A 55,166-nucleotide genomic window follows, 5' to 3' on the forward strand; every position below is an offset into this window, starting at 1 on the left:
TCCGCCGTATTTCTGTACGATCAGGGGCATCAGTCCGTATACCTGTTTCCGGGTGCTACGGCCTTCACCGCAGACACCGTGCATGTGGATTCACCAGCCGCCATCGGGCCGCCCGTTCAGTGCAACTGCTGTCGGACCCACTCGGGCACCGACTGCATGGCATCCGGCAGCCGATCGGGCTGGCTGCCGCCAGCCTGCGCCATGTCGGCACGGCCACCGCCGCGGCCGCCGACCTGCTCCGCCACGGCGTTGACCAGGTCGCCCGCCTTGACGCGATCCGTGAGGTCGCTGGTGACACCGGCAACCAGGCGCACCTTGTCGCCATCGACAGCGGCCAGCACCACGGCGGCGGAACCGAGCTTGTTCTTGAGCTGGTCGACCGTATCGCGCAGGGACTTGGCGTCTCCGCTTTCCAGGGTCGACGCGACCACGCGAACGCCATCCACGTCCACGGCCGAGTCGGCAAGGTCACCACCGGCCTGGCTTGCGAGCTTCTGCTTCAGTCGCTCCAGTTCCTTTTCGGTCTGGCGGCTCTTCTCGAGCACCTGCTCCAGACGCACCTGCAGGGTCTCCGGCCGCGCGCGCAGCAGCTCGGCGGCGCGGTCGAGCGTTTGCGCCTGCTCTTCCACCCACTCCACGGCGCGTGCCCCGGTAATTGCCTCGATGCGGCGCACGCCGGCGGCCACACCGGTTTCCTCGACGATGCGGAATAGCCCGATGTCGCCGGTCCGGCCCACGTGGGTACCACCGCAGAGCTCCGTGGTTAACTCGCCAAAGCGCACCACCCGGACTTCGTCGCCGTACTTCTCGCCGAAGAGAGCCATGGCCCCGGTCTCGATGGCCCGGTCGTAGGGCATTACGCGGATATCCGCCGGCTCGTTCACGCGGATGCGCGCATTGACGATCTGCTCGATGCGCCGGAGTTCATCGGCATCAATGGGCTCCGGGTGCGAGATGTCGAAACGCAGCCGATCCGGCGCCACGAGCGACCCCTTCTGGTGCACGTGCGTGCCGAGCCGCTCCCTGAGCACGGCGTGCAGCAGGTGTGTTGCCGTATGGTTGAGCTGCGTGGCGGCGCGGCGCTCGGCGTCAACCTGCGCCTGCAGGGTCTGATCCACTGACAGCACCCCGGTGCGCACGCGCCCCAGGTGGCCGATCGCCTCGCCCTGGCGCGCGGTATCCTCGACCTCGAACTCGACCCCATCCGCCATCAGGAGGCCGGTGTCGCCAACCTGGCCACCGGACTCGGCATAGAACGGCGTCCGGTCCAGCACCACCATGCCGGTCTGCCCGGCATCGAGCTGGTTCACGGCGCGCCCGTCGGCGAACAGTGCCACCACCTGGCCACTGTCTTCGAGCTGCTCGTAGCCGGTAAAACTGGAGCTCGCAGAAACCTCGGCACCGCCGGCGTGGTCGGCGCGGAACTGGCTCGCCGCACGGGCGCGGTTGCGCTGATCCTCCATGTGGGTTTCGAAGCCGTCCATGTCCAGCGTCAGCTCCCGTTCGCGGGCTATGTCCGCGGTGAGATCAACGGGGAAGCCGTAGGTATCGTAGAGCTTGAAGACCGTGGCCCCCGGAATCTCCGAGCCCGACAAGCTCCGGAGATCGTTCTCGAGCAGCTTGAGCCCCTGCTCCAGGGTCTCCTGGAACTGCTCCTCCTCGCGCTTGAGCAGCTTCTCCACCTGGACCTGCTGCTCGACCAGTTCCGGATAGGCCGCACCCATCTCGTCCACCAGCGGCTGCACAAGCCGGTAGAAGAAGGTCTCCTCCTGGCCGAGCTTGTAACCGTGACGCACGGCACGACGGATGATCCGGCGCAGCACGTAACCGCGCCCCTCGTTGGACGGGAATACCCCATCGGTAATGAGAAAGGCGCAGGCCCGGATGTGGTCGGCGATGACCTTGAGGGAGCTGTTGTCCAGATCCTCCGTCGCGCCGGTGACGTTGGCCGCCGCCCGGATGAGGTTCTGGAACAGGTCGATCTCGAAGTTGCTGTGCACGCCCTGGAGGACGGCAGCAAGACGCTCCAGCCCCATGCCGGTATCGATACTGGGCTTGGGCAGATCGGTCATGGACCCGTCGGCGGACCGGTTGTACTGCATGAACACCAGGTTCCAGACCTCGACGAAGCGATCACCGTCCTCTTCCGGCGTTCCGGGCGGACCACCGGGGACGTCGGGGCCGTGATCATAGAAGATCTCCGAGCACGGCCCGCAGGGGCCGGTATCGCCCATGGACCAGAAGTTGTCGTGAGCACCGATGCGGGAGAAGCGCTCCGGCGAGACACCGATCTCATCCAGCCAGATCCGGGCGGCCTCGTCGTCCTCCTCGAACACCGTCACCCACAGCTTCTCGGGCGGCAGCTCGATCACCCGGGTAAGGAACTCCCAGGCGTACTGAATGGCTTCGCGCTTGAAATAATCGCCGAAGCTGAAGTTGCCCAGCATCTCGAAAAAGGTGTGGTGCCGGGCGGTATAGCCGACGTTCTCGAGGTCGTTATGCTTGCCGCCGGCGCGCACGCAACGCTGGGACGAGCAGGCACGGGTATAGCCCCGGTCCTCACGCCCCAGGAACACGTCCTTGAACGGCACCATGCCGGCGTTGGTGAACAGCAGCGTGGGATCGTTGCCGGGCACCAGCGGGCTGCTGGGCACGACTTCGTGACCATGCTTCCGGAAATACTCGAGAAATGCGCTGCGCAGTTCCGCACTCGTTATCGTCATGAACCCTTTGACCTGCCTTATGAAAACCGCGGTCTCCACCGCGGGTGCTGTCACCTAGTCGTCGCGTGCCCGTCGATCCAGCACGCTGTACACCTGCTCCGCACTGAATCCGCGACTCGCCAGGAATCGCGCCTGCCTGGCCCACTCGCGGCGGTTGTCCGGCAGCGCCTCGCCAAAACGCCGGATCCGCACCGCCCGCGCCTGCTCGATCCAGTCAACCGACTGCTGATCAAGGTAGTAACGAGCCAGGCGTTCGTCGATGCCCCGCTCCGCGAGGTCGGAGATGATCTTCACGGGGCCCTGGCCCTGCTCGCAGCGCTGACGAACGAAGATGTCCGTAAAGCGTTCGTCACTCAGGTAACCTTGCCGGACCAGGCGGTCCAAAACAAGCTCTATCACGCGCTGCTCGTGCCCGCGACTGCCCAGTTTGCGGGCCAGCTCCAGGCTGGAATGTTCCCGCCGCGCCAGCAAACGGACGCCGGCCTCGTAGCCCGCGTCCACCGCCTCTTCGTCGGGGTCGTCCATGGCGCACGCGACTCCCTGTTTCAGGCCTCGGCTTCCTCGGACGCGGCCTGACCACCGCCGCTGCTGTCGTCGGCGCGGTCGGGCAGGAGAATCTCCCGCAGCTTGCGGTCGATCTCATTGGCCACCTCGGGGTTGTCCTTGAGGAAGGTCCGCACGTTGTCCTTGCCCTGACCGATGCGATCGCCGTTGTAGCTGTACCAGGCGCCGGCCTTGTCGATGATGCCGTGCTTGGCGCCCAGATCGATGAGTTCGCCCTCCCGGGAGATACCCTCGCCGTAGAGGATCTCGAACTCCGCCTGCTTGAACGGCGGGGCTACCTTGTTTTTGACAACTTTCACGCGCGTTTCGTTGCCAACCACTTCGTCGCCCTTCTTGATGGCGCCGATGCGGCGGATGTCCATGCGCACGGACGAGTAGAACTTCAGCGCATTGCCGCCGGTGGTGGTCTCCGGGCTGCCGAACATCACGCCGATCTTCATGCGGATCTGGTTGATGAAGATCACCAGGGTGCCGGTGCGCTTGATGTTGGCGGTGAGCTTGCGCAGCGCCTGGGACATGAGCCGCGCCTGCAGGCCCACGTGGGAGTCGCCCATCTCGCCTTCGATCTCCGCCTTCGGGGTCAGCGCGGCCACGGAGTCGACCACCACGATGTCCACCGCGCCGGAGCGCACAAGCATGTCGGAGATCTCCAGCGCCTGCTCGCCGGTATCCGGCTGCGACACCAGGAGTTCGTCCACATCGACGCCCAGTTTGCGCGCGTAATCCGGGTCCAGGGCGTGTTCGGCATCCACGAATGCCGCCGTACCGCCCTGGCGCTGCGCCTCCGCGATGATCTGCAGGGTGAGCGTCGTTTTCCCCGAGGATTCCGGGCCGTAGATCTCGGCAACGCGCCCGTAGGGCATGCCTCCGATGCCGAGCGCCACATCAAGGCTGAGGGAACCGGTGGATACGGCAGCAACATCCCTGACGGCCGCGGCGTCGCCCATACGCATGACGGCGCCCTTTCCGAACTGCTTCTCGATCTGCCCGAGAGCGGCGCCGAGCGCCTTTTTCCGATTGTCGTCCATTTTTACCTCTGCTTGCGTTCGCGCGCTGAAAACCCGTTGACGGCCTGGCTCCGTGCCGCCGCCCAAGGCGCAGTATTATTCCACAACTTGCATACACCCTCCCACCCCCGGCGACGGGACGGGCGGGCGTCAAACGGCTTCAGGCGACGGCAGCCGCCAGCGCGCGAGCGGCGTGTAGACGACACCTTCCTGCCGTGTTTCGGACGCCATCAGCACATACTCGTCGAAGCGGACGGTTACCGGTGAAACGGGGCCCGTCGGCTCCGGCACCGCGCGCCGCTCCAGCGTAATGTGCGGAGACCACTGACGGCGGTCAAACGGCAGCTCGTGGTCGCCCAGGAGCCTCTGAATCCCGCAATGCAGATTCACTGCTTCAGCGGGGAGCGTGTCCGGCACGAGCACGCGCGTGCGCGGTCCTTCCCAGAACACCAACTCACCGAAACACAGCTCGAACGGCGGCACCGGCACGGCATCCTCCACTGCGCACAGGGTATCCACAACGGCCTCGCCGACATCGCCCAGAAAGGCCAGCGTCATGTGGAGGTTATCCACGGGGATCACCCGGCCTGTCACACGGCCGGCCGGCAGCATTGCCGCCAGTGCCGCTCGCTCGGCGGCGCGTGGATACAGGGCGAAGAACAGCCGCGCCACGGGCCCCTCAGGGAATCTCCCGCCGCAGTTGCCGGAGCACGCCTTCCAGGGCGACGGCGACGCTGGCGCGGCGCACGTCATCGCGCCCCCCCGGAAAACGCTCCGGGCGCGAAATCACGAATCCGGAGCCCAGCGCCCAGCCAAACCACACCAGCCCGACCGGCTTGCTCTCACTGCCGCCATCCGGCCCGGCAACGCCGCTCACCGCCACGGCCACATCGGCGCCACTGCGGGCGAGCGCCCCTTCCGCCATGGCGCGCACCACTTCTTCGCTGACCGCACCGAACCGCGCAAGCTGCTCCGGGGAGACACCCAGCAGTTCCGCCTTGGCGTCATTGGAGTAGGTGACCACGCCGCGGTGAAACCAGCCGGAACTGCCGGCCACGTCGGTGACCGTCTTGGCGATCCACCCGCCGGTACAGGATTCGGCCGTGGTCAACACCTGACGCTTGTCAGCCAGCGCCGCACCGACGGCCTCCGCCAGCACGGCGAGCCTCGACTCGGCGGGGGCATTTGCGGACACGGTATAGTCCATGAAGCATCCACTTCCGGTTGCGTTGCAGGGGAATGGGTCAAACTCTAGCATAGCGGCTTTCCGGGACCGACCACGGCACCAGCCGACCCGACAAGGAATGGACCAACCATGACGGACGCCGCCACCAGTCAGCACACCCCCATGATGCGGCAGTACCTGCGGATCAAGGCGGATCACCCGGACATCCTGGTGTTCTACCGCATGGGCGATTTCTACGAGCTCTTCTACGACGACGCCCGGCGCGCCGCGGAGCTGCTGGATATCACGCTCACCGCGCGCGGTCAGTCCGCCGGCGAGTCGATCCCCATGGCGGGTGTGCCCGTCCACGCCGTGGAGAACTACCTGGCCCGGCTGGTGCGCCGCGGTGAATCCGTGGCGATCTGCGAACAGATCGGCGACCCGGCCGCGGCGAAAGGCCCCGTGGAGCGCCAGGTCACGCGCATCGTCACGCCGGGCACGCTCACCGAGGATGCCCTGCTGGAGGAGCGCCAGAGCAACCTGCTGGCCGCCATCAGCCACCACCGCGGCCGCTACGGGCTGGCGGCGCTGGAGGTCTCCAGCGGCCGCTTCTCGGCCCAGGAGATCGACACCGAGGAAGACCTGCTGGCGGAGCTGGAACGGCTGCATCCCGCGGAGCTGCTCCACGACGAGGACCAGCCCCTGCCCGAGGCGCTCACGAACCGGCGGGGGCGCACGCGGCGCCCGCCCTGGCATTTCGAGGAGGACGCCTGCCGACGGCTGCTGACCCGCCAGTTCGGCACCCGGGATCTCGCCGGTTTCGGCTGCGAGAACCTGCCCCTGGCCATCCGTGCCGCCGGCGCCCTGCTGCAGTACGTCGCGGACACCCAGCGCTCCGCGCTGCCACACGTCACCGGCATCACCGTCGAGCAGCGCGACGAAGGCATCATCATCGACGCCGCAAGCCGCCGCAACCTCGAGATCGAGTACAACCTCGGTGGCGGCACAGACAACACCCTGGCCTGGGTGATGGACACCACCGTCACCGCCATGGGCGGGCGTCTGCTGCGCCGCTGGCTGCATCGCCCGCTGCGGGACCAGCAATGCGTCCGCGGCCGTCACGACGCCCTTGAGCAACTGGTGGACGGGCGCCGCTACGAAGGCCTGCGCGAGATCCTGCGCGGGACCAGCGACGCGGAACGCATTCTCGCCCGCGTGGCCCTGCGGTCGGCCCGCCCGCGCGACCTGGAAGGCCTGCGCTACGCCCTGGACCGGCTGCCGGATCTCCAGGCGGGGCTGACGGGGGCCGACTCGACGCTGCTCACCGACATCGCCACGCGCCTGGCGCCACACCCGGAGACCAGCGAACTCCTGCGTCGGGCACTGGTCGACAACCCGCCGGTGCTGACCCGCGACGGTGGCATGATCGCCGACGGTTACGATGCCGAGCTCGACGAGCTGCGCGGACTGAGCCGCAACGCCGACCAGTTCCTGATCGACCTGGAGGCCCGCGAGCGTGAGGAGACGGGGATCAGCAACCTCAAGGTCAGCTACAACCGGGTACACGGCTACTACATCGAGGTGACCCGCGCCAACGCCGACCAGATCCCGGACCACTACACACGGCGGCAGACGCTCAAGGGCACGGAACGCTACATCACGCCCGAACTGAAGGGCTTCGAGGAGAAGGTGCTGAGCGCCCGGGAAAAGGCCCTGGCACGGGAGAAGGCGCTCTACGACACGTTGCTGGAGCAGCTCAACGAAACCCTGGGCGGCCTGCAGACGGCCGCCGGCGCGCTGGCGGAGCTGGATACCCTGGCCTGTCTCGCGGAACGGGCCGACGCCCTGGGCTATACGCGCCCGGAGCTCCTGGAAGAGCCGGGACTCACCATCGAACAGGGCCGCCACCCCATTGTCGAGACGGTGCTCGACGGCGCATTCGTGCCCAATGACGTCCATTTCGCCGACGACCGCCGCATGCTCATCATCACCGGCCCGAACATGGGCGGTAAATCCACCTACATGCGCCAGATGGCCCTGATCACCCTGCTCGCCCACGTGGGCAGCTTCGTGCCGGCGCACACGGCCCGGCTCGGCCCCGTGGACCGGATTTTCACCCGCATCGGCGCCTCGGACGATCTCGCCAGCGGCCGCTCCACGTTCATGGTGGAGATGACCGAGACGGCCAACATCCTGAACAACGCCACCCCCAACAGCCTGGTGCTGCTGGACGAAATCGGCCGCGGCACCAGCACCTTCGACGGGCTGTCACTGGCCTGGGCCGCGTCCGTGTGGCTGGCGGAGCACCTGCGTGCGTTCACGCTGTTCGCCACCCACTACTTCGAGATGACGTCGCTCCCCGAGCACCAGCCCACCGCCACCAACGTCCATCTGGACGCGGTGGAGCACGGCGAGCGCATCGTGTTCCTGCATGCGGTGCGGGAAGGCCCGGCAAGCCAGAGCTACGGCCTGCAGGTGGCCACGCTCGCCGGCGTACCCCGGGACGTGATCAACGCCGCCCGCAACAAGCTGGAGGAACTGGAACGCGAAACCCGTCGACGCGACGAGCCCGTGGACCAGCTGCCCCTGTTCGCGGAACCGGCAGCACCGCTCGGACCGGGCCCGCTGGAGGCGCGCCTGGATACGGTCAGCCCCGACGACCTCACCCCCCGCCAGGCGCTGGAGCTTCTCTACGAACTCAAGACGCTCGCCGGCGGGGACTCGTGAGCACCGCACAACTGCGCTAGACTGTCGCCGGATTCGCGTGCTCAGGGTATGATTGCGCGCTCCCGGAGAGCGGCCTGACCGGCACCCGGCTACGGGTCGGCCACACGACAGCCCTCCCCGCATCGGAACCGGCCGGACGCGCCCCAGGCATACAGGCGCCCTCCCTGCATCGCCCGCCAGGTGGCGGCCGTCTCGAACAAACGCAACGGAGCAACCCATGACCTTTGTCGTCACGGAAAACTGCATCAAGTGCAAGTACACCGACTGCGTGGAAGTCTGCCCGGTAGACTGCTTCCACGAGGGGCCTAACTTCCTGGCCATCGACCCGGACGAGTGCATTGACTGCACCCTGTGCGAGCCGGAATGCCCCGCCGAGGCGATCTACTCCGAGGATGACCTGCCCGAGGAGATGAGCCACTTCCTCGAGCTCAACGCCGAGCTCGCCCAGCAGTGGCCCGTGATCACCGAGCAGAAAGACCCGTCCGAAGACGCCGCAGAATGGGACGGCAAACCCAACAAGCTGGAACTGCTGGAACGTTGAGCGTCACCCCGCCCGGGAGCCCGCCGGCGGCGGGCTCTATTCGCTATCCAGGCGCTGCAGCAACTCATCCGGCGGCACCATGCCGCGATGCACGGTACCGTTCTCGCTGATGATCGTCGGAGTCGCGTTCACACCCAGCGACTGCGCCAGATAGAGCTGCTCCTCCACCGGGTTGCTGCACTCCCGGTGCTCCGGCGTCTCTCCGGCCTTGGCGGCGTCCATGGCCGCGTTGCGGTCGTCCGCGCACCACACGCTCACCGCCTTGTCGTAGGACGCAGTCCCAACACCCGCTCGCGGCATCTGCAGGTAACGGATGGCAATGCCCGCATCCAGATACGCGTCCATGCGGCCGTGCATCTGGCGGCAGTAGGGGCAATCGATATCGGTGAACACGGTCACCGTGTGGCGGATCTCCCCGTCCGGCCGGTAGACGATCATGTTGTCTTCGCCATGCTCCTCGATACGGTCGCGGCGCAACTCGCCCTGCAGGGCGTCGGACAGCGACTCCTGGGCGTCCAGATCCATGATGTCGCCCTGGATCAGGTAACGGCCGTCCTCGGAGATGTAGGCCACCTGCCCCTGGACCACGATCAGGTAGATGCCCTCCAGGGGCGTGGCTTCGACACGCTCCGGCTCCAGGTCCGGGCTCATCGACTGCAGACGCTCGGTGATGCGCTCCGTCACCTCGTCGGCGGAAGCGGACGTCGCGGTAAGCGTGAGCAGACCGGCCGCCAGGGCGGAGATCAGAACCTTCATGAATGACGTACTCCTCGGCTGGCGGTAATCAACCGCGCGGGTGGTGCTCGGCGTGCAGCTCCTGCAGACGCTGACGCGCCACATGCGTGTAGATCTGGGTGGTAGACAGATCGCTGTGCCCCAGGAGCAACTGTACCACGCGCAGATCGGCGCCGTGGTTGAGCAGGTGGGTCGCGAACGAATGCCGCAGGGTATGCGGGGAGAGGTGCTTGCGAATCCCTGCGACAACGGCGTAGTGGCGAATTCGATACCAGAACGCCTGCCGGGTCATACCGCCCCCGCGCGCGGTGACGAACACGGCATCGGAGACGCGCCCGTGCAACAGCTCGGTGCGTGCGCTGCGCATGTAGCGATCGAGCCAGTCCAGCGCAGCCTCACCCAGTGGCACCAAGCGCTCCCGGTCACCCTTACCGATCACGCGCACCACACCCTGACGGGTGTTCACCTGCCCCAGACGCAGCCCGACCAGTTCGGAGACGCGCAGCCCGCTGGCGTAGAGGCACTCGATCATGGCGCGGTCGCGCAGGCCGATGGGGTCATCGGTATCGGGAGCGGCCAGAAGGCCCTCCACTTCGGATTCCGTCAGTGCGCCCGGCAGTGGCTGCCCCAGTCGAGGCGAGTCCACCTCGGCCGTGGGGTCACGCTGCACCACGCCTTCGCGCAGCAGCCAGCGGTAGAAACGGCGCAGGGTCGACAGCAGCCGGGCCGTGCTGCGCGGCCGCGCCCCCGACTGCACGCGCTCGGCGAGATAGCCGAGCACGGCGCCCTGATCCGCCTGCTCCAGACTCCCGTTCGCCCGCCCCAGCCAGCGGGCGAACCCCAGCAGATCGGTGCGGTACGCCGCCAGGGTCCGCTCGCTCAGGCCGCGCTCCAGCCAGAGCGCATCGAGGAACGCCTCGATGCGCCCGAGACTGCCGGCGTCGGCAGCATCAGCCGGCGCTGGTGCCGCCACCGCCCTTGCTCCGTTTGATGAGGTCTTCGAAGGCACCCATCAGATCCATGGGCATGGGGAAGACGATGGTCGAATTCTGGTCCTGAGCGATCCCGGTGAGGGTCTGCAGATACCGCAGCTGGATGGCCTGGGGGTTCTGCGACAGGATGTTGGCGGCATCCTGCAGCTTCTGGGCGGCCTGCATCTCCCCTTCGGCGTGGATAATCTTGGCACGCCGGCTACGCTCCGCCTCGGCCTGCTGTGCGATGGCGCGGATCATGCTCTCGTCCACGTCCACATGCTTGATCTCGACGTTCGCGACCTTCACGCCCCAGGCGTCCGTGTGTTCGTCGAGGATCTCCTGGATGTCCTGGTTGAGGCGATCCCGCTCCTGCAGCATTTCATCCAGATCGTGCTTGCCCAGCACCGAGCGCAGTGTGGTCTGGGCCAACTGGCTGACGGCCGCGTAGAAGTCCTCGACATTGATCACGGCCCGCTGCGGATCCACGACCCGGAAGTAGATGACGGCGTTGACACCCACGGAGACGTTGTCCTTCGAGATCACGTCCTGGCTGGGCACGTCCATCACCACCGTACGCAGATCGACCCGAACGATCTGCTGGATCAGGGGGATGACCAGGATCAGCCCGGGCCCTTTGACACTCCAGAAGCGGCCGAGCTGGAAGATCACACCACGTTCGTACTCGCGCAGAACGCGGATCGCCGACGCCACGAGGGCGACCAGCGCCGCGCCGATAATGAGCAGAATCGTTTCCATGGACTTCTCCTTGCCGTTGTATGCAGTTCAGAAAGCAGCCCGGGGGACCCGCGCCACCGTTTCGACATCCCGTCGGTCACAGCGTTCAGCATAGCGTCTCTTGCGCCCGACACGGAACAGCCGGCGCGGACGGCAACGGCTCGTTGCGGTTACACTGCCGCCATGTCAGAGACCGCACCCTGGACCACCAGCGCCGCACTGCTCCTCTACACCCGCGCCGGGCTGGAAAACGACACCGCCGCCGAGCTGACCGATCGTGCCGCCGCGGCTGGAATCTACGGGTACTGCCGCACGCATCGCGATGGCGGGCTCGTGGAATTCCACAGCCATGACGGCTCCCCCGTCACACCCCTGCTTCGCTCGCTGCCGTTCACGGAGCTGGTATTTGTGCGCCAGTGGGTCGCCGGCCATGGCTGGCTCCCCCCGCTACCCGAGCACGAGCGCCTGACACCACTGCTTAAGAGCCTGCCTTCCGGTGAATCCTACGCCGACGTGCGGCTGGAGTACCCGGACACCAACGACGGCAAGGGCCTCTCCCGTTTCTGCAAAGGGTTCGGCCGGGCCGTGGAACAGGCGCTGCGGCAACGCGGCGCCCTGGACGAGCACGCCGGGCAGCGCCTGCATCTGCTGTTCACGGATTCGGCCACGGTCTTTCCCGGTATCGCACCGGTCGAGAACAGCTCGCCCTGGCCACTGGGCATTCCCCGCCTGCGCATGCCCGGCGACGCACCCAGCCGATCGACCCTGAAACTGGAAGAGGCCCTGCTGACACTGCTGCACCCGGCGGAGCGCGAGACGCTGCTGCGCCCCGGCAGCACGGCCGTGGACCTGGGCGCCGCGCCCGGTGGGTGGACGTGGCAGCTGGTCCGCCGGGGATTGCACGTCACCGCCGTGGACAATGGCCCCATGGACACCGCACTACTCGACTCCGGGCTGGTGGATCACCGACGCGAGGACGGCTTTCGCTACCGCCCGCGGCGCCCGGTGGACTGGCTGGTGTGCGACATGGTCGAGCGCCCGGCACGCATACTGCCGCTGATGACCAGCTGGCTCACCGAGGGTGCCTGCCGACAGGCGGTGTTCAACCTCAAACTGCCCATGAAACAGCGCCACGCCACGGTGCGCGACGGCCTGGAGCAGCTTCGCAGTGCACTCCAGAGCAGCGGCCGCGCCATGGACGTGCGCTGCAAGCAGCTGTATCACGACCGCGAGGAAGTCACCGTGTGCGTCACCCCCTCCACCTGATCCCCGGCCAGGTCGCTGAGCTCCAGCAGCGGTTCCAGCGTGACGCTGAAACCCACCGCGACGGCCACCCCCTCCTGGCGCAGTACACCGCAGCCGCCCACGTCCTGCCAATCGCCCTGCCCCATGACGTCAAGACGGAAGTCACGCCCGGGCAGCGCGCCGGACCGCGCCGGGATCAAGCGGTAAGTGGCCCTGGGAACGGCCGCACGCATTGCGCTTTGCACGAGGGAGGCCAGTGCTGTTGCTTCCGTCTCGCCCAGCAACCAGACATCCAGCTCGTGCGCCACCAGCGCGGTTGCATCGGTGCGACGGCTGCCACACACGAGCCCCGCGCAATGAATCACCGCACGGTCCACGCCGTCGGCAACAATATCGGGCAACTGGGTCAGCACCGTTTCGGTGGTGCCGTGCCGAGCGCGCCAGCCCTCCGGGCCGGGCACGAGTGGCGGCGTACGCAGCGTACGGCGCGCACCATCCCCGGTCGAGAGGCGCAGCCGTTCAATCAGCTGCTGCATGGGATGGTCGCCCTGGGCGGGGTCGGTCAGGTCACGGCGCTCCATCAGCGCTCTGACCGGATCCGGTCGGGTACTGTCGTCGGTCATCATTGCCTCCTGATCAGATCATCCGCCACGGATGCACCATCAAAAACGCCCCCGATCTCGGATCCGGGGGCGTCATCGTGGCGGTAACCTGTCAGTTCGGCTCCATCAGCGCAACGGCGCCCTGCCCCCGGAACGGTCTTCGAGACCGGGGCAAGTAAATCGCCAGTAATAGCGCCAATGGAATTGACCGAGTACGTTTATCATGAAGAAGACGTTAGCACCGGTTGCGTCCAACCGGCAAGCAGACGCACGCGGGCGAGCCCGCCACTGCGCAGGAGCGACCGCCATGAAACGGTTCCATATCGCCCTCGCCGTCGATGATGTCCATGCGAGCATCCCCGAGTACACCCGGCGCCTGGGGGCAGAACCAGAGGTGCTCATCCCCGGAGAGTACGCCCTGTGGCGCACCAGCCAGGTGAACTTTTCCGTGCGCCGCGTGCCGGGCGCGACTGGCACCGTTCGCCATTTGGGGTGGGAAGACCCCTGTGCGCAGACGCTCTCGGTGGATCACGACGTCAACGGGCTGATCTGGGAGACGTTCTCCCGGGCCGACCAGCGACTGGAGATCGAGGCCATCTGGCCGCCGGAAGACAACGGCGACCCGGTGGATTAGCACCGCCCCGCCCGCGCTGGTACTGTAAAGTACCTCGACATGCAGAAAACCGATCAATCAATGTCTGAACATGCGCGGCCGCGGGCCATCCCCCGCATACTCCTCATAGAAGACGACGCCGACATCATCTACCTGATCCGCTTCATGCTGGAACGTCAGGGCTACACCGTCGATCCACGCACCGACGGCAGGGACGCGCTGGACGCCCTTCCGGGGTGCGTACCCGATCTGATCCTGTCCGACGTCATGCTGCCCTACATCGACGGTCTGGAACTGGTGCGCCGATTCCGGGAGCAGCCCGGGTGGGAGCATCTCCCTATGGTCATGCTGACTGCCAGGGCGAACGAGACGGACATCGTGCGCGCGTTTGACGCCGGCGCAGACGACTACATCGTCAAACCGTTCCAGCCGGACGAACTGCTGGCGCGGGTCAAACGGTTCCTGCGACGAGCCCCGGCATGACCCGGAGCGGAGGTCACCCTGTGCGGCGGCTGTTCACCGCGCTGACAGGTCTGATGCTGGCCTGCTCAGTGAACGGCGTGGCGGCCACAGAACCACTGGAGGAGCTGGATACCGCACTCGAATCCACCCCGGGCGACGAGGAACTGCGCTTCGACCGCGCGCGGCAACGCGCCTGGGCTGGCGATTACGAAGGCGCACTCACGGACTACGAACACCTCCTCGCCGATGCCCCGGACAATCCGGACTACCTGCTCGGCGTGGGTCAGACGCTGCTCTGGTCGGGCGCGCCGGATGAGGCGCTGACGCCCCTCATCCGCGCCAGGGCGATCGCTCCCGATTACGAGGCCATCTGGCGCGCGGAGTTTCAGGCAAGGGCCGCGGCCAACGAGGCGGATGACGGGTTTCTGGATCAGGCGCGAGAGCGGTTTCCCGATGCGGCGTGGTTGCCCGCGCCACCACGCCGGAGCTGGGAGGTGGAAGGTTCCGTCCGCTATGACCACCTCACCCGCGGCGCGGATGACTGGCAGGAAATCCGCGGTGACTGGTTGTCGTACCGGCGTGGTGGCCTCACCTGGAGTGGCCATGCCCGACAGGCCTGGCGCTTCAACGACAGCGATCAGGAGCTGGGGCTGGCGTTAAGCCGGCCGCTCGGCTCGTCCTGGAGTGGACGCCTGGACGGAACCGTCAGCCCCGCCGACGGGTTCCTGCCGGACCGGAGCCTGGGGATCAGTGCCGGGCGGCCGCTGCCGTACGGTTTCGGCGTCGACGTCGGCCTGCGACGCAGTGTTTACCCTGATATTCACGTCGATTCCGGTCGCGTCACGGTAGAGCGTTATATGGGACGCTGGCGCACGGCCTACAGCGCTTTTCTGACGCGCCTGCAGGGCGGCAGCAACCAGATCGGCCATGCCGTCTCGTTGACCCGCTACTACCACCAGCGCAGTCATATGGGCATCACCATCAGCGCCGGCACCGAAGACGAGTATGAAGCCGCAACCGGTGCCATCGAACCATTCACCGTTCGGAGCGCGGTCATCAACGGACGGCACTGGTTCGCAGAGGATTGGGCGATCTCCTGGGAAGGGGGCTTTCACGAGATCAAGGACACTTACGAGCGCTGGGGCATACAACTTGGACTCCGTCATTCATTCTGACGCCGTGGTCCGTGCCGCCGTGCTGACCGGCCTGGTTCTGTTCTCCCTGACCCTCGCCATCATGGGTCAGGTCCTGCTGCTCGGTATCCGCTCCCGCGCCAGGGAAAGACGACAGGCCAGGTTCCAGGCCACATGGCGTCCGATCATGGCCGAGGCCACGCTGGGGCATCTACGACAGGACTTGCCGGACGTGCACTGGCAGGATCACCTGCGCTTCCTACTGCTCTGGAACCGGTTCCAGCAATCGGTCCGCGGCCCGGCCCGAACGGCGCTCAACCAGCTTCTCTACGCCACTGGCATGCACCTCAGGACCCGGCTGTACCTGGAGGCGGGCTCCCCACAGGCTCGCATGGTCGCCATCACCACCACGCGCTACCTGGCCCCGCCCGGCACCAACCGGCGGCTGCTTCTGATGGCGCGCCGGGCGCCGGGGCCCGTCGCCGTGGCGGCGGCCCGGACCCTCGCGATGATTGATCCCGATCGCAACATGCCGCAGCTCCTGCGGATTCTCTTGCAACGCACGGACTGGTCCACGCCCCACTGCCTCGACATCATCAACACCGCGGGCCAGGACAGCGCGACGGCAACGCTGCTTCCGGCGTTCCGCCACGGAACCTTCGCAGCCCGCGAACGACTCCTGCCGCTACTGGAGTGCACCCACATCCGGGAGCGGGCGCGGGGGCTGCGGGATTTTCTCGATGAACACCCGGACGACAGTCTGACCGCGCCCGCGCTCGACCTGCTGGCCGTCGCCCGGAACCCGCGCGACACCGCGCGCATGCGCGAATCGCTGGAGCATCCGCAACCCAGAGTGCGGGCCATTGCCGCCCAGGCGCTGGGGCACACCGGTTCCGGCGAAGAGGATCTGGCACGCCTGCAGCGACTGCTTTCCGACGCCAACTGGCACGTCCGTCAGGCCGCGGCAAATGGGATCGTGGCCTTGCATCACGTGCCGCCGGAGGATATCGAACACCTGAGCCGCCATCTGCCGGATCCTTATGGCCGCGAGGCGCTGCAGCGGGCGCTGGAGGCGAGGCCATGACAGTCAGCGACACGCTTGTTGTGGCGCAGCTGGTCTTCCTGGCCTATTTCATCGGTCTGAACGGGGGCTATCTCACACTGAACCTTCTCGCCCTCGCCTCCCTTCGGCAGAGCCTGCGCTATCGGGCGAACGGAGAAGAGGGCGTGCCGTACCTGGGGGTTGAACCCGGCACATCTCTCCTGGTGCCGGCGTACAACGAAGAGACCACGATCGTTGCGTCGGTGCGCTCGATGCTCCAGCTTGAGTATCCGGACTTCGAGATCATCGTGATCAATGACGGCTCGGGCGACGACACGCTGAACGCGCTGAAAGGCGCCTTCGATCTTCAGCCGCAACGTGATCCGGCGCTGCGCGTCGTGCCCTGTGCGCCGGTGCGAGGTGTCTACCGCTCGCCCCACTACCCGGAACTGAAGGTGGTCGACAAGGCCAACGGCGGCAAGGCCGATGCGCTCAACGCCGGCCTCAATTACGCGTCCAGGCCCTTGTTCTGTGCTGTGGATGCGGACTCCATTCTGCAGCGGGACAGTCTCCTGCGAGTGGTACAGCCCTTCATGGACGACGAGCGCACGATTGCGGCCGGAGGCACCGTGCGCGTCGCCAACGGCTCGGACGTCCAGGGCGGATTCCTGGTCAGCTCCGGGCTGCCAAAGAGCCTGCTCGCGCGCCTGCAGATCGTGGAGTACCTGCGTGCCTTCCTGTTCGGCCGGCTGGGCTGGTCACCACTGAACGCGCTCCTGATTATCTCCGGCGCCTTCGGCCTGTTCGACCGTGACCGTGTCATCGCGGCAGGAGGTTACCGGACCGACTGCGTGGGAGAAGACATGGAACTGGTCGTCCGGCTGCATCAGTATCACCGCGAGCGGCGGATTCCCTATCGCATCCGTTACGTGCCGGACCCGATCTGCTGGACCGAGGTCCCTGAAGACGTGGGCACGCTGCACCGGCAGCGAACCCGCTGGCAACGGGGCCTGGCGGAGAGTCTCACCACGAACTGGCGCCTGCCTGCGAGCCGCCGCGGCGGCGCACCGGGGCATGTTGCCTGGCCCTTCATGGCCGTGTTCGAGTGGCTGGGTCCGCTGATCGAACTGGCGGGCTATCTGTTCATGGCGCTGGGATTCGCCCTGGGCGTCGTCTCCGGCGCGGCGTTGCTGGCCTTCCTGCTCGTCGCCGTGGGCTTCGGCATGGTGCTCTCAGTCAGTGCCCTGCTGCTGGAGGCCCTGTCGTTCCGTGTGTACACCCGTCGCAGTGACATGCTGCGACTCTTTCTGGCGGCCCTGGTCGAAAACCTGGGCTACCGCCAACTCAACACCCTCTGGCGCTGTCAGGGGCTTTGGCAATGGCTGCGAGGCAAGCGCCACGAGTGGGGCACCATGCGCAGGGTCGGCACATGGAGTTCGTGAACGGCGGCCTCAGCCCTCTTCCGGCGTCACGAGCATGGCTGTGTCCCGCGACCAGGCTTTCGGCATGAGGCTTTCGACGTGTGCCACACCGGTTTCACGATCGAAGATGAGCTGCCCGAGACCCAGGGTGTAGCCCCGGTAACGCAGCACCACATAACCGGCCGACGTGCAGGCGGCCAGCTGCTCCGTGGACAACGCCTGAATCGGATGGCGTTCCAGATAGCGCCGGGTCTGGGCGGTATCCAGCGTGATTACGTTGCGGGTGGCGTCCGGCCCATAGAGCATGGCCGCCGCAGTAGTCGGTTTCACGGGGAGACTGCGGCGCCGCACCGCCGGCAGCCCGAGCATCTCGGGTGCCGGCGCTTCCGGGTAGCGGTGGTCCACCGGCGCCAGGTGCAGGTGCTTGTTGCCCCGCTTCACCGGAACCGCGCCGTCGAATGCCGCCCACGGGATGCCGAAGCGCTCGGTGAGCGGCTCAAGCCAGCTACGGGGCTCCTCCGGTGGCGTAAACCAGTGCGGCTCCGCGATGCTGTTGGCGTCGGCACTGCGCTCGAGCACCGCCACGAAGAAACCGCCGGTGTCGTTGTGATGTGGCCAGACTCTCAGGGTGTCGGCCACAGCCGGATCATACCGGCGCCCTTCCCACTGGGTGATGCCTGCGGTGGCCTGCAGTCCGGGCACGTGCGCCGGCACAACCCTCAGTTCACCCGGGTATCGGTCCAGCAGCGTGTCGATCACCGCCTCGTTCTCTTCCGGTGCCAGAGTGCAGGTGGAGTAGACCAGCCGCCCACCCGGCCGGGTCAGCCGCATGGCCCGTTCCAGCAAACGCACCTGGACGGCGGCCAGGCGGGAGCGGAAAGCGGCCGTGCTGATGGTCGGTAAGCGCACCTTGCGGAATGTCCCCTCACAGCTGCAGGGGGCATCCACCAACACCCGGTCGAATGCGCCGGCGCGGGCGCCTATGGACTGCCCGTCCTGCGCCGTGATGACCACGTTCATGAGCCCGAAGCGCTTGACGGTCTGGCGCAGCGCGGCCAGCCGCCCCTTGCGCAGGTCGTTGGCCATGACCGTGCCCCGGTTCGCCATGGCCATGGCAATCTGGGCGGTCTTGTTGCCCGGCGCGGCACACAGGTCCAGCACCCGCTCACCGGGCTGCGGGTCCAGCAACGCCACCGGCAGCATGGAGACTTCTTCCTGCACCTGGAACAGCCCTGCCATGAACCCCCAGTGCCGCCCCGGTCGCGCCTCCGGATCAAGCCGCACACCATGGTTCGACCACGCCATGGGCGTGGCGGCGATCCCATCGGCACGCAGCACCTCCAGGAGGTCGTCGCGGGACAGCCGCCGCGGATTCGCCCAGACGGTCGTCGGCAGAGGCCGCAGCAGAGACCGGACCAGCGCGTCCGGGTCATCAATGATGGCGTCGTAGCGGGCACAGAGCCGGCGGGCAAGGGTCTCACGGTCGGGCGGCACGGGGTGTTCCGCTGCGGTCACGGGCAGTCCTCCAGGGCGGGTCGGATCGGCGGCGTATGCTACCCGATCCTGGGTCAGCCGTGCGATCCCTCGCCCAGTTCGTCGTCGACGGCAATGCCTTCCGGGGCGTCCGACTCACTGCCCAGGAACACGTCCCGGTAAGCGACGTATAACAGCGCACCGAAGAACGGCAACAGCGCAATGAGAGCCCACCCGACGGTGACAAGCAGCAGTGCCGCGGCCAGCATCAGCAGACCGGTGACTCCCATCATGGGCGCCGGATTGAGTGGATAGGCGCGCGCACTGGCCGCCATGGCGGGCGGCAGCGGCGGGTTGTGCAACGCCATCATGGGCAGCAGGAACCACTGCCCGAAGGCGAGCAGCATGAGCAGCAATCCCACCAGACCTGCGCCGAACAAACCACCCGGTACCAGAACAGGACCGAGCAGCGTATGCCGCAGCGGCGGTTCCGCTGGCAGGCCATCCGCGCGAACGGGGCTCCAGAGCCCGAGCTGCTGCACCACACTCACGAAACCGTCCGCCAGCGGTGCGGTGACCATTGCAAGCCCGCCGTGCAGTGCCATTGCCGCGGCGGCACACCCGACTGAAAGCAGCAGTTCGCCGTTACCGGGCAACAGCTGCGAGGGCCACGGGCGGCGGGCGTAATCGGCATACCAGGCCAGGCGGATGAACACCATCAGCGCCAGCGGCAGACAGAGCAGCATGAGAAACAGGCGCACCGGGCCCCATTCCACCAGATGCACGGCGTAGAACATCACCAGCACCAGTGCCAGCACCACCAGCGTCAGCGCAGGCCGGTGCAGGAGAAGCCGCACGGCCTCCCGCGCCCACTCGCCCCAGGCATCGGGTTCCACCTCCCGGGGACCCAGCGCGCTCATTCGCCGCGCTCCCGGGCGCCGTCGTCTACCGGCCCGAGCACGTCATCCAGCCAGGCCACAAGGCGGCGGCGCACGTCGCCCCGGCCCACGGCCTGGGTATGATCAACCCCACGGTAGTGCCAGGCATCCTTGGGAGGCTGGGCGGCTGCATAGAGATCCTGGCCGTGATGGGAGGGCACGACGCGATCGTCATCGCCGGCAATGAGCAACAAGGGAATCGGACTCACGGCACTGACGTGATCAATGGGTGCATAGGCATCGTCGATGGTCAGGCTCAGGGGCCACTGGAACGGCCATGTCAGCCACAGCTCGCCGAATTTCTCCCGGGCGATGCCGCGATAGCTTGCAAACGGACTGTCGGCAATCAGCCCGCGCACGCCGTACGCTGCGCCATGGTTGGCGACGGTGGTGATGGCAACGGACGCGCCGAGGCTCTGGCCAAAGACGACGATGCGCTCCGGGTCAACGCGACGGTGGCGGGCAACGCGGGCCAGCGCGGCGGCGGCATCCATGTGAACGCCGTCGAAATCGGGAGTGCCCGCCGACAGGCCGAAGCCACGGTAATCCAGGAGAAAGACGTTGTAGCCCTGCTCCGGCAGCCAGTAGACGGCGCCGATGTGGGTGCTGATGTTCTCGGCGTTGCCGTGGAGGAAGAGGATGGTACCGCGCGGCTCGTCCGCAGGCAGGAACCACCCGTGCAGCAGCGTGCCATCCAGGGAATCGAACCAGATGTTCTCGTAGTCGATGCCGGCCGCCGCCGGATCCCAGCGGTGCCCCGGCTCGGGCAGAAAGAAGAAGCGACTGCAGCCGGCCAGCAGTGTCGCTGCCGCTACCAGCAGCACGAGCCACAGGTAGCGCCCCGGGTGGCGGTCAGAAATAACCATACAGGGTCGCCTGCACCGCATTGTCATGAACACCGAAGTCGTATTCCCGCGCCGCGCCCACCCGAAGCGAGACGTTGCGGAAGGTCGTGAGCGACTGCTCTGCACTCACGCGCCAGGCGGGGCGGCTAGTATCGGTCTGCCAAGCGGCTTCGGCCTGCAACCGCGTGCGCAGTGATGCACCCGCCCAGAGCACATCCACCCGCGGGCCGGCGCCCGCACGGACACCGTCGTCCAGGCGTTCCGAGCCCCAGGCATCCGCCTGCACCCCGGCATAGGTCCACAGTGGCGTGTCGCCGGCCTGCCAGGTGAAACCACCGCCGCCATCCACGCCGCCCATTAGCGACCGCCCGCCGCCGGGGCGCAACCGCTGCTCCGCACCGGCACGAATGTTCCAGGACCAGGGCCGGAAGAGCTGGTCGCGGGGGTTCAGAGACTCGATGTCGATCACCATCAGCCGTTCGAGCTCGGCCCGATCCCGGTCGTCGTCGTACCGGATTTCCACATCACCGTAACTGATGTGTGCGCCGGGTATGTAACCGTCGGGCGGGTCCAGCATGTCGTGGTAGGCCGGCCGCCAGTGCAGGCTGCCGAACGTGGCCTCGCCGCGCTCGCCGCCACCGATGCCCAGGCGCAGCGTGCGATGCCCCTGATCGGGCCGCGTGTCGGGCTGCGGCGGACGCTCCGCCCCGGGCACGCCCGAGAGCTGGCTGCGGGCGATCAGAAGCTCACGCATGCGCTCGCGCTGATCCCCCTCCATGTCCCCCGAATGCCGGAGAAAATTCAGGTAATCGTAGGCCGTCTCCAGTACCAGACCGCGCTCCTGGCGCTCCATGCCGTCCATGGTGTCGGGGCTGCGCTCGCCACGCGCCAGGGCCACGGTGACGTCGACCAGCTCCGGCGGCATGATCGCGATCTGATGATCAAGCCGCGTCCGCTCGGCCGGCCGGAAGACCACCTCCCGCAGCATGTCCTCTTCCCGCAGCACCTCGCGCACGGTATCCGTCGGGATTGCCCACCAGTTGAAGCGGTCGGAGAGGTTCATGCCCGGGCGGGCCACATCCAGCAGTTCCAGCAGGCGGTAGGAGCAGTTCTGATAGAGAAAATAGTAGGGAAACGGCGTATCGCGCAGCTCCCAGGTGTGCTGCATCAATCGCTCCACCTCATGGGGCTCCAGGTTGAGGCGGTATTCCCAGAGATCGCGGCTTTCAAGGCTGTTGTACTCACGCACCTTGTCGTAGTACGGCATGATCGAGAAAAGCCCCGGATAGCCGCCGGTGAGGCCACGCACGGCGAAGACCAGCCCGCTGCTTTCCTCCGTGGCCGCCGCGTGGTTGATCACGTAGGACAGCAGCCGCGTGTCTTCATCCTGATCCGGCGGATCCACCCGCAGCAGCGTGTGCCCGTACATGGAGGCGGGGTTACCCAGATAGGCCGCCGCGAACACCAGCGTGATCTCGTGCGGGTCGATGCCCTCGTACCACTCCTCGAACCGCTGACACGCCACCTCAGGGAAGACGTCCGCTTCGAGGTCCAGACGCTCTCTCAGCCACGCACGGCGCGCGGGAAACCGGCACTGGGGATGTTGTTCGTCACCGTCCACTGTGTCGGGATCGCGGAACAACGCGGCGATCGTCGCGTCCAGCTCCGCTTCCGGGTCCCGCCAGCCGTCGTCGGCATTGAAGAACCCGGTGTCCCGGCTCTCGCTGCGCCGCCCGGGCAGAAACCGGCGCTCGCGGTAATGGAGCAGGTCCTGCCATTCCCGGTCGTGGGCAAGCCCTTGCTCACGGGCTGCGTCCTGCAGGTCGGCAACCGGCGTGGAGTCGCCCGGAGCGGCAACCGCGGCGCTCGAGGCAAGGACGAAACCAACCGGCGCCAGATAACGCGTCACATCCATGGATGCCGTACCAAGTTAAGAGTGGCGTCCCGGGAGGCAGGGATCACCGGTCAGCGGGGCACGCCCGGCACGCGATCATGCGTGTCCCGGACGCAAAGGGGCCGCCTCCACCCGGAGGCAGCCCCCTTTTTCGACGCAGTTCGCTTAGACCGAGTAGCCGGCCAGGCGCTCGTCGTTCTCCACCGTCTGGTTGATGCCGGTGATGACATCGTCAGCGGTGACGTCGCTGGAGGAGAAGATGGAGCCGTAGTTGTCCTGCAGGGCCGTGAAGAAGTGATCACGGTCCTCTGCGTCCACGCCCATGACCTCCGCCAGCCCGTGCAGGGACTCGCCGTCGCCTACGGACATGTCACGCGCCAGGGCGTCCATGTTCGAGCCGGTGTACATGCCCAGCTTCTGGGCGGAGTCGATTACACCATCCTGCTCGCATCCCAGCGTACCGGAGGTGATACCGAAGGTCTGGTTGCCCGACGTGCCGTTGGTGGTCACTGCCAGCACCTGCGGCGCAATGCCCTGCTGGCCGTCCCACACCATGGTCCCCAGGCCACAGCCCGTGCTGTCGGCGTGCGCGGAGGTGGCATAGACGGTGCCGAGCAGAGCTGCAGCAAACAGTTTCTTCTTCATTGGTAAACTCCTATCTCGTTGGCGGAGTGCTATCTCCGTTGGTTGTCCGGCCTCATCCCGGCCGAACTTTTGGGCGAATCCGATGCCCGACTCCGAGTAGTACCATATCCGGAAGTCGCTACGCCATGCCCGACGCGGCCTAACTGGGTTTTCGCCTGAACCTCCCACTACCCCGGAATGTATTAGAGCGACCCCATGCGATCCGCCTGGAAAATCTCGATCCAGTAGCCATCCGGATCCTTGATGAAGGCAATTCCCTTCATCTTGCCGTCATTGGGCCGCTTGACGAACTCGACACCCTGCTCCTCGAAACGGGCGCACGCGGCATCCACGTCGGGTACACCGAAACCGATATGGCCAAACCCTTTCGGCTCCTCGTTGCCACTGTGGTAGCTGACACTCGGATCGTCCTCGTCACCCCAGTTGTGGGTCAGTTCCAGGACCGCCTCCCGACCAAAGGTGTACTCCGTGCGCGCGGCGTCAGCCGACGGCACTTCTCTGACGCGCTGCTCGGGCACCATTGCCAGAAAGTAGAGCGTGAACTCCATGGCGGGGAACTCGAGCTTGCGCAGCAGGCGCATGCCCAGCACCCGCGTGTAGAAATCCAGCGTGCGCCGCGGCTCCTTGATGCGCATCATGGTCTGGTTGAACACGAATGCGTCCGTCTGCGTATCCGGCTGCTCACAAAGCCCCTCGGCCTGGTCGAAATGACGGGACATGTCACCGCTCTCCTCTGCTCACCTGAAAACCACAACGATACCCGCTCGCTGCCGCACCAGGAAAGCGCTTCAGGCTCGCATCACGCCCCGTCGCGCGGTATTGTTGGAGCGGCAACCGGATGGTCCGTCGACGACGGGCGTACCGGCGAGGTGAACAACAAAGAATCGAGGGAGAAGCCCCATGAAACGTCGTCATTTTCTAACGGCAAGCGGCGCTGCCGCGGTGGCCGCAAGCACCGTCTATTCCCCCAACGTGATCGCCACCAACCGTCGCTTCCGCCTGGAGATGCCAACCTCCTGGCCGGCCGCGCTGGAGAACCTTTACGGGACCGCGGAGTACTTCGCCCGGCGCATCGGCGAGATGACCGACGGCGACGTCGAGGTACGCACCTACCCCGGCGGTGACCAAATCGGCCCGCTGGAGGTCTACGGTGCGGTCGCGAGCGGCGCGTTCCCGTGCTGCCACACGGCCCCCTACTACTTCATCGGCGAGTCTCCGGCCCACGGGTTTTTCACCGCCATTCCGTTCGGCATGACCCTGGACGAGCAGAATGCGTGGATGATGGGTGGAGGCGGCCAGGAACTCTGGGATGAACTCAACGCCAAGGACAACATGATCGCCTTCCCCGGCGGCAACACCAGCGCCCAGACCGGTGGGTGGTTCAACAAGCGCATCGAGTCCCCGGACGACCTGCGCGGCCTGCGCATGCGCTTCCCCGGCCACGGCGGGCGCGTCATGGCAAAGGCCGGCGTCAACATCCAGCAGCTGCCCGGCGGCGAGGTGTACACGGCAATGGACCGCGGGGCGCTGGACGCGGCCGAGTGGGTCGGGCCGGCGGATGACATGACCCTCGCCATGCATGAAGTCGCGCAGTACTACTACATGCCTAGCTGGGCCGAGCCCAGCGCCATGCTCGGGTTCTACTTCAACCTGGACACCTGGAACGAGTTCCCGGCGGACATCCAGGCCCAGATCAAGGCATGCAGCCACGAAGCGAACATGTGGATGGCCGCACAGTACCTGAGCACCAACCCGGTCGCCCTTGAGACGCTGCAGGACGAGCACGGCATCGAGGTGCTGGACTTCCCCGAGTCGGTCATGGACGCATTCCGCGAAGGTGCGCGCGAGGTGCATGAGGAGGACATGAACGACTCCGACTACGCCAAGATCCACGGCGAGTGGGAAGCCTTCATGAAGAAGGTCCGCGGCTGGAACGAGCGCACCACTTACCAGTACCAGAACTACATCTTCAACCGCTGATCGCGGCGCCTGACGGGCGGCGCTGCCGCCCGTCAGGCATCACTCCCGTACTACAGCCAGCTCCGGTCAGTGCCTCGACGCCTCGGGCAGCCAAAGCACGAGGTCCGGGAACATCACGATCACCAGCAGCATCAGCAGCTGAATGATGATAAACGGCACAATCCCCCGATAGATGTCGCGCGTGCGTACACTGGGCGGCGCCGCCCCGCGCAGGTAGAACAGCGCGAATCCGAAAGGAGGCGTCAGGAAGGACGCCTGCAGATTCATGGCGATGAGCACACCAAACCAGACCGGATCAAAACCGAACATGACCGCCACCGGGGTGACCAGTGGCACCACGATGAACGTGATCTCGATGAAGTCCAGGAAGAAGCCGAGGATGAAGATCGTGACCATCACGAACAGCAGAAAGCCCCATTGGCCACCGGGCAGATCCGCCAGGAAGCCTTCCACCATCCAGTGACCACCGAGCGCATTGAACACCATGGCGAACGCGGTCGCCCCCACCAGGATGATGAAAACCATGCTGGTGAGCCGCACGGTCTGCTCGTTGACCGCGCGAATGTTGGTCAGGGTCAGGCGCCCGTTGAGCAGCGCCAGAATCGTGGCGCCGAAGGCGCCCATGGCACCTGCTTCAGTGGGCGTGGCAACGCCCATGAAGATCGTACCCAGCACCACGCCCACGAGAATCAACGGCGGCAGCAGGCTGCGGATGACCGCCAGCCACAGGTTGCTGATGGCGAACTCCTCGGCCACCGCGGGCATCGCCGGGGCCCGGTCACGCTTGAAGAACGCGTAACCTGCAATCCACAGCATGTACAGGCCGGCGAGCACCAGCCCCGGCAGCAGCGCCCCCATGAACAGGTCACCGACGTTCACGCCGGACATCTGGTCCGCCAGGATAATCAGTACGACGCTCGGCGGAATGATCTGCCCGAGCGTGCCACTGGCGGCTATGGTGCCGGAGGCAAGCCCCTTGTCGTAGCCGTACTTGAGCATCACAGGCAACGCCAGCACGGTCATGGTGACCACGGATGCGCCGACCACACCCGTTGACGCGGCCAGAAGCGCGCCGACGGCCACGACCGAGATGGCAAGACCGCCACGCATGCGCCCGAATAACCGGCCCATGGTCTGCAGCAGATCCTCCGCGAGCCCGGAGCGCTCCAGCATGACCCCCATGAACACGAAAAAGGGCACCGCCACCAGCGTGTAGTTGTCCATGATCGAGCCGAAGATCCGCTGCGGCAGGATCAACAACCGCCTCACGCCAAACTCCGAATCCCACGGAAAGGAGAACCCCATGCCGGGCAGCAGGTCGCTGAATAGCAGCGTGAAGATCACCGCCGTACCACCAAGGGCGAACGCCACCGGATAACCGGTGATCAGCAGCAACAGCAGCACCGCAAACATCCAGAAGGCGAGGTACTCCATTACGCCTCTCCTTCTGCCGCCTTGCGGCGCATATCGTCATCCCCCGGCCCGGGAACGCCGGGCACGCCGCGCAACCAGGCGACCCGCTTGACCACCTCGCTGATACCCTGCAAAAACAGCATGGAGAAGCCGACGAGAATCACCGTCTTGATCGGGTAACGGGGCAGTCCACCCGGGTTCGGGCTCGACTCCAGGAGGCGCCACGAGCGCGCCACGTAGTCGACGCTGAAGTACAGCGCAAAGATGCAGAATGGAAGGAGCAGAAGCAGCGTGCCGGCCACGTCAATCCAGGCCTGGGTCCGCTGGCTTCGGCCCGCATAAATGACATCGACGCGAATGTGGCCATTGCGACGCAGCACGTACGCCGCAGCCAGCAGAAAGATCATCGAATAGGCATACGTCTGCGCCTCGAGCAGTGCATTGCTGCTGAGCTGCAACCCCAATGCCGCTCCAAGATAGCGCCCGACGACGTTTATGACGCCAATGGCGACCATGGCCAGCGCCACCCAACCCATGGCCCGCCCGACAAATCCGTTGAGCGCATCGATCACCCGCGCGAGCAGTAAAAGGCCTCGCATGCCCACCCCCGAAGCTCCCTTGAGCCGGGGATCATAACGGCCGGGCTGAATCGCTGCAAAAAAAACCCGTTCATGCCGCGATCCCATCGCGCTGCCCAGGTTGCTCTCGCCCGGGCGGCCAGTGCAATCCGAACTTTTCACGGAACCCTGATCTGCCCTGCGGGTCCAGGACCAGAGGCACACCGAACGCCAGCAATGGCCGCCTATGCCACGTGGGCGCCACCGGGAACGCAGAGCGATTTCGGGAGTCTAGACTACATTGCTCAGCATTTCCTTGAGCTATTATTAGCCGGGCACGAGCCCCGCATCCGACCTGACGGAGAACCAACCATGACCCGCGCACGCCATCTCGCCCCGTTACTGCTGCTGACCACATCGGGGCTGGTTCACGCCGATTTCGAAGCCTGCCGGGACCACCTGAAACAGGAGGCGGAGGCCGCGGGAATCACGTCCACAGAGGCGATGGACGCCATCGCGGCCGTGGAGCAGCGTGAGCGCATCATCGAGCTGGACCGCAGCCAACCCGAGTTCGTGCAGACCTTTCAGCAGTATCTGGACGCACGCGTGACACCGGCCCACGTGGAACGGGGACGCGACCTCTTTGATGAACACGGGGAACTGTTGCAGCGGGTGCAGTCGGACTTTGGCGTCCCCCCGGCCTACATCGTGGCCTTCTGGGGCCTGGAAACGCACTTTGGCCGCCACTTCGGCCGTGTGCCGGTGATGGATGCGCTGGCAACGCTGGCCTGTGATCAGCGCCGCTCCGAGTTCTTCACGGCCGAATTCCTGGACGCACTGCGCATCGTCGATGACGGCAACATGGCCGCCGATGACATGCAGGGTTCCTGGGCAGGGGCCATGGGTCACATGCAGTTCATGCCATCGACCTTCAACGCCTACGCCGTGGACTATGATGACTCAGGGCGCATCGATATCTGGAACAGCCTGGAAGATGCATTCGGCTCGGCCGGCAGTTACCTGGAAGCCATGGGCTGGCAGGCCGGTCAACGCTGGGGGCGGGAAGTCACGCTGCCCGACGGATTCGATTTCAGTGAGGCCAGCCTGGACACCCGCCGCAGCGTCGACGCCTGGGCCGACATGGGCGTGCGCATGGCCTCAGGCGCCTCCCTGCCAAGCGCGGACATGCAGGGCAGCATCATCGTGCCGTCGGGGGCCGACGGCCCGGCGTTCCTTGTCTACGACAATTTCCGTGTCATCATGCGCTGGAACCGGTCCATCTCCTACGCGATCAGCGTCGGCTATCTGGCTGATCGCATCGCCGGGCTCGGTCAGATCCGTGCCGATTGGGACGAGGAGCCGCTCGCCATCGAAGAGGTCGAGGAGATCCAGCGCCACCTGAACGCCCTCGGTCACGACAGCGGTGAACCCGACGGCATGCCGGGCCCCCGAACCCGCGCGGCGATTCGGGACTTTCAGGCCGCGGCCGGCCGCACGGCTGATGGCCACCCCGACCACGACCTGCTGGAGGCACTGCAGGGCGCAGTGGAGGACAGCAACGCACAATGACACGACCCCCCGGGCATGGATAGCAACCAGCCGGAGCACTGGCAGATCCCGGCTGCCCTTGCGGCGCTGGTGTTCGGGGGCGGGTTCGCCGCCCTGGTGCCGGCGCGTGCCGAGGCACTTGAGCCTGCAGTATGGCCCGTGCTTGCCCTGCTGCTCTACGCCACCTTCTGCCAGATCCGCTGGCAGGATCTGCGACCCGCTGCCGACGGCAAACAGTTCCTGAAGGCGCTGGCGCTCAGCCAGGCGGTGTTCGTGCCGCTGATGGTGGCGGTCATGACCCTGCCGCTCCCTGATTCTCCGACCCTGAAACTGGCCATCCTGCTGGTGTTGCTTGCCCCCTGCACCGACTGGTTCGTCACGTTCACCCACCTGGGAGGCGGCAGTACTCAGCAGGCAACGCTGGCGACCCCGGTTCTACTGGCCGGACAGCTCGTACTGCTGCCGATGTGGCTCATCCTTCTGGCCGGCCCGGCAGCCGTCGAGGTCATCGCCGTTGACCGGTTTCTGGTGGTCTTTGCGGGGCTGATCGCGTTGCCACTGGGCCTCGCGCTGATCCTGGAAATGGGCACGCGGCGATGGCAGCCACTGCACCATGTCGCCCAAATCAGCCGTCGGGCGATGACGCCCTTTCTCCTGCTGCTTCTGTTCGTGCTGGCGGCAAGCCACCTGCCCCACCTGGCGGGCACGGGCAGCGTGTTGCTCGGCGTCGCCCTGCTCTACGTCGCGTACCTGCTGGCTGTCCCGGCACTGGGGTTTCTCGTCAGCAGCCGGCTGGAACTGACGCCGGTCGCCACGCGGACATTGATCTTCAGCCTGGCCGCGCGGAACTCTTTCGTGGTGATGCCGTTTGCGCTGACCTTGCCGGAGCCGGCCCTTGCGGCCGGCGTGATCGTGGTGCAAAGCGTGATCGAGGTGGGCGGGCTGATTCTCTACACCCGGCTGATACCGGCGCTGGTGCCGCTTCAGGCATCAACACCGTCAAACAGCGGGTGAATGGCCACGGGCTGAGCATTGCGCAGAATGCCCGACGGCTTGAGCCCGAACAGCATGCGGAAATCCCGCGAGAGCTGAGACGGGTCCCGGAAGCCTGCATTGAGCGCTGCTTCCGTGATGCTGCCACTGACGCCGATGGCCATGGCCAGGCGTTGAATGCGTGTCCAAAGGCGAAAACGGCCGATGGACATGCCGATCTCCTCCCTGAACAGGTGTCCGAGACGACTGGGTGACAAGCCAACGTGCAGCGCCAGCTGTTCCTGGTCGTTCGGCGGACGGGAGTCTTCCAGCAGCGCGTGGATGGCCCGCCGGACCCGCGGATCCAGCGCCTGGGGCTGGGGCCCGGGAAGCTGGTCATCCAGGCGCTGCAGCACGCGCTCAGGAACCACATCCCCTGTCGCCGCCCGCGCCAGCGTGCCGGGCAACTCGGCGGTCAGCACCGCAGGCAGGCCGTCGGTCACGATCGGCTCGCTGCTCAGATGCCAGGCACGCCGGGCGACCGGATGATGGGGGCCAAGCAGGAGGTGCCCGATGCGTGTGCCGCGATAATCCAGCCTGGGTACCGTCGCGCCAGGAAACACCCAGGCGCTGCGCACGAGCGCCCCGTCCGTCCCACCCATGCGAAACGGCCCGTCGATGCCCATGATCAGAGTGTGCGCGGGATTGCGATGATCCTCCACCGTGTCCAGGCGGCCGGTGAAGAGGGTCCAGTCGTAACCGATGAAAAGCTGCGCGGACTCCATGGCCAACCCCGCATCAATGACATCCTGTGCTGTCAGTATAGGCCGCCGTGCCCGCCCCTGGCCCTGAAGCCGGGGCGCCGGCACGGCCGGGCCCTTCTACTGAGCGGTCTTCTGCACGAACGGGAAGACATTCGTGAAACCAAGGATATCGGTGATCAACAGAACCAGGAAGACGATCAACGCGGCGCTGACCACCGACCCCACTCCGGCGCCTGCCGGCTCATCGGCCATCCGTTCGTTGAGCATCTCCAGCTCGGCGGCGGTCAGTGCATTGACCCGGCTTTCCGCCTGATCAGGGTCGACACCCCAGGCCACCAGCTGCTCCCGAACCTCGTCCTCCGCCAGCAGATCCAGCACCTCACTGCGAGTCTGCTCGAGCTCCGCCTCGCCGGCAACGGCGTAGGTATCAATCATGTTCGCCTGGGCAACGGGAATCCAGACCGAAACGGCCAGGAACAGGGCGGCCCAGAGCGCCGACAAAGCCCGGAATCCGGTTCGTTGCTGCATCATCGCTACTTCTCCTTCCTTCGCGGTCCACTGCGTCGCCGGCTCCAACCCACGCCAGATAAAGCCGGCCCCTTGGGCTGCACTATTCATTCCTGGGCGGCGCAATGCAAGCGCACTGCACAATCAACTGCTGGCTGTCTGCTGCGGGCGACAACTGATGCATGGCGTGACGCTACAAAATAGGTATTCTGAAGACACTGCCAGTCACAGCGTTGAGGTGTGCACATGCCCGTCACTCCAAAACCGGCCTCCACCGTGATCGTGCTCCGTGACGGGCAATCAGGGCTTGAAGTCCTGCTCCTCAAACGCAATGCCCGCACCCGCTTCGGCCCCGGGGCATCCGTGTTCCCCGGTGGCGCGGTCGACCAGGAGGACAGCGGCCCGGCTGTGCCTCCCTGCCCGGTCGACGAAGCCACCGCCAGCGCGGAACTCGGTGTCCGGCGCGGCGGGCTGGCATACCGGATCGCCGCAATCCGCGAGTGTTTCGAGGAAGCGGGCATCCTGCTCGCCCGCCAGGCGGACGGCACGGCCCCGCGGCTGGACACTCCGGCAGTGATGCAGCGGTTCCAGGCATACCGGGACGCGCTGCGCCATCAGGAAATGTCCCTGGCGGACATCTGTCAGCGGGAACAACTGCACTTGTTCGGGGACGAACTGCTGTATGTCAGTCACTGGGTCACACCGGCTTACGTGCCGAAACGGTTTGACACCCGATTCTTTCTCGCGGTGGTGCCCACAGGCCAGGAAGCCACCTGCTGTGGCCAGGAAACCGTTGATCAATGCTGGGTGACTCCGGAAGCCGGTCTTGAAGCCGATGCCCGGGGCGCCCTTGAGCTGATGACGCCGACCCGGGATACACTGGAGCGGCTGTCACGCTACGATAACGCGGAGGCGGTCATTGCCGGGCTTCGCCAACAGAGGCTCGGCGCCAGAATCCCCGGGCATGGGCTGATGGAACAGCGCTTCCCCGACCCCGCCTGAGTTGAGGTCACGCGCACCCCCGGAGGCCGCCATTTCGATGACCGACACCCACCCCGAGCCGCCGCTGCCTTCGGAAGCAGCGCGACGCATCGAAGCGCTGGGACTGGCCCCGCACCCGGAGGGCGGCTGGTATCGGCGCATACACACCGGCACGGTAACGGTGCGACGGCCGGATGACGGTGAGCGGCCGGGAGTGACCTTGATTCATTATCTGCTGCCAGCCGGGGCTCATAGCGCCTGGCACCGTGTCGACGGCGACGAGATCTGGCACTACCTGGATGGCGATCCGCTCACGTTATGGCAACAGGGCACGGACGGCGAGTGCCGCAGCATCACCCTCGGCCCTGCGGCTCACGCCGAACCGGTCGCCGTCATCCCTGCGGGCGCCTGGCAGGCAGCTGTCCCCAACGGCCGCTGGACGCTGACCGCCTGCGCAGTGGGCCCCGGCTTCGACTTCGCCGGATTCACCCTGCTGCGCGAACATGAGGGTGGTCGTGAGTGGCTGCGCACACACGCTCCCCAGCTCCAGCACCTGTTATGACCACCCTGCCATGATCGCAACGGTACAAGTACTGATCATCATCACGGTGGCAAACGCGGCGCCGGTCGTATTGAGCTTTCTGTTGGGCAAGCGCAACGGCCAACCTGTGGACGGCGGACGTCATTGGCGCGACGGTCGTCGCATGTTCGGCCCATCGAAGACGGTGCGCGGGGTGGTGGCGGCGGTGATTGCCACAACGCTTGTGACGGTCCTGCTCGGCCTGCCGCTGGCCGCAGGGGCAGCCGCCGGCATACTGGCCATGGCCGGAGACCTCGCGTCGAGTTTCACCAAACGCCGCCTCGGCCTGGTCCCCAGCAGCCGATTCATCGGCCTCGATCAGGTGCCGGAGGCGTTCCTGCCGCTGCTCGCACTAGTGCCCCTGCCAATGATCAGCCCCGCCAGCGGCATCACTGCCGCGGCCCTGTTCGTATTGCTGGGGCCGCCCGCGTCGTGGGTGCTCTACCGCGCCGGCATTCGCCGAGAGCCTCACTAGTGCCCTGTCAGTGTATGGAGTACGACTTCCGGCGGGCAGTTGTACCGCACATCAAGCACCGACGCCCCGGCACCTACAGACGTGTAGCCCTTCAATCCGCGCCACTGCCAGGGACCACTGGTAAGGTGGCGGGGGCAGTCGGCGTTGGTCGTCAGTGGGAACCCGCCCGGCAACCGGATCTGGCCGCCGTGGGTGTGCCCGCAGAGCATCGCGTCCACCCCTGCCGCCGCAGCATCTCGGTAAGCCTCCGGTGAGTGCGCGAGCAGCACCGCGGGCATATGGTCAGGGCGCCCCCTGAGGGCACGCACAATGTCGTGCTGGCGGTAGTAGTGCGGATCGTCCACTCCGGCCAGCCACACGCCAGCGCCATCGGAACGACCCAGAACGAGGCCTTCGTTCAGCAGCACGCGAATCCCCAGTGCCTCCAAACGCGGAACCATGCGAATGCTGTCATGATTGCCCAGAACGGCATAGACGGGGCCGTCGAGTGCCGCCCGCACGGTCTTGATGCCCGCGAGCGCCGGCTCGGCATTCCCGTTGGTGCGGTAACGGAAATCCCCGGTGATCACGCACGCATCCCACTGCAAGCCGCGCAACTGATCAGCGAGACCGTCTGCAAAATGGGGATCGACATCCAGATGGGGGTCGCTGAGGTGGAGCAGGCGATAGCCATGCATTGCTTCGGTCAGACCGGCCACGGGCAGGTCGTGCTCCCGCACCTGCAGGCGGCGGGCGTTCCGCTGCCCACGCCGGTAGAGGCCGGTCACCCGAAGCGCATACTCCAGGCAGACGCGGCTGAACCGCAGGTTCTCGAAGTGGATGGTGCCGGTGCTGGGATCGAGAACCGGTTCGCCGCCGGGAGCCTCCCGCCGGAGACGTGATTCCAGATGGCCGTCGAACACGCGGCCGTTCAGATACTCCCGGAGCCCGTCATCAGTGTGATCCATGCTGCCCCCCGACTCGTGCAGCAACGCCGACGGCCCATCGCTGAACCGAACGCGCTCGCGCTACCGTAGGCGGATTCGCTGCGCAGCGGCAAGCTGTCCCGCTCAGGAGACAGGCTCTCGCCGGCGCCCTCCCCGACGGGCAATCGCCCTTGCCAACACCGCTCGCCAGCGGGGACGGGAATCCCCCGCGGGAACAGCGGCCGCTGGCGCCATCTGCGCTTTGAGCGCACCGTCAACGGCCGCGCGACGGGACTCGGGCAGGTCGCCAAGAACCAGTTCCCGGGTGGCCGCGTCGGCGTGCTTGAGGGCGCCCACCAGCAGTTCGTTACCGGAGAGGCTGACCAAACGGCGGCGGTTGTCGCTGTTCAATGCACCGAGCAGTGCCGCCCGTTCCGCCGGCGCCATGGTGACATAACCAATGGCTCCCCGGTTGAATGGCAGCGCACGGAACGCCTGCACGCGCTCATCCACAGGCAGCATGGTGAGCCATTCGGCCAGCTCGGACGCTGCCCAGTCGGCGATGTCCCGGGGCAGCTGCAGGCGGCCACGGCGGTATATGAGCTGCTTTCTGTCGGTCATGGCCCCCTCCTGTCCTGTCTGGCGAATTGGCGTGCAAACCCGCGTCGATCAAAGCCGAAATGCTACGCTGCACAACAATATAAATCAATGACTTTACTGTTTTTTCCTTGATATCGCCGAGGTTGTTCCCCTGGGGCCATAATCGCGCCGGGACACCCTCGGTTCGGCACCGCCGCCCTTCAGGACTTCCCCCGTTCTCCCGGCTCCGGTAGGCTCCGACCCGTACTCAGTATCCGGGTCGCGGCACCGCAATGGCGGCCAGGCGTCCGGACCACCCCCGACCGATTCAGAGGATGGCCTCAATGGCCCTTTACATCGTCGTGCTGCTCGGCATTGTCCAGGGCGCGTTCATGTTTCTGCCGGTCAGCTCCACGGCACACCTGGTTCTCACACAGCACTGGCTGATCGCCCAGGGTGCCGACATCCCCGCCCCCGACAGCGCCGAGATGATCCTGTTCGATCTGGTGGTGCATGTGGGCACACTCATCTCCATTTGTATCGTCTTCCGGCGCAGTCTCTTTAGGCTGATTCGTGATGGCCTTGTCGGTCTGGCACGGATGCGCCATCAGTACCGTCCGTTGCCGCTGACGATCCGCCTGGCCCTGCTGTGTGCTCTGTCGGTTCTGGCCACCGGGATCATCGGCATCACCTTCAAACTCTTTTTCGAAGCAGTGTTCGCCCGCCCGGCGATGATCGCCGGCACCCTTACACTAACAGGGCTGCTGCTGTGGATTACCGACCGCCTGCCGCCGCGTCCCCGCGGCCTCCGGCAGATCCGGGTGGGCACGGCGCTCGGCATCGGCGCCGCCCAGGGCCTGGCACTCATCCCGGGGATCAGTCGCAGTGGCATTACCATTGCCGCATCGCTGCTGTTCGGCCTGAAGCGGCGATGGGCGGCTGAGTACAGTTTCTTTCTCGCCATCCCCACGATCCTCGCGGCAACCCTGGTACAGGCCCTGGAACTCCAGACCGCCGGCGGCACGGCACAGCTCGGGTGGGTGGACATGGTGATCGGGCTGATCGTGGCGGCCGCTGTGGGCACCGGCGCCCTCTACCTGGTGGTCAGACTGCTGTACAAGGCGAAGCTGCGGATCTTCTCCTGGTACCTCTGGCTGCTTGCCATACTGGTGGGCTTCGGCCTGATTCCCCTGGGATACTGAGACTCATGGGCACACTAATCTCCTACGCCGCCATCGCCGCAGGAGGCGCCGCAGGTGGAGCACTGCGCTACCTGATCGGAACCGCTGTGGACCGTCGCACGGGAAGCACGTTTCCCTGGGGAACCTGGATCGTGAACGTCAGCGGATCGTTACTGCTGGGCGTGCTGGCAGGCCTCGTTCTGCGCCTAGGCTGGCCAGGCGAGACATGGGCGGCCGCCTTGATGATCGGCCTGTGCGGCAGCTACACCACCGTGTCGTCATTCAGCCTTCAGAGCATCGGTCTGGTCCGGGACCGGCAAGGGCTCAAGAGCGCGGCGTACGTGATCTCGTCACTGCTGGCCTGCCTACTGGCCGCAGCGCTCGGCCTCGCGCTGACCGCCGGGGGGTTAACTGCGCCATGACCCTGCGGGACTGTCTCGCCGTCGCAGTTGGCAGTTCGATCGGCGCCGTGCTCCGTCATGGGGTTTCCGACCTCTACGGCATGATCGGCGCCCTGGATTTTCCCTGGGACACACTCATGGCCAACGTGATCGGCTCACTGCTGATCGGCTGGCTGGCTGCTCTCACCGCCCCGGACGGACCACGCCCCCTGAACGCCAGGGTCAGGTTATTTCTTATGGGCGGTATCTGCGGCGGATTCACCACCTTCTCGGTGTTCAGCCTGGAGTCCGTCGCACTGATGGCCAGCGGTGCTTGGGGGCTAGCAGCACTGAACGTCTCGACCACCCTCGCACTGTGCCTGTTGCTGACGTGGGTGGGCTACAGCCTGGCCCAGCGCATGACGCAACGGGACGTCGCCAGACGGTGACAGCAATACGCCGTTTGGGGAACGTGCCATCATTTCCGTTGAATTCTTCCAACGGGAGTCAACCGATGAAAAGGCTATCCGCGCTGACGGCTGCAGCCATTCTGTTGCCCGCCACTGCCGGCGCAGCGAACCTCAGCTACAACCACATTGAGGGCGGACTGAATTGGGCGGATCCGCCGAGCCGGTTCGGGGATAGCGACTTTGGCCTGCTGATCCGTGGCCAGGGTTACCTGAACGACACCATCTTCGCGCGGGGTCAGTTCCAGAGTCACCGCTTTGATGTGGACACCCCGCCCGGGACGTCCAGCACCACCATCAGCCGCGACGTCCTCTGGGGCGGCGTCGGATTCCGCGTACCCACGCAGCAACGCGACCTCGACATCTACGGCGCACTGGACCTGGGTTACGATTTCGGCGATCAGGATGACCCCGGATTCCGGCTCGAGGGCGGTGCCCGGGCCTATCTCGACCCGGGCTGGGACACCACCGCCGGGATCCGGCTGTGGCGCTTCAACGATGCGAGCAGCAACGTGCAGGTCTTCGGCAGCGGCTACTACGAGGTGGCGCCACAGCTCTCCCTGGGTGGCGAACTTGCCGTCGGCGATTTCGACGAGATCCTGTTCGGCGCACGCTACACGTTCTGACCCGATTCCAGTGCCATGTTGGTGCATGTGAGCCATGCGTGCACCAACATGGCACGGCCCCATGCCCTATCCTGCGTGCAACTCCCTGATTCTCCCCTGCCACAGTCAAGGCACGGTGCTTGCTTCCTGTTTACCGGCGTGTTCCCGGAAATCCGAGGTACAACCTCAGGAGTAAGCAATGGCAACACGAGTCATGCTCGTTGACGAATACCCGGACCGGGCCGTCTGGCTCGGGGACGCCCTGAACGATGCCGGCTATGAAGTGGCCTGCACCGTAAAGGCTCACGAAGACCTCTACCAGCGCGTGCTGGATGTCCAGCCCGATGTGGTCATTGTTGAGGCCCGCTCGGGACGGCGGGACATTCTGGAAGGCTTGGGGACACGGAATTCGCCCTACCCGAAACCGGTGGTGCTGTTCACCGAACACAGCGACCCGGAGCTGATGCAGGCGGCCACTGCCGCGGGGGTGAGCCCCTATGTGGTGGGAGGCCTCTCAGCGGAGGGCGTGCGCTCCATCATCAACGTGGCCATCAACCAGTTCCATCAGTACGAGCAACTGCGGCATGAACTGGTGGACGCGCGCACCCGACTGGAGCACCAGCGCCAGATGGAACAGGCCAAGTGTTTTCTCATGGAACGCGACGGCATCAGCGAGAATGACGCCTACCATATGCTGCGGCGAACGGCCATGGAGCGCGCCCGACCCATCAGCGATATTGCCCGCGCCTTCCTGCGCGCCAACGGACGCGCCTGACTGACCACCAACCGCGCCGTGCCGGTGCACACCGCCCCACAACAGTGCACCGGCACCGCCACACCCCCTCGGGAAACCGAAAAAAAAGACGTTAACTCAGACTTTTACTAACATGGCACGAGTCATGCATTACTTTCTCTGACACGCGCGAATCCGGCTCAACCGCGAGCAGCGGTTCCCAACGGCGGGACGTCAGCCGGATTCGCCAACCTGAACCTGGCAAGGGCGCCTACCACCAACCCCGGTGGGGCGCCTTTTTTTGTTGCGACAACGAGGGCGATGCGATGACCAACAAATCACTCGGCGACCCGTTCGACCCGAACAGCGACCTGCGCCACAGCGCGGGATGCACGTGCAGCACGTGTCATGATCACGGCCATGAGGCCACCGCCGGCGACGACCTGCACGCGCTGGCGTCGCCCCACGAACAAGGCGGTGCCCCCGCAGATCGCGAGGCGCTCATGGACCGCCTGATCGAGAGTGCGGTGGTCCGGGCGCTGTTCGGCCACCACGACCCCAGCCGTCGGCAGGTTCTGCAGATGATGGGGGCCGGCACCTTCGCCGCCGCCCTCGGGTCCATGTTCCCTCTCGAGGCGGCGAAGGCGCTGCTCAAGGACGATCTGGGGACGCCGGAGAAACGCGACCTGAGCATCGGCTTTATCCCGATCACCTGCGCCACGCCAATCATCATGGCGCACCCCATGGGGTTCTACGAGCGCTACGGACTGAATGTGGACGTCCGGCGTGAAGCGGGTTGGGCCGTCGTCCGTGACAACTCCATGAACATGGAGCACGACGCCGCACACATGCTCACCCCCATGCCGCTCGCCATCACCATGGGGGCCGGTTCCAGCTCCATGCCCTTCCTGATGCCGGCGGTGGAGAACATCAACGGCCAGGCGATCACCTTGCGCATGGACCACAAGGACAAGCGCGACCCCAAGGACTGGAAGGGCTTCACCTTTGCCGTGCCCTTCGAGTACTCCATGCACAACTTCCTGCTGCGGTACTACGTGGCCGAGCATGGCCTGGACCCGGACAACGACATCTCCATCCGCGTGCTGCCGCCACCGGAGATGGTCGCCAACCTCCAGGCCGGGAACGTGGATGGCTACCTGGCGCCGGACCCGTTCAACCAGCGCGCGGTCTGGGACGAGGTGGGCTTCATTCACATGCTCACCAAGGAGATCTGGGACGGCCACCCGTGCTGCGCTTTCAGCACCAGTCGGCAGTTCGCCGAAGAAGCGCCCAACAGCTTCGGTGCCCTGTTCAAGGCCATCGTCGATGCCACCCACTACTCGTCGAACCACGACAACCGGGCGGAAATCGCAGAGGCGATCTCGGGGCGCAACTATCTCAACCAGCCCACCTCGGTGGTGGAACAGGTACTCACCGGTCGCTATGCCGACGGCCTGGGCGAGGTCAAGAACGAGCCCAACCGCATCGACTTCGACCCCTTCCCCTGGCACTCCATGGGCGTGTGGATCCTCACCCAGATGAAGCGCTGGGGCTACATCGACGGTGACGTGGATTACAAGGGCGTCGCCGAGGACGTCTACCTGGCCACGGACTGCGCCAGGCTCATGCGCGATCTGGGCTACGAGGCCCCGGACGTGACCTACAAATCCCACACGATCATGGGCAAAGACTTCGACCCGGAAGAGCCGGAGGCCTATGTGGACAGCTTCGAAATCCGGAGGTCGTAAGCCATGTTGACCACCGAAAACCTCAAGGCGGCGCTCCTCAGCGTCGCCCTGCTCATCGTCCTGCTCGGGGCCTGGGAGTGGAGCATCGAGGGGACAGTGCTGCCCATCGGCGACCAGGAACTGAGCGAGTATGAGCAACTCGTGGGGGGCAGCAGCGGCGGCTCCAGGATCCCGGCGCCGTCGGCGGTGATCAGCCACGCCATCACCGAGCTGAGTGACCCCTTCTATGTGGCCGGCAGCAATGACATGGGCATCGGCATCCAACTGGCCCACTCCGTCGGCCGCGTGTTCGCCGGCTACTCCCTGGCACTGCTGGTCGCCATCCCGCTGGGCTTTCTCATCGGCATGTCGCCGATCATGTACAAGGCCCTCAACCCGTATATCCAGATCCTGCGGCCCATCTCGCCGCTGGCGTGGATGCCGCTGGCGCTGTTCCTGATCCGGGACTCCGGGGCGTCGTCGATCTTCGTGATCTTCATCTGCTCCATCTGGCCGGTGCTGCTGAACACCGCCTTCGGCGTGGCCGGGGTATCGCGGGATCTGCGCAACGTGGCCCGGACGCTGGAGCTGTCGTCCCTGAAAACGGCCTTCGCCGTGATCCTCCCGGCCGCGGCGCCGACGATTCTCACCGGCATGCGGATCGCCATCGGCATCTCGTGGCTGGTGATCGTGGCCGCGGAGATGCTCGTGGGGGGCAGCGGCATCGGGTACTACATCTGGAACGAGTGGAACAACCTGGACATCACCAGCGTGATCTTCTCGATCCTGATGATCGGCATCGTCGGGATGTTCCTGGACAGCATCCTCGCGGCGGCGACACGCATGGTCCAGTACGACACCTGAGGCAGACAGCATGACCAAACCATTCCTGTACGTGGAAAACCTCAAGAAGGCGTTTCCCGGGCCCCGGGGCCAGGAGCCGCTCACGGTGTTCGAGAACGTCAACTTCGGCATCGACAAGGGCGAGTTCGTCTGCGTCATCGGCCACTCGGGCTGCGGCAAGTCGACCATTCTCAACGTCATGGCTGGATTGGACGAATCCAGCGACGGCTACGTGTTCATGGACGGCAAAGAGGTTCAGGGCACCAGCCTCGACCGTGGCGTCGTCTTCCAGAACCACAGCCTGCTGCCGTGGAAGTCGGCGCTCGCCAACGTCACCTTTGCCGTGAAGTCGAAATGGCCGGGCTGGTCGAAGGAGAAGATCCGCGACCACGCCATGAAATACATCGAACTTGTAGGCCTCAAGGGGTCCGAGGACAAACGCCCCTCACAGCTCTCGGGCGGGATGAAGCAGCGGGTGGGCATCGCCCGCGCGTTCGCCATCGAGCCGAAGATGCTGCTCATGGATGAACCGTTCGGGGCCCTGGACGCGTTGACCCGCGGCAGCATTCAGGACGAGCTGCTCAAGATCTGCACCGAGACGAAACAGACGGTGTTCATGATCACCCATGACGTGGACGAGGCCATTCTGCTCTCGGACCGCATCCTGCTCATGACCAACGGACCCCATGCGCAGGTTGCTGAATCCGTCACCGTTCCCATCGCCCGCCCGCGCAAGCGCGAGACGCTGGTGCGTCAGGACGGCTATTACGAGACCCGGAACCACCTGGTGGACTTCCTGGTGCGCCGCTCCAAGGAACTCCAGGGTGAGTACGTCCAGGACGACGGGGACAAGGAACCCGAAGTTACGACGCCGGTGCGGGCAGCCGCCGGCGGCAACTGAACCCACTTTGCAGAGCACAAACCAAAGGAGAGCATGATGGACAAGCACCTGATGCGCGAGATGATCCTCGAGGCCAAGCACCAGAAAGGCGTGAGCTGGGAGTCGCTGGGCAAGGCGACGGGAATGTCGCCGGTCTTCATCTGTTCCGCCTGCCTCGGCGAGAACAGCGTGGAGAGCGAACAGGCGAAAGCGCTCGCCAGCGCGCTCGACCTGGGCGACGACATCGCCAGAACCCTCACCGAGTATCCGAACAAGGGCCAGCGCGCCGCCGAAATGATCACCGACCCGCTGGTCTACCGCCTGAACGAGGTGGTGATGGTGTACGGCGAGACACTCAAGGAAGTGATTCAGGAGAAGTTCGGCGACGGCATCATGAGCGCCATCGACTTCACCATGGATGTGGACAAGGTCGAAGACCCGAAAGGGGATCGCGTCGTACTGACGCTGAACGGCAAGTTCCTGCCCTACAAGCGCTGGTAACCCGACCGTCTCCCCCCGGCATGGTGTCGGTGTCGGGGGGAACCCTCGCCAAAATGCGTCGCCTGCGCACGCGGGTCTTGGGAATCAGCTGTCGCCCGCGGCCTTCTCAAGATCGGCCACCCGCTGCTCCAGCTCTTTCTGTGCGGTCACGTCCTTCTGGATGCCGATGTAATAGGTGAGCTGGTCGCGCTCGTTGTACACGGGTGTAATGCTGAGCTCGTTCCAGAACATGGACCCGTCCTTGCGATAGTTCCGCAACACCTGCCGCGTCGCGCGGCCATCCATGAGTGCTGCGCGGATCTCGTCCAGCGCCTCCTGATCTCGGTCGTCCGCCTGCAGGAAACGGCAGTCCTGGTACAGGATCTCGTCCGCACTGAACCCCGTGAGGCGCTCGAAAGCCGGATTGACGTAGATCAGAACGTTGTCGTCGCCTTCCTGCTCGGCAATCACGATGCCATCGTTGGATTCGTTCACCAGCATCCTGAGGAGGTCTGCCGGAATGGTCTCCAGATCATTCATGATGACGCTTCTTGTTCCCTGGTTGTCTGGCTCTGTGCCTTCGCCGAGCGTACCGACTCGAAAGCGGCGGCACCGACAATGAGTGCTCCACCGACGATTGTGCTGGACCCGGGCAATTCCGACAAGACGAGCGCCGCCAGAACCGTCGCATACACCACCTGCAGACAGTTGATCAGGCTCACCGAAACGGCGCTGTGATGGACCAGCGCATTGGCGAAGAGCGTGTGCGGCAGGGCCGTGAACACGATTCCCAGCAACACGATCAGTGCCCACTGCCCCGGCCCGAGTTCGAACGAACCGCCACCGAGAAACGGCGCCGTCAGCGCCAGCACCACCAGGACCTGATAGAACATGGCCGTCTTTCCCGGGTAGTGCCGGAACCGGTGGCGCTGGATCACGTTGCGCAGCGCGTAGGTGAAGGCCGACAGCAAGCCCCACAGCACGCCCTGGGTGGTGGCATTGTTCAGCGAGAACTCCGGCACCATGAGGTAGACCCCGGCAACAACCGCAAGCGCCCCGGCCAGATCGACCAGTCTCGGCGGCTCACCGTGGAAGAACGGCTCGATAAAGACCGTGATCACCGGGAACGTGAACAGCGCCACGATCCCGACCGCTACCGTAGAGACCTGCATGGCATGGAAGTAGGTCAGCCAGTGCACCGCGAACAAGACGCCCAGACCCAGCACGATCGCGTAGTCGCGGGAGCGGTGCAGGCGGAAATCGAACCGGGTCAGCAGGAACAGGCCCAGCAACGCCAGCCCCGCGAACAGGCTGCGCCAGACAGTGATGTCCAGCGCCGGCAGCGCAATGAGCTTGGAGAACAACGCCGTCCCGCCAAGAAGCAGAATACCGATGTGGAGCTGAATCAGACTGGACTGCCGGGTATCGAGCCGCACGTGTTCTCTCCAAAAAAAGAAGGCCGGCAACGGGCCGGCCTTGATTCGTCTGGCTGGTGACAGCCGGAGGCGTCGAGACGCCTCCGGCGCACCGGCCATTCAGAGATTCTGATCGATGAAGGCAGTCAGCTCGCTCTTGGACAGCGCCCCGACCTTGGTGGCCTGCACGTCACCGTCCTTGAACAGCATCAGGGTCGGAATGCCGCGCACACCGTACTTCGGCGCGGTCTCCTGATTCTCGTCGATGTCGACCTTCACCACCTTCAAGCGGTCGGCGTAATCCTCCGCGACCTGGTCCAGTACCGGCGCGATCATCTTGCACGGGCCGCACCACTCCGCCCAGTAGTCAACGAGCACCGGCCCGCTGGCTTTCAGCACTTCGGTGTCGAACGTACCGTCGGTGGCGTGAACGATTCGGTCTGACATGACCCCTCCATAGAAACCGGAATAAAGATTACCAATGGTACAAATTCGAGCGCAGCGGCGCCAACGCATCAGTGATGATCGCGGCGATAGACCTGCTCAATCTCCATCGCCGAAGCTGGCCATGGCCAGCCGCAGCTCCAGGGCCGCCAGCTCGCCGATCGCCCCGGTGGCGTCAGTGCCGTCGCGGTCCATGACGGAGCGCATCATGCGCCGCATGATCTCCAGGTGCGGCCCGACGGCAGCCGCCCGCTCGTCCCGCGAATGGTACAACACCCGGCGCAGGCCTGGCTCCAGATCGATCAGCAGCTCATCCAGCAGCGGATTGCCGACGATGGGAGCGCACGCCCTGGCAAATGCGAAGTTGTGCTCGTAATAGCCCTCAACGTCCCCCTGCTCCGCGCAATTCACCATGTGCTCCACCACCGTGTAGAGCGCTGGCAGATTATCCGGCGTCCACCGCTCGGCGACGGCGCGGGTGAGCGTCTGGTAGAGCGGCGTCACCGCCTCGTACAGGCAGCGGACATCCTCCGGGCCCATGTCGGTGACCAGCGCACCGCGGCGTGGCAGGATCCGTACCAGACGCCGCTTCTCGAGGACACGCAGCGCCTCGCGCAACGGCCCCCGGCTGACCCCCATGTCCCCGGCAAGCTGAACCTCCAGCAACCGACTTCCCGGCGGCAGCTCACCCCTGATGATGCGCTCGCCCAGGGATTCGGCAATGGTGACCGACAGGTTGCCCTCGCCGCCTGACGGCGAGGGGTCGGCAATGGAACGCACCGGCATCCGGCAACCTCTGGATTGACCCACAACATTGTCAACAATAATAAACCAATAAGCATTCTTGTTGACAAGGAATCATTACTTTGCAGAATTGTCGACAACAGAGCATCCGCCGATCCCCTCGGCTCAGGAGGACGACGTGGCAAAGACGACCCAACCGACTCAACCCAGTGACCGCATCGCCGTCGTGGACGGCCTGCGCACGCCCTTCGCGCGCCAGCTCACCGCCTTCAGCGATCTCAACGCCATCCAGCTTGGCACCATGACCACCACGGAGCTGCTCGCGCGGATGGATCTGGATCCGGCGCTCGTGGACCGCATCGTGTATGGCCAGGTGGGCATTCAGCCGGAAGCGCCGAATATCGCGCGGGAGGTCATGCTGGCCTCGGGCATGCTCCCGTCGACCGACGCCTACAGCGTCTCCCGGGCCTGTGCCACGAGCTTCCAGTCCACGGCAGACATTGCACAGGCGATTCAGCTCGGCGACATCGAGATCGGCATGGCGGGTGGGGCCGACTCCACGTCGGTCCTGCCGATCCAGTTCAGCAAGAAACTCTCGCGGGCATTCATCCGCACCACCAAGGCCAAGACCCTCGGCGAGAAACTGAAACTGTTCAGGGGCATCCGCCTGAAGGACCTGGCACCGAACCCACCGGCGGTGAAGGATTACTCCACGAATCTCGGCATGGGTGACATCGCCGAGCAGATGGCAAAGAACCACGGCATCACCCGCGAGGCGCAGGACGAGTTCGCACTGCGCTCCCACCAGCTCGCCGCCAGGGCGTGGGCCGACGGCAAGCTGAGCAAGGAGGTCATGCCCGCGTTCGTGCCGCCCTACAAGGGGGCGGCGCTGGAGCAGGACAACAACGTGCGCGGCGATTCGAGCATGGACAAGCTCGGCAAGCTGCGACCGGCCTTTGACCGCAACCACGGCACCGTGACCGCGGCCAACAGCACGCCGCTCACTGACGGCTCCTCGACTCTGGTACTGATGAAAGAGAGCCGCGCCCGGGAACTGGGCTATGAACCGCTGGGCTACATTCGCTCCTGGGCCTTTGCCGCCACCAACCCGTTCAATGACGCGCTCATGGGTCCCTCCTACGCGACGCCCATCGCCCTGGATCGGGCAGGTCTCAAACTCAAGGATCTGGAACTGGTGGACATGCATGAAGCGTTCGCCTCCCAGACCCTGGCGAATATAAAGAACTGGCCGTCGAAACAGTTCGCGCGGGACGTGCTGGGCCGCGACGAGGCCATCGGCGAGATCGACTGGGACCGCTTCAACGTCCTCGGCGGCTCCATCGCCTACGGCCACCCGTTCGCCGCCACCGGCGGACGGATGATCATTCAGACCCTGCACGAACTGCGCCGTCGCGGCGGCGGCACGGCATTGAACACGGCCTGCGCCGCCGGCGGCCTAGGCGCGGCCATGATCCTGGAGGTGGCGTAATGGCTACGGCGAAGGAACACCAGAGCAACGAAACGACGATCTTTCATGTCGAGCAGCGCGACGACGGCATCGCCGTGGTCACCATTGATCTGCCGGGCGAGAGCCAGAACGTACTCAGCCGGGCACTCATGGAAGAGGCCACGGCCTCCATGGACGCACTGGAGAACGACCAGTCCGTCAAGGGGATTGTCTTCATCAGTGGCAAGCCGGGCTCATTTATCGCCGGCGCCGACATCGAGATGTTGCAGGCGTGCCGCAGCGCAGAGGAAGTCACGGAGCTCTCCCGCGCCGGTCAGGCCTTTTTCGACCGCATCGCCAATCTGAACGTCCCGGTGGTGGCGGCGATCAATGGCATGTGCCTGGGCGGCGGCCTCGAGCTGGCACTGGCCTGCCACGGCCGCGTGTGCACCGACGCCGACAAGACCGCCCTGGGCGTTCCGGAAGTGATGCTCGGCCTGCTGCCGGGCAGCGGCGGCACCCAGCGGCTGCCCCGCCTCGTGGGCATCCAGGCGGCTCTGGACATGGCGCTTACCGGCAAGCAGATTCGCCCCGCCAAGGCGAAGCGCATGGGCCTGGTGGACGACGTAGTGCCCGAACCCATCCTGGAAGACGCGGCCATTCGCATGGTGCAGAAGCTCCAGGGCGGCAAGCGCAACAGCAAGCGCCGTCGAACCTGGATGGAATCGGCTCTGGAGGGCAATCCCGTCGGGCGGCGGATCGTCTTTGATCAGGCCCGCAAGCAGGCTCAGAGCAAGACCCGGGGCAATTACCCCGCGCTGCCCCGGATCATCGAGTGCATCGAGACGGGCATCAACCGCGGCATGAAGAGCGGGCTGGAACTGGAGGCCAAGCGCTTCGGCGAGCTGGCGATGACGCCGCAGGCGCGCCAGCTCATGAACATCTACTTCGCCACCACGGCGATGAAGAAGGATACCGGCACGGACGACACCTCCGCGGCACCGAGGCAGGTCGACCGGACGGCTGTTCTCGGCGCCGGGCTCATGGGTGCGGGCATCGCCTTTGTCACCACCAACAAGGCGGGCCTGCCGGTGCGGCTGAAGGACATCGCCGTGGAAGGGCTGAACAAGGGCATGCAGCACCTAAACGACCAGCTCCAGGAGAAGGTCAGTCGGCGCAGCATGACGCCATTCGAGGCCGACGTGCAGCGCAATCGCGTGACGCCCACCCTGGATTACAGCGGTTTCAGCGGCGTCGACATTGCGATCGAGGCGGTGTTCGAGGACCTGGACCTCAAGCACCGCATGGTGCAGGACATCGAAATCAACGCCAGCGAGACCACAATCTTTGCCACCAACACGTCGTCCATTCCGATCACCCGGATCGGCCAGGGCGCCGAGCGGCCACAGAACGTCATCGGCATGCATTACTTCTCGCCGGTGGAGAAGATGCCGCTGCTGGAGGTGATCGCCACCGACCAGACCGACCCGGAGGTGATCGCCACCACGGTGGACGTGGGGCGCAGACAGGGCAAGACGGTCATCGTGGTCAAGGATGGCGCCGGCTTCTACGTGAACCGCATCCTGGCGCCTTACATCAACGAGGCGTGCCACATGCTGAGCGAGGGTGTCGCCATCGACCGCATCGACGAGACCATGCTCAACTTCGGCTTCCCGGTGGGGCCATTCGCCCTGCTCGACGAGGTTGGCCTGGACGTGACCGCCAAGGTCGCGCCGATTCTCCACGACGCCTTCGGCGATCGCATGAAACCCGTGGCCGCCGCCGACGCCATGCTGGCGGACGGGCGCTACGGCAAGAAGAGCCAGAAAGGGTTCTACCAGTACGGCGGCAAGAAGAAGAAGGGCAAGAAGGCGGTGGACGAGAGCGTCTACAGCCTGCTCAAGATCGACCCGAGCAACAAGGCACGGGAGTCGGACATCATCGATCGCACACTGCTGATGATGCTCAACGAAGCCGCACGCTGCTACGACGAGGGCGTCATCCGCAGCCTGCGGGACGGCGACATCGGCGCAGTCTACGGCATCGGCTTCCCGCCGTTCCGGGGCGGGCCGTTCCGCTACATGGACGAGCGCGGCATTCCCGAGATCGTGCAGCGTCTCAAGGAGCTCCAGCAGCAGCACGGGGAGCGTTTCGCCCCGGCGGAGATCCTGGAGCGCATGGCCGCAGGCGGCGAGCGATTCCACGGGGATTGATTCAGTATCCCGAGCAATGGGTGGTGGACCTGAAGGTCCACCCTACCCCGTTTCTACCGCTTGACGGGAATCAGTCGGGCGCCCTTGAGGGCGGCTTCGACCGCGTCCCAGTCCGGTGGGGTGTCGTCGTCGGCGATGCACTCCACGCGGCTGTCGGTCCGCCAGGACGAAGCGCGGACGGATAGTGCCCCATCGGCCCGATCGAACAGAAACCAGCCGTTATCGCAGTGGAACACGCCCTTGACGCGGGCACCGGGGGCGCAGGTTCGCAGCACTTCCGCCACGTGATCCTGGTCGAAGCAGTCTCCGGGGTGAAACCGCCAGCCGCAGGCCGTGAGCCCCTGGCCACGATTCTCCTGGCGAACGTGCCTGCCGGGCTCGGGCTCGGCCTCCGGGGCCTCTTCCCTATGATCGTGGTGATGGTGCGCCTCCGGGAACAGCGCCTTGCGCCCGGGGTGGGCTCCGATATCCAGCCAGGCCGGATCGATTCGGCCGTCCCGAACCGCTTCGACCCGCGCCTTGGGCGGGAAGAGCGCGTGCGCCCATTCCTGGAACCGCTCGAGGTCGGCACGTGCGCACACATCGGTCTTGTTGGCCACCAGCACGTCGGCCAGCTCCACCTGATCACGGAATACCTCGCTGGCCATGACCTTGTCCTCGGCCAGCCGACGCGGATCCACCAAACAGACCGTGGCGCGCACATCCAGCGCCTCGCCAAGGCCGTCGCCGCGCAGGGTATCCAGCACCCTCGCCGGGTGGCCCACGCCCGTTGGCTCGATCAGCAGCCGGTCCGGCCGCGCCTCCCGCAGCAGGCGCGCCAGCGTCACCTCGAGCGGTGCGCCCATGGTGCAACACATGCAACCGCCGGGAAGCTCCCGGATGACCGCTTCACCTTTCCCTGAATCCAGTGCGGCCCCGTCCACAGCGACTTCCCCGAACTCGTTCACGAGCACGGCCCAGCGCTCACCGTCGGGTGCACGGTCCAGCAGGCTGCGCACGGCCGTGCTCTTGCCCACTCCGAGGAAACCGGTTATCACGTTGGTCGGGACATGGGATACTCTGCGCCGCGCCATAGGAAAGGCACCCCCTGATTCAGTTCGGGCGATGTCTGGTTTTGCTCATCGCAAAAACGATATAGTATAACACTTTTCAGATCACGGTCCGGAGGCCGGATGCTCGGGATTCAGGATGTTGTCTACCGTTACAGGGACGGTACCACTGTCACGCTGCCTGACTGGCACGCCGAGACCGGTGACCACTGGGCCCTGCTCGGCCCGTCCGGCAGCGGCAAGAGTACGCTCCTGAACATCCTCGGCGGCCTTCTGCGCCCCGCCAGCGGCCAGGTCATCATTGACGGCCAGCAACTCAACGCCCTGGACGAACGGGCTCTGGACCGCTTCCGGGGCCGACACATCGGCATCGTCTTCCAAACGCTGCACCTGGTGGACGCACTGAATGTGCGGAACAATCTGCTTCTGGCCCGCTACTTCGCCGGCCTACCACAGGACCGTGACCAGGTTGACGGGGTGCTGGACGCCCTGGGAATCGGCGACCTGGCAAGACGGACGCCCAACCAGCTCAGCCAGGGCCAGGCCCAGCGGGTTGCCCTCGCCAGGGCGGTGATCAATGAGCCTTCCGTGATTCTCGCAGACGAGCCCACGTCAGCCCTGGATGAAGCCAACTGCCGGCAGGTCATGGGGTTGCTCGGCAACCAGGCTCGCGCATGCGGCGCCACCCTGGTCGTGGCCACACACGACCCGCGCGTCCGGGACTACATGGACCACACCCTGGAACTGGAGGCCACCGGATGAACCTGTTTCGCCTGAGCCTCGCCTACCTGCGCCGGAACGCGCTGTCGGCCGTCCTGAACCTGCTGCTGCTGGCGCTGGGCATTGCCACCATTACCGTGCTGCTCCTGTTCAGCCACCAGATGGAGCAGCGCCTCAGCCGGGACGCCAGCGGCATCGACATGGTTGTCGGCGCCCAGGGGAGCCCGATGCAGCTGATCCTCTCCAGCGTATTCCACATCGACGCGCCCACCGGCAACATCCCGCTGGAAGATGCGCGCTGGGTGCAGGAGCACCCTTTGGTTGCCGACACCATCCCGCTCGCGCTCGGCGACAGCTACCGTGGCTTCCGGATTGTCGGCAGCGAACACAGCTACATCGGCCACTACGGCGGCACCCTGGCGGACGGCGCCCTCTGGGAGGACGACATGGAGGCGGTGCTGGGCGCTCGGGTTGCCGAACGCACCGGGCTCGGCGTCGGTGACACTTTCGTGGGCGTTCACGGCATCACCGCGGAGGGCACCGTCGGCGGCGAGGTCCACGACGATCACCCCTACACCATCACCGGCGTACTGGAACCAACCGGCAGCGTCGCCGACCGTCTGATCCACGTCAGCGTCCCCAGCGTGTGGCAGGTTCATGACCATGATCACGAGACGGGCCATGAACACGACCGGGACGCGGCGGACGACCAGGGAGCCGACGAACACGGCCATGATCAGGAACACGATCACGCCCACGGCGACGAAGATCGGGAGCTGACCGCACTTCTGGTGCAGTACCAGTCACCCCTTGCCGCCGTGACGCTGCCCCGTGCGGTCAACAATCGCGGGCAACTCCAGGCCGCGGCGCCCGCTTACCAGACCGCACGGCTCATGCAACTCATGGGCGTGGGCATGGATACGCTGCGCGCATTCGGCTGGATTCTGGTCGCTGCCGCCGGCCTTGGCGTTTTCATCGGGCTTTACAATGCCCTCAAGTACCGGCGCTACGATCTGGCCCTGATGCGCGCACTGGGGGCATCACGAGGCAGACTGGTGAGCCACGTGCTGATCGAGGCGACCCTGCTGGCACTGCTGGGTGCACTGCTCGGGCTGGCCCTAGGCCACGTGGCGGCGGAGATCATCGGTCAGACGTTCCGCCAGACCCAGCAACTCAACATCACGGGCACCGTGTTCCTGGTTCAGGAGCTGTGGCTGGTGGCACTGGCGGTCGGCGTAGGCATAATGGCCGCACTGATCCCGGCCATCCAGGCGTATCGCACGGATATCGCCGAAATCCTCGGCCGTGGACGGTAGCCGCAAAGTGAGAGGATTGACCATGACAGCGCGTCTGCCCCTGCTTGCCGCCTTCGCTGCGTGCGTCGCCCTCGCCCTTGCCGCTTGTGGCTCGGACGAGCCGGAGGTGGACACCGGCAGCGAGGCCCCTGCCGTCGCATCCGGCGAAGGCGGTGGGCAGGATAATATCCGCATCTACATGTCCGGCATGGACGAATTCGGTGAAGTTGCCGGCCTGACCACATCCAGCGACGACGTGCTGGAGCTCACCCTTGCGCTGCATGACGACGACGGCGCACCGATGACCGACAAAACCCTGGAAGTCAGCTCGCTGGTGGGCAACGAACTCAGCGACAGCACACTGCTCACCAACGCCGACGGCCAGGCCGAACTCCGCCTGCGGCCGGCCCTGCCTGGTCAGGACACGCTCACCATCACGGGTGGCGGCGCCAGCCGGCAGCTGTCGGTCTACGTCGCCGACGAATCCTACGGCCATCCTCTCGAACCCATGGAAGAGCGTGCCCAGGACCTGCCCGAGGTGGACGGCGCGGTGTCCTGGGATCTGATCAGCAGCGTTGAAACCCGGGAAGGCGCCAGCGGCATGCTGGAGCCGCTGTTCGACGATGACATCCGTGCTCTGGACGGCGAACAAGTCAAACTGCAGGGATTCATGATGCCGCTCGACAACAGTGAGCGGCAGCGGCACTTCCTGGTGAGCCGGACGCCGCCGAGCTGTTTCTTCTGCCTGCCCGGCGGCCCTGAAACCGTTGTGGAGGTGGAACTGGAGGAGCCTCTGGCATTCACTTTCGACCCCATTCTCCTCTCGGGCCGCATGCGGCTGATGGAAAACAGCGACATGGGGCTGTTCTACCGTCTGGACGACGCCGAACTTCAGCAGGACTGATGTGATGCGGTCAGCGCCCGAGCGAGGCGCTGACCACTGAGACAGGCTCCCTCGACCCGGTCGCCGTTGCACCAGTCGCCACAGGCTGCGAGCCCCGATTCCGTGTCCAGCAGATAGCCGTCCGTCAACGGCTCCACGCACTGACTGTAACGCCAGCGGTGTACGCTGAGCACCTCGGGAGACGCGCTCAGCCCCAGGGTATCGGCAAGCGCCGCGGCCAGCTCGGGAGCGACGTCATCCGGCTCCATGACCATCCGCGCATCAGACCAACCCCCGCTGCCATGAGCGACCCAGATGCCACTGTTGCCACGCCCGGGCTTGCTCCCGTCCCGCGCGACCCAGCGCAGCGGATGCTCCATCACGAACGCCGCATCAAACGCGGGGGCAGGCTCCAGCCCCCGGAACACCGCAGCCCAGCAGCTCTGCATACGGGCGCTGCGGGCTGCAGCCGCCAGCGACGGCACATGCGGCCGCAGGAGTGGTTCGGCCTGGGGAGGGGGCACCGCCAGGACCACCTGGTCGACTTCATCCAGTCGACCACCCTCGTCGGTATCCAGCTGCCAACCGGCTCCTCCTCTGCGTAGCCCGGTGACGCGCGTCTGCGGCCGAACGTCCAGATCGCTCGCCAGCCAGCGGGTAATCGCGCTCATCCGCGGCACGCCCACCCAGCGGCGCTGACCATCTGCCACATCCCGGTTGTCGGCCCCGTGGAGCCTGACAAGCCGCCCATGCCAGGGCGCCGCCACGCCGGCCTCCTGCCATTCGGCGACCGATTCCACGAATTCCGGATCACGGGCCGTGAAGTACTGGGCGCCGAGGTCGCCTTGCCAGTCATCGCGACGGCGTGTCGTAAGCCGCCCCCCCGGGCCGCGGGACTTCTCCAGCACCGTCACATCGACCCCGGCCGTGTGCAGCAAACGGGCGCAGGACAAACCGGCGAGGCCGGCACCAACCACAACAACACGCATGTTCAGACTCCTGTGGGCGATTCCATCGCAGCGGCCGTTTCCGGCGGACGGGCTGATCCCGCAAGACCGGACGGTCGGTCCCATCATACTTTCGTGAACCCCATCGCAGCAGCCCCCGACCCGATTGTTTACCGTCGATGCACCAGACCGCCTCTTCAATAGAGGCATGCGGGACCATTGGCCGGGGCTCGCTCCGCCGTCAGCTCGTCAACCCTTCTATCCGCCGAGCAGGACAACGTCATGACACCTATCGCCACGTTTCTCGCCGCCACCTCCGCCATGTTGCTGGTGAGCCTGATCGCGATCCTCGTCTGGAGTCTCGGCCGTGAACAGCACTACGAGAGGCAGCTGCGTGAGAAGCAGGACGAGTATGCCGAGGCACTCCGTCGCCAGGGCGAGCTGACGGCGGAAGTCTCCAAACTGCAGGGCGAGCAGACCAAGGCGGCACAACGCGCAAAACGCATGGAAAGCCTGTACAAGGAACGCGGGGAACTGATCCGGGAGCTGGGTCTGGATCCGGCGGCACTCGAGCGCGGGCTGGCAGGGCTACATGGCATCAACGCATTCAGCCGGATCCGTGTGGGCATTTCCCTGTCCGCCACGCTCAATCGGCTGACATTACAGGAGTTCTGCCTGGCCACGGGCGGCCAGCCGGAGAAGCTGTTCCAGCAGATGAACACCCGGCTGGCACAGGGCCACGGCGGATATCAGCAGGATCACCACTCCCGTGAGCTGGTCGCCGACATGATCGACGACAACCGCATCATGCAGCCGGTGAACCCGATCACGGAAGACGAACAGATGGTGACCTGACGCGTCCGGGTCATCCGACAGCCGCCGGCCCGGGCCGGCCCACGCCCTGAACCTCCCTCCCTTCCGGCAACCCGCGGGGATCAGCCGTGTCTCGCCCGCGGCCAAGGCCTGCTAGACTCCACGGCTGCTCACACAACAATAATCGGGGCCCTCATGAAACGGATTCTGCTTGCCACCTCTGTCGCCGTGCTCGCCTACCTCCTGTTCTGGCCGGTTCCCATCGACCCGGTCGCATGGAACGCCCCCGAGGCGCCGGAGCTCGCCGGGCCGTACGCCACCAACGACCGGCTCGCGGGCGTGGAGCGCATAGGCGAGACGGTGGGCGTTGGCCCGGAGGAAGTCATCACCGATGACGATGGGCGCCTCTACACCGGCTACGAGGACGGCCGTATCGTTCGGCTGGACGCCGACGGCGGCAACCCCAAGGTCATTGCCGACACGGGCGGGCGGCCCTTCGGCATGGCGTTCGATGGGAACGACGACCTGATCGTGGCCGACGGCTACGAGGGATTGCTCCGCGTCACCCTGGATGGCGATATCGAGGTACTCACGACTGAGGCCGACGGCGTCCCGTTCAAGTTCACCAACAACCTCGACATCGCATCCGACGGCACTATCTACTTCAGCGACGCCTCCAGCAAGTTCGGACCGGCAATGAAGGCCCGGGATGACGTCTTCGAGCACGGGGGCCACGGCCGTCTGCTCGCCTTCGACCCGGAGACCGGCGACACCACGGTGCTCATGGACGGTCTCCAGTTCGCCAACGGTGTTGCGCTGGCGCCGGATGAAGCGTCCGTGCTGGTGGCGGAGACAGGCCGTTACACCATCGTACGCTATTGGCTGGACGGCGATCGTGCCGGTGAGGACGAACTGTTCTACGAAAACCTGCCCGGCATTCCCGACAACCTCAGCAGCAACGGCGACGACACCTACTGGCTGGCGCTGTTCGCACCGCGCAATGCGGCTCTGGACGCCATGTCGGAATACCCCTTTCTGCGCCGGATGGCCTTCCGCCTGCCCGAAGTCCTCCAGCCCCAGCCCGCCGCCCACGCTTTTGTGCTCGGGCTGTCGCTGGACGGCGAGGTCACCCACAACCTGCAGGACACGGGCGAA

At 65.7% G+C, this 55,166-nt stretch carries 58 protein-coding genes (2 of these 58 only partly in view); 30 read left to right on the top strand and 28 right to left on the bottom strand.

Annotated features, from left to right (window positions below; genetic code table 11):
- The 6 genes from ACNSTU_RS04515 to pncC form a co-directional block, all read right to left on the bottom strand.
- Positions 1-30 carry the start of an aspartate kinase gene (locus ACNSTU_RS04515; RefSeq protein ID WP_290634143.1) on the bottom strand. 1,224 nt of this gene lie to the left of the window's left edge, so only the first 30 of its 1,254 coding nucleotides appear in the window; it begins with the start codon at positions 28-30; its stop codon lies beyond the left edge, outside the window.
- 86 nt (positions 31-116) lie between these two features.
- Entirely contained in the window at positions 117-2,723 is a 2,607-nt protein-coding gene (gene alaS / locus ACNSTU_RS04520; protein ID WP_418212121.1) for an alanine--tRNA ligase, read from the bottom strand.
- 54 nt (positions 2,724-2,777) lie between these two features.
- Positions 2,778-3,248, bottom strand: coding sequence for a regulatory protein RecX (locus ACNSTU_RS04525; protein ID WP_290634437.1), 471 nt, complete (start codon positions 3,246-3,248; stop codon positions 2,778-2,780).
- Positions 3,249-3,268: 20 nt separating this feature from the next.
- Positions 3,269-4,315, bottom strand: a complete 1,047-nt coding sequence (recA, locus tag ACNSTU_RS04530) for a recombinase RecA (RefSeq protein ID WP_290637383.1) — start codon at positions 4,313-4,315, stop codon at positions 3,269-3,271.
- A gap of 129 nt (positions 4,316-4,444) precedes the next feature.
- Positions 4,445-4,966: an RNA 2',3'-cyclic phosphodiesterase gene (gene thpR / locus ACNSTU_RS04535; RefSeq protein WP_290633735.1), complete on the bottom strand. Its 522-nt coding sequence runs from the start codon at positions 4,964-4,966 to the stop codon at positions 4,445-4,447.
- Between the two features lie 7 nt (positions 4,967-4,973).
- Positions 4,974-5,501: a nicotinamide-nucleotide amidase gene (pncC, locus tag ACNSTU_RS04540; RefSeq protein WP_290633733.1), complete on the bottom strand. Its 528-nt coding sequence runs from the start codon at positions 5,499-5,501 to the stop codon at positions 4,974-4,976.
- A 108-nt stretch (positions 5,502-5,609) separates the two neighbouring features.
- Here pncC and mutS point away from each other — a divergent pair, with 108 nt between their 5' ends.
- Positions 5,610-8,186: a DNA mismatch repair protein MutS gene (gene mutS, locus ACNSTU_RS04545; protein ID WP_418212122.1), complete on the top strand. Its 2,577-nt coding sequence runs from the start codon at positions 5,610-5,612 to the stop codon at positions 8,184-8,186.
- A 217-nt stretch (positions 8,187-8,403) separates the two neighbouring features.
- Positions 8,404-8,727: a ferredoxin FdxA gene (gene fdxA, locus ACNSTU_RS04550; protein WP_290633729.1), complete on the top strand. Its 324-nt coding sequence runs from the start codon at positions 8,404-8,406 to the stop codon at positions 8,725-8,727.
- Between the two features lie 36 nt (positions 8,728-8,763).
- Here fdxA and ACNSTU_RS04555 read toward each other — a convergent pair whose 3' ends face one another.
- Genes ACNSTU_RS04555 through ACNSTU_RS04565 form a run of 3 tightly spaced genes read right to left on the bottom strand, consistent with a single transcriptional unit; the run spans position 8,764 to position 11,192 of the window.
- The gene (locus ACNSTU_RS04555) at positions 8,764-9,483 is read right to left on the bottom strand and encodes a DsbC family protein (protein ID WP_290633727.1); all 720 of its coding nucleotides are present in this window, start codon (positions 9,481-9,483) and stop codon (positions 8,764-8,766) included.
- 28 nt (positions 9,484-9,511) lie between these two features.
- Entirely contained in the window at positions 9,512-10,435 is a 924-nt protein-coding gene (gene xerD, locus ACNSTU_RS04560; RefSeq protein WP_418212123.1) for a site-specific tyrosine recombinase XerD, read from the bottom strand.
- The gene (locus ACNSTU_RS04565; RefSeq protein ID WP_418212124.1) at positions 10,413-11,192 is read right to left on the bottom strand and encodes a slipin family protein; all 780 of its coding nucleotides are present in this window, start codon (positions 11,190-11,192) and stop codon (positions 10,413-10,415) included. The genes xerD and ACNSTU_RS04565 overlap by 23 nt, the downstream gene beginning before the upstream one ends.
- Positions 11,193-11,354: 162 nt before the next feature.
- On the opposite strand from ACNSTU_RS04565, the gene rlmM reads away from it, so the two are divergent.
- On the top strand, positions 11,355-12,437 hold the full coding sequence (rlmM, locus tag ACNSTU_RS04570; protein ID WP_418212125.1) for a 23S rRNA (cytidine(2498)-2'-O)-methyltransferase RlmM: 1,083 nt from the start codon (positions 11,355-11,357) through the stop codon (positions 12,435-12,437).
- Here the strand turns inward: rlmM and ACNSTU_RS04575 are convergent.
- Positions 12,392-13,039: a hypothetical protein gene (locus tag ACNSTU_RS04575; RefSeq protein ID WP_418212126.1), complete on the bottom strand. Its 648-nt coding sequence runs from the start codon at positions 13,037-13,039 to the stop codon at positions 12,392-12,394. The genes rlmM and ACNSTU_RS04575 overlap by 46 nt on opposite strands.
- Positions 13,040-13,325: 286 nt before the next feature.
- Here ACNSTU_RS04575 and ACNSTU_RS04580 point away from each other — a divergent pair, with 286 nt between their 5' ends.
- The 5 genes from ACNSTU_RS04580 to ACNSTU_RS04600 are packed head-to-tail and all read left to right on the top strand — an operon-like array spanning position 13,326 to position 17,710.
- A complete protein-coding gene (locus ACNSTU_RS04580; RefSeq protein ID WP_418212127.1) occupies positions 13,326-13,652 on the top strand; it encodes a hypothetical protein in 327 nt (108 codons plus the stop codon).
- 60 nt (positions 13,653-13,712) lie between these two features.
- Complete coding sequence (locus ACNSTU_RS04585) at positions 13,713-14,114, top strand: response regulator transcription factor (RefSeq protein ID WP_418212128.1); 402 nt, start codon at positions 13,713-13,715, stop codon at positions 14,112-14,114.
- Positions 14,111-15,268, top strand: a complete 1,158-nt coding sequence (locus ACNSTU_RS04590; RefSeq protein WP_418212129.1) for a YaiO family outer membrane beta-barrel protein — start codon at positions 14,111-14,113, stop codon at positions 15,266-15,268. The genes ACNSTU_RS04585 and ACNSTU_RS04590 overlap by 4 nt, the downstream gene beginning before the upstream one ends.
- On the top strand, positions 15,246-16,310 hold the full coding sequence (locus ACNSTU_RS04595; protein WP_418212130.1) for a HEAT repeat domain-containing protein: 1,065 nt from the start codon (positions 15,246-15,248) through the stop codon (positions 16,308-16,310). The genes ACNSTU_RS04590 and ACNSTU_RS04595 overlap by 23 nt, the downstream gene beginning before the upstream one ends.
- Positions 16,307-17,710, top strand: coding sequence for a glycosyltransferase family 2 protein (locus ACNSTU_RS04600; protein ID WP_418212131.1), 1,404 nt, complete (start codon positions 16,307-16,309; stop codon positions 17,708-17,710). Before ACNSTU_RS04595 ends, ACNSTU_RS04600 begins: the two co-directional genes overlap by 4 nt.
- 9 nt (positions 17,711-17,719) lie before the next feature.
- Here ACNSTU_RS04600 and ACNSTU_RS04605 read toward each other — a convergent pair whose 3' ends face one another.
- The 6 genes from ACNSTU_RS04605 to gloA form a co-directional block, all read right to left on the bottom strand.
- Positions 17,720-19,204: an RsmB/NOP family class I SAM-dependent RNA methyltransferase gene (locus ACNSTU_RS04605; RefSeq protein ID WP_418212132.1), complete on the bottom strand. Its 1,485-nt coding sequence runs from the start codon at positions 19,202-19,204 to the stop codon at positions 17,720-17,722.
- Positions 19,205-19,257: 53 nt separating this feature from the next.
- The gene (locus ACNSTU_RS04610; RefSeq protein WP_290630522.1) at positions 19,258-20,082 is read right to left on the bottom strand and encodes a hypothetical protein; all 825 of its coding nucleotides are present in this window, start codon (positions 20,080-20,082) and stop codon (positions 19,258-19,260) included.
- On the bottom strand, positions 20,079-20,966 hold the full coding sequence (locus ACNSTU_RS04615; RefSeq protein WP_290637389.1) for an alpha/beta hydrolase: 888 nt from the start codon (positions 20,964-20,966) through the stop codon (positions 20,079-20,081). Before ACNSTU_RS04615 ends, ACNSTU_RS04610 begins: the two co-directional genes overlap by 4 nt.
- Complete coding sequence (locus ACNSTU_RS04620; RefSeq protein ID WP_290635412.1) at positions 20,953-22,860, bottom strand: DUF4105 domain-containing protein; 1,908 nt, start codon at positions 22,858-22,860, stop codon at positions 20,953-20,955. Before ACNSTU_RS04620 ends, ACNSTU_RS04615 begins: the two co-directional genes overlap by 14 nt.
- A gap of 144 nt (positions 22,861-23,004) precedes the next feature.
- Positions 23,005-23,484 carry a DUF3015 family protein gene (locus ACNSTU_RS04625; RefSeq protein WP_290635414.1) on the bottom strand — a complete coding sequence of 160 codons (480 nt, stop codon included), beginning with the start codon at positions 23,482-23,484 and terminating at the stop codon, positions 23,005-23,007.
- A gap of 182 nt (positions 23,485-23,666) precedes the next feature.
- Entirely contained in the window at positions 23,667-24,203 is a 537-nt protein-coding gene (gloA, locus tag ACNSTU_RS04630; RefSeq protein ID WP_418212133.1) for a lactoylglutathione lyase, read from the bottom strand.
- Between the two features lie 181 nt (positions 24,204-24,384).
- Between gloA and ACNSTU_RS04635 the strand changes: the two genes are divergently transcribed.
- Positions 24,385-25,464 (top strand): TRAP transporter substrate-binding protein, encoded by a 1,080-nt coding sequence (locus ACNSTU_RS04635; protein ID WP_290632445.1) that lies wholly within the window; start codon positions 24,385-24,387, stop codon positions 25,462-25,464.
- A 66-nt stretch (positions 25,465-25,530) separates the two neighbouring features.
- Here the strand turns inward: ACNSTU_RS04635 and ACNSTU_RS04640 are convergent, their stop codons facing one another.
- Together ACNSTU_RS04640 and ACNSTU_RS04645 are read right to left on the bottom strand one after the other, a co-directional pair.
- Positions 25,531-26,898, bottom strand: a complete 1,368-nt coding sequence (locus ACNSTU_RS04640) for a TRAP transporter large permease (RefSeq protein ID WP_290632447.1) — start codon at positions 26,896-26,898, stop codon at positions 25,531-25,533.
- On the bottom strand, positions 26,898-27,617 hold the full coding sequence (locus tag ACNSTU_RS04645; protein WP_418212134.1) for a TRAP transporter small permease subunit: 720 nt from the start codon (positions 27,615-27,617) through the stop codon (positions 26,898-26,900). The genes ACNSTU_RS04640 and ACNSTU_RS04645 overlap by 1 nt, the downstream gene beginning before the upstream one ends.
- Positions 27,618-27,806: 189 nt before the next feature.
- Between ACNSTU_RS04645 and ACNSTU_RS04650 the strand changes: the two genes are divergently transcribed.
- Together ACNSTU_RS04650 and ACNSTU_RS04655 are read left to right on the top strand one after the other, a co-directional pair.
- Positions 27,807-29,003, top strand: a complete 1,197-nt coding sequence (locus tag ACNSTU_RS04650; RefSeq protein WP_290637391.1) for a lytic murein transglycosylase — start codon at positions 27,807-27,809, stop codon at positions 29,001-29,003.
- Between the two features lie 15 nt (positions 29,004-29,018).
- On the top strand, positions 29,019-29,996 hold the full coding sequence (locus ACNSTU_RS04655; RefSeq protein ID WP_418212135.1) for an arsenic resistance protein: 978 nt from the start codon (positions 29,019-29,021) through the stop codon (positions 29,994-29,996).
- Here the strand turns inward: ACNSTU_RS04655 and ACNSTU_RS04660 are convergent.
- Entirely contained in the window at positions 29,966-30,739 is a 774-nt protein-coding gene (locus ACNSTU_RS04660) for a helix-turn-helix domain-containing protein (protein ID WP_290634033.1), read from the bottom strand. The genes ACNSTU_RS04655 and ACNSTU_RS04660 overlap by 31 nt on opposite strands.
- A gap of 96 nt (positions 30,740-30,835) precedes the next feature.
- Positions 30,836-31,249, bottom strand: coding sequence for a PA2779 family protein (locus ACNSTU_RS04665; protein ID WP_290634031.1), 414 nt, complete (start codon positions 31,247-31,249; stop codon positions 30,836-30,838).
- A gap of 222 nt (positions 31,250-31,471) precedes the next feature.
- Between ACNSTU_RS04665 and ACNSTU_RS04670 the strand changes: the two genes are divergently transcribed.
- From ACNSTU_RS04670 to ACNSTU_RS04680, 3 genes are read left to right on the top strand one after another with little or no spacing between them, the layout of a single operon-like run.
- Entirely contained in the window at positions 31,472-32,227 is a 756-nt protein-coding gene (locus ACNSTU_RS04670; RefSeq protein ID WP_290634028.1) for an NUDIX hydrolase, read from the top strand.
- 37 nt (positions 32,228-32,264) lie between these two features.
- The gene (locus ACNSTU_RS04675) at positions 32,265-32,768 is read left to right on the top strand and encodes a cupin domain-containing protein (protein ID WP_290634026.1); all 504 of its coding nucleotides are present in this window, start codon (positions 32,265-32,267) and stop codon (positions 32,766-32,768) included.
- 10 nt (positions 32,769-32,778) lie between these two features.
- On the top strand, positions 32,779-33,261 hold the full coding sequence (locus tag ACNSTU_RS04680; RefSeq protein WP_290634024.1) for a CDP-archaeol synthase: 483 nt from the start codon (positions 32,779-32,781) through the stop codon (positions 33,259-33,261).
- Here the strand turns inward: ACNSTU_RS04680 and ACNSTU_RS04685 are convergent.
- On the bottom strand, positions 33,258-34,208 hold the full coding sequence (locus ACNSTU_RS04685) for a metallophosphoesterase (RefSeq protein ID WP_290634022.1): 951 nt from the start codon (positions 34,206-34,208) through the stop codon (positions 33,258-33,260). The two genes, ACNSTU_RS04680 and ACNSTU_RS04685, sit on opposite strands and share 4 nt — an antisense overlap.
- Positions 34,209-34,310: 102 nt before the next feature.
- Positions 34,311-34,787 (bottom strand): magnesium transporter MgtE N-terminal domain-containing protein, encoded by a 477-nt coding sequence (locus tag ACNSTU_RS04690; protein WP_290634020.1) that lies wholly within the window; start codon positions 34,785-34,787, stop codon positions 34,311-34,313.
- A gap of 302 nt (positions 34,788-35,089) precedes the next feature.
- On the opposite strand from ACNSTU_RS04690, the gene ACNSTU_RS04695 reads away from it, so the two are divergent.
- The 9 genes from ACNSTU_RS04695 to cynS all read left to right on the top strand — a co-directional run bounded on the left by ACNSTU_RS04695 (position 35,090) and on the right by cynS (position 42,062).
- On the top strand, positions 35,090-35,947 hold the full coding sequence (locus ACNSTU_RS04695) for an undecaprenyl-diphosphate phosphatase (RefSeq protein WP_290634018.1): 858 nt from the start codon (positions 35,090-35,092) through the stop codon (positions 35,945-35,947).
- A 5-nt stretch (positions 35,948-35,952) separates the two neighbouring features.
- Positions 35,953-36,348, top strand: a complete 396-nt coding sequence (locus ACNSTU_RS04700) for a fluoride efflux transporter FluC (RefSeq protein WP_290637395.1) — start codon at positions 35,953-35,955, stop codon at positions 36,346-36,348.
- Positions 36,345-36,755 carry a fluoride efflux transporter CrcB gene (gene crcB / locus ACNSTU_RS04705; RefSeq protein WP_418212136.1) on the top strand — a complete coding sequence of 137 codons (411 nt, stop codon included), beginning with the start codon at positions 36,345-36,347 and terminating at the stop codon, positions 36,753-36,755. The genes ACNSTU_RS04700 and crcB overlap by 4 nt, the downstream gene beginning before the upstream one ends.
- Positions 36,756-36,820: 65 nt before the next feature.
- Positions 36,821-37,399 (top strand): outer membrane beta-barrel protein, encoded by a 579-nt coding sequence (locus ACNSTU_RS04710; RefSeq protein ID WP_290634799.1) that lies wholly within the window; start codon positions 36,821-36,823, stop codon positions 37,397-37,399.
- A gap of 178 nt (positions 37,400-37,577) precedes the next feature.
- Positions 37,578-38,153 carry an ANTAR domain-containing response regulator gene (locus ACNSTU_RS04715; RefSeq protein WP_290634797.1) on the top strand — a complete coding sequence of 192 codons (576 nt, stop codon included), beginning with the start codon at positions 37,578-37,580 and terminating at the stop codon, positions 38,151-38,153.
- Positions 38,154-38,437: 284 nt separating this feature from the next.
- A complete protein-coding gene (locus ACNSTU_RS04720; RefSeq protein WP_290634795.1) occupies positions 38,438-39,859 on the top strand; it encodes a CmpA/NrtA family ABC transporter substrate-binding protein in 1,422 nt (473 codons plus the stop codon).
- Positions 39,860-39,862: 3 nt separating this feature from the next.
- Complete coding sequence (ntrB, locus tag ACNSTU_RS04725; RefSeq protein WP_290634793.1) at positions 39,863-40,702, top strand: nitrate ABC transporter permease; 840 nt, start codon at positions 39,863-39,865, stop codon at positions 40,700-40,702.
- Positions 40,703-40,712: 10 nt separating this feature from the next.
- A complete protein-coding gene (locus ACNSTU_RS04730) occupies positions 40,713-41,582 on the top strand; it encodes an ABC transporter ATP-binding protein (protein ID WP_366213954.1) in 870 nt (289 codons plus the stop codon).
- Positions 41,583-41,618: 36 nt separating this feature from the next.
- Positions 41,619-42,062 carry a cyanase gene (gene cynS / locus ACNSTU_RS04735; RefSeq protein WP_290637414.1) on the top strand — a complete coding sequence of 148 codons (444 nt, stop codon included), beginning with the start codon at positions 41,619-41,621 and terminating at the stop codon, positions 42,060-42,062.
- A gap of 84 nt (positions 42,063-42,146) precedes the next feature.
- Here cynS and ACNSTU_RS04740 read toward each other — a convergent pair whose 3' ends face one another.
- The 4 genes from ACNSTU_RS04740 to ACNSTU_RS04755 all read right to left on the bottom strand — a co-directional run bounded on the left by ACNSTU_RS04740 (position 42,147) and on the right by ACNSTU_RS04755 (position 44,686).
- Positions 42,147-42,581: a PAS domain S-box protein gene (locus ACNSTU_RS04740; protein WP_290634789.1), complete on the bottom strand. Its 435-nt coding sequence runs from the start codon at positions 42,579-42,581 to the stop codon at positions 42,147-42,149.
- Positions 42,578-43,477, bottom strand: coding sequence for a DMT family transporter (locus ACNSTU_RS04745; RefSeq protein WP_290637397.1), 900 nt, complete (start codon positions 43,475-43,477; stop codon positions 42,578-42,580). Before ACNSTU_RS04745 ends, ACNSTU_RS04740 begins: the two co-directional genes overlap by 4 nt.
- Before the next feature lie 99 nt (positions 43,478-43,576).
- Complete coding sequence (gene trxA / locus ACNSTU_RS04750) at positions 43,577-43,903, bottom strand: thioredoxin TrxA (protein WP_290634785.1); 327 nt, start codon at positions 43,901-43,903, stop codon at positions 43,577-43,579.
- A 96-nt stretch (positions 43,904-43,999) separates the two neighbouring features.
- On the bottom strand, positions 44,000-44,686 hold the full coding sequence (locus tag ACNSTU_RS04755) for a GntR family transcriptional regulator (protein WP_290634783.1): 687 nt from the start codon (positions 44,684-44,686) through the stop codon (positions 44,000-44,002).
- A 136-nt stretch (positions 44,687-44,822) separates the two neighbouring features.
- Between ACNSTU_RS04755 and fadI the strand changes: the two genes are divergently transcribed.
- Together fadI and fadJ are read left to right on the top strand one after the other, a co-directional pair.
- Positions 44,823-46,133, top strand: a complete 1,311-nt coding sequence (gene fadI, locus ACNSTU_RS04760) for an acetyl-CoA C-acyltransferase FadI (protein ID WP_290637399.1) — start codon at positions 44,823-44,825, stop codon at positions 46,131-46,133.
- Positions 46,133-48,304 (top strand): fatty acid oxidation complex subunit alpha FadJ, encoded by a 2,172-nt coding sequence (gene fadJ, locus ACNSTU_RS04765; protein WP_290634779.1) that lies wholly within the window; start codon positions 46,133-46,135, stop codon positions 48,302-48,304. The genes fadI and fadJ overlap by 1 nt, the downstream gene beginning before the upstream one ends.
- 53 nt (positions 48,305-48,357) lie before the next feature.
- Here the strand turns inward: fadJ and ACNSTU_RS04770 are convergent, their stop codons facing one another.
- Positions 48,358-49,377, bottom strand: coding sequence for a CobW family GTP-binding protein (locus tag ACNSTU_RS04770; protein WP_290634777.1), 1,020 nt, complete (start codon positions 49,375-49,377; stop codon positions 48,358-48,360).
- A gap of 99 nt (positions 49,378-49,476) precedes the next feature.
- Here ACNSTU_RS04770 and ACNSTU_RS04775 point away from each other — a divergent pair, with 99 nt between their 5' ends.
- The 3 genes from ACNSTU_RS04775 to ACNSTU_RS04785 are packed head-to-tail and all read left to right on the top strand — an operon-like array spanning position 49,477 to position 52,272.
- Complete coding sequence (locus ACNSTU_RS04775; protein ID WP_290634775.1) at positions 49,477-50,115, top strand: ABC transporter ATP-binding protein; 639 nt, start codon at positions 49,477-49,479, stop codon at positions 50,113-50,115.
- Positions 50,112-51,389 (top strand): ABC transporter permease, encoded by a 1,278-nt coding sequence (locus tag ACNSTU_RS04780; protein WP_290634773.1) that lies wholly within the window; start codon positions 50,112-50,114, stop codon positions 51,387-51,389. Before ACNSTU_RS04775 ends, ACNSTU_RS04780 begins: the two co-directional genes overlap by 4 nt.
- Before the next feature lie 22 nt (positions 51,390-51,411).
- A complete protein-coding gene (locus tag ACNSTU_RS04785) occupies positions 51,412-52,272 on the top strand; it encodes a DUF3299 domain-containing protein (protein WP_290634771.1) in 861 nt (286 codons plus the stop codon).
- Here ACNSTU_RS04785 and ACNSTU_RS04790 read toward each other — a convergent pair.
- Positions 52,260-53,240, bottom strand: a complete 981-nt coding sequence (locus tag ACNSTU_RS04790) for an NAD(P)/FAD-dependent oxidoreductase (RefSeq protein ID WP_418212137.1) — start codon at positions 53,238-53,240, stop codon at positions 52,260-52,262. The genes ACNSTU_RS04785 and ACNSTU_RS04790 overlap by 13 nt on opposite strands.
- Before the next feature lie 240 nt (positions 53,241-53,480).
- Between ACNSTU_RS04790 and ACNSTU_RS04795 the strand changes: the two genes are divergently transcribed.
- Complete coding sequence (locus ACNSTU_RS04795) at positions 53,481-54,053, top strand: hypothetical protein (RefSeq protein WP_290634767.1); 573 nt, start codon at positions 53,481-53,483, stop codon at positions 54,051-54,053.
- A 153-nt stretch (positions 54,054-54,206) separates the two neighbouring features.
- Positions 54,207-55,166 carry the 5' portion of an SMP-30/gluconolactonase/LRE family protein gene (locus ACNSTU_RS04800; RefSeq protein WP_290634765.1) on the top strand. It continues 111 nt past the right edge of the window, so 960 of the gene's 1,071 nt are visible here — the first part of the coding sequence; the start codon lies at positions 54,207-54,209; the stop codon falls past the right edge of the window.

The organism is Aquisalimonas sp. APHAB1-3, from assembly GCF_048323695.1.
Taxonomy (GTDB): Bacteria; Pseudomonadota; Gammaproteobacteria; order Nitrococcales; family Aquisalimonadaceae; genus Aquisalimonas.

What these genes read in the sequence shown, in the direction of transcription:
- ACNSTU_RS04600 (WP_418212131.1), top strand. Translation starts at nt 16,307, where the DNA reads ATGACAGTCAGCGACACGCTTGTTGTGGCGCAGCTGGTCTTCCTGGCC.
- ACNSTU_RS04655 (WP_418212135.1), top strand. Translation starts at nt 29,019, where the DNA reads ATGGATAGCAACCAGCCGGAGCACTGGCAGATCCCGGCTGCCCTTGCG.
- ntrB (WP_290634793.1), top strand. Translation starts at nt 39,863, where the DNA reads ATGTTGACCACCGAAAACCTCAAGGCGGCGCTCCTCAGCGTCGCCCTG.
- ACNSTU_RS04795 (WP_290634767.1), top strand. Translation starts at nt 53,481, where the DNA reads ATGACACCTATCGCCACGTTTCTCGCCGCCACCTCCGCCATGTTGCTG.
- cynS (WP_290637414.1), top strand. Translation starts at nt 41,619, where the DNA reads ATGGACAAGCACCTGATGCGCGAGATGATCCTCGAGGCCAAGCACCAG.
- ACNSTU_RS04575 (WP_418212126.1), bottom strand. Translation starts at nt 13,039, where the DNA reads ATGACCGACGACAGTACCCGACCGGATCCGGTCAGAGCGCTGATGGAG.
- recA (WP_290637383.1), bottom strand. Translation starts at nt 4,315, where the DNA reads ATGGACGACAATCGGAAAAAGGCGCTCGGCGCCGCTCTCGGGCAGATC.
- ACNSTU_RS04525 (WP_290634437.1), bottom strand. Translation starts at nt 3,248, where the DNA reads ATGGACGACCCCGACGAAGAGGCGGTGGACGCGGGCTACGAGGCCGGC.
- ACNSTU_RS04770 (WP_290634777.1), bottom strand. Translation starts at nt 49,377, where the DNA reads ATGGCGCGGCGCAGAGTATCCCATGTCCCGACCAACGTGATAACCGGT.
- ACNSTU_RS04680 (WP_290634024.1), top strand. Translation starts at nt 32,779, where the DNA reads ATGATCGCAACGGTACAAGTACTGATCATCATCACGGTGGCAAACGCG.
- ACNSTU_RS04710 (WP_290634799.1), top strand. Translation starts at nt 36,821, where the DNA reads ATGAAAAGGCTATCCGCGCTGACGGCTGCAGCCATTCTGTTGCCCGCC.
- ACNSTU_RS04755 (WP_290634783.1), bottom strand. Translation starts at nt 44,686, where the DNA reads ATGCCGGTGCGTTCCATTGCCGACCCCTCGCCGTCAGGCGGCGAGGGC.
- ACNSTU_RS04780 (WP_290634773.1), top strand. Translation starts at nt 50,112, where the DNA reads ATGAACCTGTTTCGCCTGAGCCTCGCCTACCTGCGCCGGAACGCGCTG.
- ACNSTU_RS04700 (WP_290637395.1), top strand. Translation starts at nt 35,953, where the DNA reads ATGGGCACACTAATCTCCTACGCCGCCATCGCCGCAGGAGGCGCCGCA.
- fadJ (WP_290634779.1), top strand. Translation starts at nt 46,133, where the DNA reads ATGGCTACGGCGAAGGAACACCAGAGCAACGAAACGACGATCTTTCAT.
- gloA (WP_418212133.1), bottom strand. Translation starts at nt 24,203, where the DNA reads ATGTCCCGTCATTTCGACCAGGCCGAGGGGCTTTGTGAGCAGCCGGAT.
- alaS (WP_418212121.1), bottom strand. Translation starts at nt 2,723, where the DNA reads ATGACGATAACGAGTGCGGAACTGCGCAGCGCATTTCTCGAGTATTTC.
- ACNSTU_RS04580 (WP_418212127.1), top strand. Translation starts at nt 13,326, where the DNA reads ATGAAACGGTTCCATATCGCCCTCGCCGTCGATGATGTCCATGCGAGC.
- ACNSTU_RS04775 (WP_290634775.1), top strand. Translation starts at nt 49,477, where the DNA reads ATGCTCGGGATTCAGGATGTTGTCTACCGTTACAGGGACGGTACCACT.
- ACNSTU_RS04675 (WP_290634026.1), top strand. Translation starts at nt 32,265, where the DNA reads ATGACCGACACCCACCCCGAGCCGCCGCTGCCTTCGGAAGCAGCGCGA.
- ACNSTU_RS04660 (WP_290634033.1), bottom strand. Translation starts at nt 30,739, where the DNA reads ATGGAGTCCGCGCAGCTTTTCATCGGTTACGACTGGACCCTCTTCACC.
- ACNSTU_RS04695 (WP_290634018.1), top strand. Translation starts at nt 35,090, where the DNA reads ATGGCCCTTTACATCGTCGTGCTGCTCGGCATTGTCCAGGGCGCGTTC.
- ACNSTU_RS04730 (WP_366213954.1), top strand. Translation starts at nt 40,713, where the DNA reads ATGACCAAACCATTCCTGTACGTGGAAAACCTCAAGAAGGCGTTTCCC.
- ACNSTU_RS04640 (WP_290632447.1), bottom strand. Translation starts at nt 26,898, where the DNA reads ATGGAGTACCTCGCCTTCTGGATGTTTGCGGTGCTGCTGTTGCTGCTG.
- ACNSTU_RS04565 (WP_418212124.1), bottom strand. Translation starts at nt 11,192, where the DNA reads ATGGAAACGATTCTGCTCATTATCGGCGCGGCGCTGGTCGCCCTCGTG.
- crcB (WP_418212136.1), top strand. Translation starts at nt 36,345, where the DNA reads ATGACCCTGCGGGACTGTCTCGCCGTCGCAGTTGGCAGTTCGATCGGC.
- fdxA (WP_290633729.1), top strand. Translation starts at nt 8,404, where the DNA reads ATGACCTTTGTCGTCACGGAAAACTGCATCAAGTGCAAGTACACCGAC.
- ACNSTU_RS04685 (WP_290634022.1), bottom strand. Translation starts at nt 34,208, where the DNA reads ATGGATCACACTGATGACGGGCTCCGGGAGTATCTGAACGGCCGCGTG.
- ACNSTU_RS04670 (WP_290634028.1), top strand. Translation starts at nt 31,472, where the DNA reads ATGCCCGTCACTCCAAAACCGGCCTCCACCGTGATCGTGCTCCGTGAC.
- ACNSTU_RS04590 (WP_418212129.1), top strand. Translation starts at nt 14,111, where the DNA reads ATGACCCGGAGCGGAGGTCACCCTGTGCGGCGGCTGTTCACCGCGCTG.
- ACNSTU_RS04665 (WP_290634031.1), bottom strand. Translation starts at nt 31,249, where the DNA reads ATGATGCAGCAACGAACCGGATTCCGGGCTTTGTCGGCGCTCTGGGCC.
- ACNSTU_RS04790 (WP_418212137.1), bottom strand. Translation starts at nt 53,240, where the DNA reads ATGCGTGTTGTTGTGGTTGGTGCCGGCCTCGCCGGTTTGTCCTGCGCC.
- ACNSTU_RS04785 (WP_290634771.1), top strand. Translation starts at nt 51,412, where the DNA reads ATGACAGCGCGTCTGCCCCTGCTTGCCGCCTTCGCTGCGTGCGTCGCC.
- ACNSTU_RS04555 (WP_290633727.1), bottom strand. Translation starts at nt 9,483, where the DNA reads ATGAAGGTTCTGATCTCCGCCCTGGCGGCCGGTCTGCTCACGCTTACC.
- ACNSTU_RS04635 (WP_290632445.1), top strand. Translation starts at nt 24,385, where the DNA reads ATGAAACGTCGTCATTTTCTAACGGCAAGCGGCGCTGCCGCGGTGGCC.
- mutS (WP_418212122.1), top strand. Translation starts at nt 5,610, where the DNA reads ATGACGGACGCCGCCACCAGTCAGCACACCCCCATGATGCGGCAGTAC.
- trxA (WP_290634785.1), bottom strand. Translation starts at nt 43,903, where the DNA reads ATGTCAGACCGAATCGTTCACGCCACCGACGGTACGTTCGACACCGAA.
- ACNSTU_RS04650 (WP_290637391.1), top strand. Translation starts at nt 27,807, where the DNA reads ATGACCCGCGCACGCCATCTCGCCCCGTTACTGCTGCTGACCACATCG.
- rlmM (WP_418212125.1), top strand. Translation starts at nt 11,355, where the DNA reads ATGTCAGAGACCGCACCCTGGACCACCAGCGCCGCACTGCTCCTCTAC.
- ACNSTU_RS04615 (WP_290637389.1), bottom strand. Translation starts at nt 20,966, where the DNA reads ATGGTTATTTCTGACCGCCACCCGGGGCGCTACCTGTGGCTCGTGCTG.
- ACNSTU_RS04585 (WP_418212128.1), top strand. Translation starts at nt 13,713, where the DNA reads ATGTCTGAACATGCGCGGCCGCGGGCCATCCCCCGCATACTCCTCATA.
- ACNSTU_RS04620 (WP_290635412.1), bottom strand. Translation starts at nt 22,860, where the DNA reads ATGGATGTGACGCGTTATCTGGCGCCGGTTGGTTTCGTCCTTGCCTCG.
- ACNSTU_RS04690 (WP_290634020.1), bottom strand. Translation starts at nt 34,787, where the DNA reads ATGACCGACAGAAAGCAGCTCATATACCGCCGTGGCCGCCTGCAGCTG.
- ACNSTU_RS04720 (WP_290634795.1), top strand. Translation starts at nt 38,438, where the DNA reads ATGACCAACAAATCACTCGGCGACCCGTTCGACCCGAACAGCGACCTG.
- ACNSTU_RS04610 (WP_290630522.1), bottom strand. Translation starts at nt 20,082, where the DNA reads ATGAGCGCGCTGGGTCCCCGGGAGGTGGAACCCGATGCCTGGGGCGAG.
- ACNSTU_RS04625 (WP_290635414.1), bottom strand. Translation starts at nt 23,484, where the DNA reads ATGAAGAAGAAACTGTTTGCTGCAGCTCTGCTCGGCACCGTCTATGCC.
- ACNSTU_RS04740 (WP_290634789.1), bottom strand. Translation starts at nt 42,581, where the DNA reads ATGAATGATCTGGAGACCATTCCGGCAGACCTCCTCAGGATGCTGGTG.
- ACNSTU_RS04715 (WP_290634797.1), top strand. Translation starts at nt 37,578, where the DNA reads ATGGCAACACGAGTCATGCTCGTTGACGAATACCCGGACCGGGCCGTC.
- pncC (WP_290633733.1), bottom strand. Translation starts at nt 5,501, where the DNA reads ATGGACTATACCGTGTCCGCAAATGCCCCCGCCGAGTCGAGGCTCGCC.